Source organism: Streptomyces sp. RKAG337, from assembly GCF_023701715.1.
In the GTDB taxonomy this organism is placed as follows: domain Bacteria; phylum Actinomycetota; class Actinomycetes; order Streptomycetales; family Streptomycetaceae; genus Actinacidiphila.
Genome location: NZ_JAJOZA010000001.1, coordinates 6,992,707 through 7,049,444 on the forward strand (window position 1 = coordinate 6,992,707; position 56,738 = coordinate 7,049,444).

Annotated in this window: 49 protein-coding genes, 1 pseudogene and 2 riboswitches (2 of these 52 only partly in view); of the genes and pseudogenes, 19 read left to right on the forward strand and 31 right to left on the reverse strand. The window is 72.6% G+C overall.

The genetic code is table 11. The features are described 5' to 3' along the window. Positions 1-772: the 5' portion of an SGNH/GDSL hydrolase family protein gene (locus LNW73_RS30910; protein WP_250992194.1), read on the reverse strand. 8 nt of this gene lie to the left of the window's left edge; only the first 772 of its 780 coding nucleotides appear in the window; it begins with the start codon at positions 770-772; its stop codon lies off the left edge, out of view. 130 nt (positions 773-902) lie between these two features. On the opposite strand from LNW73_RS30910, the gene LNW73_RS30915 reads away from it, so the two are divergent. Beyond that, on the forward strand, positions 903-3,209 hold the full coding sequence (locus LNW73_RS30915; RefSeq protein ID WP_250992195.1) for a hypothetical protein: 2,307 nt from the start codon (positions 903-905) through the stop codon (positions 3,207-3,209). Positions 3,210-3,214: 5 nt separating this feature from the next. After that, the gene (locus LNW73_RS30920) at positions 3,215-4,135 is read left to right on the forward strand and encodes a phosphatase domain-containing protein (RefSeq protein ID WP_250992196.1); all 921 of its coding nucleotides are present in this window, start codon (positions 3,215-3,217) and stop codon (positions 4,133-4,135) included. Here LNW73_RS30920 and LNW73_RS30925 read toward each other — a convergent pair. After that, the gene (locus tag LNW73_RS30925; RefSeq protein ID WP_441349487.1) at positions 4,120-4,572 is read right to left on the reverse strand and encodes an NAD(P)-binding protein; all 453 of its coding nucleotides are present in this window, start codon (positions 4,570-4,572) and stop codon (positions 4,120-4,122) included. The genes LNW73_RS30920 and LNW73_RS30925 overlap by 16 nt on opposite strands. After that, positions 4,569-4,778, reverse strand: a complete 210-nt coding sequence (locus LNW73_RS30930) for a hypothetical protein (RefSeq protein ID WP_250992197.1) — start codon at positions 4,776-4,778, stop codon at positions 4,569-4,571. The genes LNW73_RS30925 and LNW73_RS30930 overlap by 4 nt, the downstream gene beginning before the upstream one ends. Positions 4,779-4,923: 145 nt before the next feature. On the opposite strand from LNW73_RS30930, the gene LNW73_RS30935 reads away from it, so the two are divergent. Further along, positions 4,924-5,478: a universal stress protein gene (locus LNW73_RS30935; RefSeq protein WP_250992198.1), complete on the forward strand. Its 555-nt coding sequence runs from the start codon at positions 4,924-4,926 to the stop codon at positions 5,476-5,478. A 24-nt stretch (positions 5,479-5,502) separates the two neighbouring features. Here LNW73_RS30935 and LNW73_RS30940 read toward each other — a convergent pair whose 3' ends face one another. The 7 genes and pseudogenes from LNW73_RS30940 to LNW73_RS30970 form a co-directional block, all read right to left on the reverse strand. Next, positions 5,503-6,804, reverse strand: coding sequence for a phosphodiester glycosidase family protein (locus tag LNW73_RS30940; protein WP_250992199.1), 1,302 nt, complete (start codon positions 6,802-6,804; stop codon positions 5,503-5,505). 254 nt (positions 6,805-7,058) lie between these two features. Beyond that, entirely contained in the window at positions 7,059-8,306 is a 1,248-nt protein-coding gene (locus tag LNW73_RS30945) for a flotillin family protein (protein WP_250992200.1), read from the reverse strand. Positions 8,307-8,316: 10 nt separating this feature from the next. After that, complete coding sequence (locus tag LNW73_RS30950) at positions 8,317-8,565, reverse strand: hypothetical protein (RefSeq protein ID WP_138354456.1); 249 nt, start codon at positions 8,563-8,565, stop codon at positions 8,317-8,319. Positions 8,566-8,727: 162 nt separating this feature from the next. Then, positions 8,728-9,474: a GntR family transcriptional regulator gene (locus LNW73_RS30955; RefSeq protein WP_250992201.1), complete on the reverse strand. Its 747-nt coding sequence runs from the start codon at positions 9,472-9,474 to the stop codon at positions 8,728-8,730. Positions 9,475-9,905: 431 nt separating this feature from the next. Continuing rightward, positions 9,906-10,097, reverse strand: a pseudogene (locus tag LNW73_RS30960) (hypothetical protein); the annotation flags it as partial. Between the two features lie 34 nt (positions 10,098-10,131). Then, positions 10,132-10,602 (reverse strand): Asp23/Gls24 family envelope stress response protein, encoded by a 471-nt coding sequence (locus tag LNW73_RS30965; protein ID WP_250992202.1) that lies wholly within the window; start codon positions 10,600-10,602, stop codon positions 10,132-10,134. Positions 10,603-10,722: 120 nt separating this feature from the next. Further along, positions 10,723-11,277, reverse strand: a complete 555-nt coding sequence (locus LNW73_RS30970; RefSeq protein WP_250992203.1) for a CAP domain-containing protein — start codon at positions 11,275-11,277, stop codon at positions 10,723-10,725. Between the two features lie 115 nt (positions 11,278-11,392). Here LNW73_RS30970 and LNW73_RS30975 point away from each other — a divergent pair, with 115 nt between their 5' ends. Beyond that, entirely contained in the window at positions 11,393-11,842 is a 450-nt protein-coding gene (locus LNW73_RS30975; RefSeq protein ID WP_250992204.1) for a DUF5990 family protein, read from the forward strand. Between the two features lie 16 nt (positions 11,843-11,858). Here the strand turns inward: LNW73_RS30975 and LNW73_RS30980 are convergent, their stop codons facing one another. From LNW73_RS30980 to metE, 3 genes are all read right to left on the reverse strand, one after another. Beyond that, entirely contained in the window at positions 11,859-12,053 is a 195-nt protein-coding gene (locus LNW73_RS30980; protein ID WP_250974372.1) for an antitoxin, read from the reverse strand. 100 nt (positions 12,054-12,153) lie between these two features. After that, on the reverse strand, positions 12,154-12,564 hold the full coding sequence (locus LNW73_RS30985) for a hypothetical protein (protein WP_250974371.1): 411 nt from the start codon (positions 12,562-12,564) through the stop codon (positions 12,154-12,156). A 217-nt stretch (positions 12,565-12,781) separates the two neighbouring features. Continuing rightward, on the reverse strand, positions 12,782-15,100 hold the full coding sequence (metE, locus tag LNW73_RS30990) for a 5-methyltetrahydropteroyltriglutamate--homocysteine S-methyltransferase (protein ID WP_250992205.1): 2,319 nt from the start codon (positions 15,098-15,100) through the stop codon (positions 12,782-12,784). A gap of 184 nt (positions 15,101-15,284) precedes the next feature. Next, positions 15,285-15,474, reverse strand: a riboswitch (cobalamin riboswitch). Between the two features lie 161 nt (positions 15,475-15,635). Beyond that, a riboswitch (cobalamin riboswitch) is annotated at positions 15,636-15,778 on the forward strand. Positions 15,779-15,931: 153 nt separating this feature from the next. Here metE and LNW73_RS30995 point away from each other — a divergent pair. Both LNW73_RS30995 and cobF read left to right on the forward strand, forming a co-directional pair. After that, the gene (locus LNW73_RS30995) at positions 15,932-16,423 is read left to right on the forward strand and encodes a DUF4430 domain-containing protein (RefSeq protein ID WP_250992206.1); all 492 of its coding nucleotides are present in this window, start codon (positions 15,932-15,934) and stop codon (positions 16,421-16,423) included. Positions 16,424-16,504: 81 nt separating this feature from the next. After that, on the forward strand, positions 16,505-17,293 hold the full coding sequence (gene cobF, locus LNW73_RS31000; RefSeq protein ID WP_250992207.1) for a precorrin-6A synthase (deacetylating): 789 nt from the start codon (positions 16,505-16,507) through the stop codon (positions 17,291-17,293). Between the two features lie 12 nt (positions 17,294-17,305). Here the strand turns inward: cobF and LNW73_RS31005 are convergent, their stop codons facing one another. The 7 genes from LNW73_RS31005 to LNW73_RS31035 all read right to left on the reverse strand — a co-directional run bounded on the left by LNW73_RS31005 (position 17,306) and on the right by LNW73_RS31035 (position 23,299). After that, positions 17,306-18,052 (reverse strand): cobalt-precorrin-6A reductase, encoded by a 747-nt coding sequence (locus LNW73_RS31005; RefSeq protein ID WP_250992208.1) that lies wholly within the window; start codon positions 18,050-18,052, stop codon positions 17,306-17,308. A gap of 116 nt (positions 18,053-18,168) precedes the next feature. Further along, entirely contained in the window at positions 18,169-20,124 is a 1,956-nt protein-coding gene (locus LNW73_RS31010; RefSeq protein ID WP_250992209.1) for an ABC transporter permease, read from the reverse strand. A gap of 105 nt (positions 20,125-20,229) precedes the next feature. Then, complete coding sequence (gene modA / locus LNW73_RS31015) at positions 20,230-21,042, reverse strand: molybdate ABC transporter substrate-binding protein (protein WP_250992210.1); 813 nt, start codon at positions 21,040-21,042, stop codon at positions 20,230-20,232. Positions 21,043-21,150: 108 nt separating this feature from the next. Beyond that, on the reverse strand, positions 21,151-21,546 hold the full coding sequence (locus LNW73_RS31020; protein ID WP_250974364.1) for a TOBE domain-containing protein: 396 nt from the start codon (positions 21,544-21,546) through the stop codon (positions 21,151-21,153). 99 nt (positions 21,547-21,645) lie between these two features. After that, positions 21,646-22,170 carry a hypothetical protein gene (locus tag LNW73_RS31025; protein WP_250992211.1) on the reverse strand — a complete coding sequence of 175 codons (525 nt, stop codon included), beginning with the start codon at positions 22,168-22,170 and terminating at the stop codon, positions 21,646-21,648. 5 nt (positions 22,171-22,175) lie between these two features. Continuing rightward, on the reverse strand, positions 22,176-22,676 hold the full coding sequence (locus LNW73_RS31030) for a molybdopterin-dependent oxidoreductase (RefSeq protein WP_250974362.1): 501 nt from the start codon (positions 22,674-22,676) through the stop codon (positions 22,176-22,178). Between the two features lie 185 nt (positions 22,677-22,861). After that, positions 22,862-23,299, reverse strand: a complete 438-nt coding sequence (locus LNW73_RS31035; RefSeq protein ID WP_250974361.1) for a response regulator — start codon at positions 23,297-23,299, stop codon at positions 22,862-22,864. A gap of 294 nt (positions 23,300-23,593) precedes the next feature. On the opposite strand from LNW73_RS31035, the gene LNW73_RS31040 reads away from it, so the two are divergent. The 8 genes from LNW73_RS31040 (at position 23,594) to LNW73_RS31075 (ending at position 39,609) form a co-directional block, all read left to right on the forward strand. Beyond that, entirely contained in the window at positions 23,594-25,237 is a 1,644-nt protein-coding gene (locus LNW73_RS31040; protein WP_374118227.1) for a sensor histidine kinase, read from the forward strand. Beyond that, entirely contained in the window at positions 25,234-26,496 is a 1,263-nt protein-coding gene (locus tag LNW73_RS31045) for a PP2C family protein-serine/threonine phosphatase (protein ID WP_250992212.1), read from the forward strand. The genes LNW73_RS31040 and LNW73_RS31045 overlap by 4 nt, the downstream gene beginning before the upstream one ends. Before the next feature lie 176 nt (positions 26,497-26,672). Then, positions 26,673-27,527 carry a DUF4132 domain-containing protein gene (locus LNW73_RS31050; RefSeq protein WP_250992213.1) on the forward strand — a complete coding sequence of 285 codons (855 nt, stop codon included), beginning with the start codon at positions 26,673-26,675 and terminating at the stop codon, positions 27,525-27,527. Continuing rightward, positions 27,524-32,497 (forward strand): hypothetical protein, encoded by a 4,974-nt coding sequence (locus LNW73_RS31055; RefSeq protein WP_250992214.1) that lies wholly within the window; start codon positions 27,524-27,526, stop codon positions 32,495-32,497. Before LNW73_RS31050 ends, LNW73_RS31055 begins: the two co-directional genes overlap by 4 nt. Further along, entirely contained in the window at positions 32,494-33,681 is a 1,188-nt protein-coding gene (locus LNW73_RS31060; RefSeq protein WP_250992215.1) for an ATP-binding protein, read from the forward strand. Before LNW73_RS31055 ends, LNW73_RS31060 begins: the two co-directional genes overlap by 4 nt. 55 nt (positions 33,682-33,736) lie before the next feature. Beyond that, the gene (locus LNW73_RS31065; RefSeq protein ID WP_250992216.1) at positions 33,737-37,270 is read left to right on the forward strand and encodes a vWA domain-containing protein; all 3,534 of its coding nucleotides are present in this window, start codon (positions 33,737-33,739) and stop codon (positions 37,268-37,270) included. Beyond that, positions 37,267-39,072 carry a hypothetical protein gene (locus tag LNW73_RS31070; protein ID WP_250992217.1) on the forward strand — a complete coding sequence of 602 codons (1,806 nt, stop codon included), beginning with the start codon at positions 37,267-37,269 and terminating at the stop codon, positions 39,070-39,072. Before LNW73_RS31065 ends, LNW73_RS31070 begins: the two co-directional genes overlap by 4 nt. An 87-nt stretch (positions 39,073-39,159) precedes the next feature. Continuing rightward, the gene (locus LNW73_RS31075; protein ID WP_250992218.1) at positions 39,160-39,609 is read left to right on the forward strand and encodes a VOC family protein; all 450 of its coding nucleotides are present in this window, start codon (positions 39,160-39,162) and stop codon (positions 39,607-39,609) included. Positions 39,610-39,685: 76 nt separating this feature from the next. Here the strand turns inward: LNW73_RS31075 and LNW73_RS31080 are convergent, their stop codons facing one another. The 6 genes from LNW73_RS31080 to LNW73_RS31105 form a co-directional block, all read right to left on the reverse strand. After that, on the reverse strand, positions 39,686-41,227 hold the full coding sequence (locus LNW73_RS31080) for a sensor histidine kinase (protein WP_250992219.1): 1,542 nt from the start codon (positions 41,225-41,227) through the stop codon (positions 39,686-39,688). A 6-nt stretch (positions 41,228-41,233) separates the two neighbouring features. Next, positions 41,234-41,965, reverse strand: coding sequence for a response regulator transcription factor (locus LNW73_RS31085; protein ID WP_250992220.1), 732 nt, complete (start codon positions 41,963-41,965; stop codon positions 41,234-41,236). 96 nt (positions 41,966-42,061) lie between these two features. Next, on the reverse strand, positions 42,062-42,859 hold the full coding sequence (locus tag LNW73_RS31090) for a DUF5666 domain-containing protein (protein ID WP_250992221.1): 798 nt from the start codon (positions 42,857-42,859) through the stop codon (positions 42,062-42,064). A 94-nt stretch (positions 42,860-42,953) separates the two neighbouring features. After that, a complete protein-coding gene (locus LNW73_RS31095) occupies positions 42,954-44,165 on the reverse strand; it encodes an ABC transporter permease (protein ID WP_250992222.1) in 1,212 nt (403 codons plus the stop codon). Continuing rightward, positions 44,162-45,079 (reverse strand): ABC transporter ATP-binding protein, encoded by a 918-nt coding sequence (locus LNW73_RS31100; protein WP_250974349.1) that lies wholly within the window; start codon positions 45,077-45,079, stop codon positions 44,162-44,164. Before LNW73_RS31100 ends, LNW73_RS31095 begins: the two co-directional genes overlap by 4 nt. Further along, positions 45,076-46,470 (reverse strand): efflux RND transporter periplasmic adaptor subunit, encoded by a 1,395-nt coding sequence (locus tag LNW73_RS31105; RefSeq protein WP_250992223.1) that lies wholly within the window; start codon positions 46,468-46,470, stop codon positions 45,076-45,078. Before LNW73_RS31105 ends, LNW73_RS31100 begins: the two co-directional genes overlap by 4 nt. A gap of 298 nt (positions 46,471-46,768) precedes the next feature. Between LNW73_RS31105 and LNW73_RS36095 the strand changes: the two genes are divergently transcribed. Both LNW73_RS36095 and LNW73_RS31120 read left to right on the forward strand, forming a co-directional pair. Next, positions 46,769-47,413, forward strand: coding sequence for a hypothetical protein (locus tag LNW73_RS36095; protein WP_285391886.1), 645 nt, complete (start codon positions 46,769-46,771; stop codon positions 47,411-47,413). A gap of 92 nt (positions 47,414-47,505) precedes the next feature. Next, entirely contained in the window at positions 47,506-48,021 is a 516-nt protein-coding gene (locus LNW73_RS31120) for a hypothetical protein (RefSeq protein WP_250992225.1), read from the forward strand. A gap of 106 nt (positions 48,022-48,127) precedes the next feature. Here LNW73_RS31120 and LNW73_RS31125 read toward each other — a convergent pair whose 3' ends face one another. From LNW73_RS31125 to LNW73_RS31140, 4 genes are all read right to left on the reverse strand, one after another. Then, positions 48,128-48,424, reverse strand: a complete 297-nt coding sequence (locus LNW73_RS31125; protein ID WP_250974345.1) for a hypothetical protein — start codon at positions 48,422-48,424, stop codon at positions 48,128-48,130. A gap of 167 nt (positions 48,425-48,591) precedes the next feature. Next, positions 48,592-49,038, reverse strand: coding sequence for an ATP-binding protein (locus LNW73_RS31130; RefSeq protein WP_250974344.1), 447 nt, complete (start codon positions 49,036-49,038; stop codon positions 48,592-48,594). A gap of 136 nt (positions 49,039-49,174) precedes the next feature. After that, positions 49,175-49,936 (reverse strand): L,D-transpeptidase family protein, encoded by a 762-nt coding sequence (locus LNW73_RS31135; RefSeq protein WP_250992226.1) that lies wholly within the window; start codon positions 49,934-49,936, stop codon positions 49,175-49,177. 167 nt (positions 49,937-50,103) lie between these two features. Beyond that, complete coding sequence (locus LNW73_RS31140) at positions 50,104-50,988, reverse strand: RNA polymerase sigma factor SigF (RefSeq protein ID WP_250992227.1); 885 nt, start codon at positions 50,986-50,988, stop codon at positions 50,104-50,106. A 170-nt stretch (positions 50,989-51,158) separates the two neighbouring features. On the opposite strand from LNW73_RS31140, the gene LNW73_RS31145 reads away from it, so the two are divergent. From LNW73_RS31145 to LNW73_RS31155, 3 genes are all read left to right on the forward strand, one after another. Continuing rightward, positions 51,159-51,329, forward strand: coding sequence for a hydrophobic protein (locus LNW73_RS31145; protein WP_138354488.1), 171 nt, complete (start codon positions 51,159-51,161; stop codon positions 51,327-51,329). 230 nt (positions 51,330-51,559) lie between these two features. Then, entirely contained in the window at positions 51,560-53,596 is a 2,037-nt protein-coding gene (locus tag LNW73_RS31150) for a hypothetical protein (RefSeq protein WP_250992228.1), read from the forward strand. Between the two features lie 49 nt (positions 53,597-53,645). Continuing rightward, complete coding sequence (locus tag LNW73_RS31155; RefSeq protein ID WP_250992229.1) at positions 53,646-55,181, forward strand: ABC transporter substrate-binding protein; 1,536 nt, start codon at positions 53,646-53,648, stop codon at positions 55,179-55,181. A gap of 58 nt (positions 55,182-55,239) precedes the next feature. On the opposite strand, the gene LNW73_RS31160 is transcribed toward LNW73_RS31155, so the two are convergent. Further along, positions 55,240-56,738 carry the 3' portion of an alpha-L-fucosidase gene (locus tag LNW73_RS31160; RefSeq protein ID WP_374118228.1) on the reverse strand. 340 nt of this gene lie beyond the right edge of the window, so only the last 1,499 of its 1,839 coding nucleotides appear in the window; its start codon lies beyond the right edge, outside the window; its stop codon occupies positions 55,240-55,242.

The following is a 56,738-nucleotide window of genomic DNA, read 5'->3' on the forward strand; positions in this document are numbered from 1 at the left end:
GGTCGGTCCGGTACGGGAGCAGCTCGCCGCGCTTGGGCGGCATACCGTCCCCCGAGGAGCGGCCGGTCAGCCGCCGGCCGATCCACGGCACCAGGTGCTCGCGCGTGAACCTCAGGTCGGCGCCGCGCCGCGTCACCCAGCCCGGCGGCACGGCGGGCGGCAGCAGCTCCGTCCAGTCCGACTCCGGATCGTGGCCGAGCGCCTGCCAGACGGCCTCGGCCACCCGGCGGTGGCCCTCGGCGTTCAGATGCAGCCGGTCGTCGGCCCACATCTGCGCATCACCGAGCACCCCCGACCCGTAGAGGTCGACCACGACCGCGCCGTGCCGTTCCGCGAGGGTGTCGAGGAACGCGAAGAGCTGCTCCATACGCGGCAGGAAGCGGGCCGCGACAGGTCCCCGGCGGATCGGACTGCGCATGAGGACGAGCTGCCCGCAGCTGGGCGCCAGCTTCTCCACGGACTGCTCCAGCAGCGCGCAGACGGCGTCGACATCGCACTTGGGCCGCAGGGTGTCGTTGAGCCCGCCGACCAGCGTGACGAGGTCGGCGCGCATCGACGCGGCGGTGTCCACCTGCTCGTCCGCGATCTGCCGGATGAGCTTGCCCCGCACCGCGAGGTTGGCGTACCGGAAATCAGGGACGCGGGCGGCGAGGCGCCCGGCGACCAGGTCGGCCCACCCCCGGTACGAACCGTCCGGGAGGGCGTCCGACATTCCCTCGGTGAAGGAGTCGCCGACCGCGACAAAACTGGTGTACGTGGCATTCATCTGCATGGCGCGGGCGATCCTACCCGCCACCGGGCCGGGTCCGCTCGGCGATCGATGATGATCAATAATTCGATCGCACGAACCAGCGATACCGGTCACGCTGCACCGGACACCCATGACCCGATCAGGAGCAGCCGTGACCGACCTCGAAACCCTCGTCAAGCCCGCAGACCTCGTCGCGGCCATCGAGTCGGGACACGTCTCGCGCAAGCAGCACCCCGAACTGCCCCTCTCGATCTACACCTACACGCGCACCTGCCAGTACGAGCGCGCCTGGACCGACGTCACCATCCGCTGCCGCGGTCTGGTGGCCGACGACGCGACCGGTGCGATCGTGGCGTGGCCGTTCGAGAAGTTCTTCAACGTCGGGGAGCACGGCCTCGGGCTGCCGTACGCGCCGGCACTGCCCGTCGAGCCGTTCGAGGTCTACGACAAGGTCGACGGCTGCTTCCCGACGAACACGGCGCTCAACCTATGGGGAGGCGGCACGATCACCATTGGCGAAGTCGTTCGCCGGCGGCTGTCCGTCACTCTCGTCGGGATGGACGAGCAGGGCAGCCTTGTCCCCGCTGTCGTGACCGACTGGCACCGGAACGGCCGCAAAGACCACTGGCTCGACATGACGATCGACGCACCGGTCTCCCGTCTTTCGGGGGCGGGCGGCCGTCCCAATCGGCTGCGTGTCACCGTGAACCACGAGATCCACGTCAACGGGGGCTACCGACTGGCCTGCGAAGTCCGGCCCGGAGACGAAGTGACGACTCAGACTTGGCAGCCCAGCACGGACGTGCTCCGCCTGATTCGGGCGTCCATGCTGGGAGACGGCTGCGTGGTTGCGTCGTCGACCAAGGCGGGCGTCGCGAAGTACCAGGAGCCGCACGCCGCCAAGCACTCCGCATACGTTGAGGCGATCCAGAAGGCCCTGGGCGACTGCGCGGCCAACCGCGCGGATTCGACCTCCGGCTACGGCAGCACGCTGGTCTGGGCGGGAAGCCGGGAGTATGCCGCCCTTGGAGATCTACGGCGCGAGTGGTACCCGGACGGGATCAAGCGTGTTCCTGCCGACCTGAGCTGGCTGGATGACTTTGCCGTCGCCAAGTGGATCATGGATGACGGATCCCTCAGCACCGGCTCCAATGATCAGCAACCCCGACTGAACCTGGCCACCAACTCCTTCACTCAGGAGGACGTCCAGCGCCTCGCCGGCCACCTTTCGGAGATGTACGGGGTGCACTGCAAAGTCTACCCGGACAGGGGTTGGTGCCTACGAGTCAACGCCGGACGCGATCGATCCATCGATCGGCTGTGGGCTGCTGTGGCGCCACATGTCCACCCGTCCATGCGCTACAAGCTTCCCGAGCAGTGGCGCGACGTGCCGTACACGCAGATGGCCACTGGCAAGGAGGTGGTCGTGCCGACGGCGGCACGTGTGCTCAAGGTGGAGGCGGTCCCCGCGACGAAGGCGAACTTCCCGCACGGCCGCATCGGATACGACATCACCACGAGCACGTCCAACTACCTGGCGCGCGGGGTTTTGGTCCACAACAGCCTCGGCATCGTCTTCCACTACGACGCCCGCTGGCACGTCGCCTCCAAGGGCTCGTTCACCTCGGAGCAGGCCACCTGGGCGACGCGCCGGCTGCGTGCCGCCGACACCGGTGCGCTCGACCCGCGGAGCACGTACCTCGTCGAGATCCTGTACCCGGAGAACCGCATCGTCGTGAACTACGGCGAGCGGCGCGACCTCGTGCTGCTCGCGGCGTACGCGCACGACGGCACCGAACGCGCCCTCGCCGAGGCCGCGGTGGAGTGGCAGCCGATCGGCTCCGTCGTCCGCAGCTGGCCCGCGCCCGATCTGGCCCGGCTGCTCGCGATGACGGCCGAGAACATCCGCGTGGACGGCCGGGCCGTCACCGGTACGGACGCCGAGGGGTACGTCCTGCGGTTCGCCTCCGGGGTGCGGACGAAGGCCAAGACCGCGGACTACGTGCGGCTGCACAAGGTCATCACCGGTGTCACCGAACGGGACATCTGGCGCAGCCTCGGCATCCAGCGGTTCGCCGACCGCGATCCCAAGCGGCTGACCCAGATCCTCGGCTGCCAGCCGCAGGAACTGGCTGCCTACGCGGCGAGCGGTACCGGTCCGCTCGACGCGCTGCTGGAACAGGTTCCGGACGAGTTCGACGCCTGGGTGCGCGGCATCGTGGAAGGTCTGGTGGCGCAGGCCGAAGCGCTGGCCGCGAGCGCCCGGGAGGAGTTCGCGGCCCTCGCGCCGCTCGGGCACGACCGGGCCGCGTTCGCCCGCGCCACCCAGCGGATCAGCGACCGGACGGTGCGCGGCACCATGTTCCAGCTGCTCGACGGACAGAACGTCGATCTACAGTTCTGGCGGGCGATCAAGCCCGGCCCCTCCGACCCTTTCGCGAACGACGAAGAAGGCTGAACCCGATGCCCACCGTGCACGTCATGACCGGTCTGCCCGCCTCCGGGAAGACCACCGCCGCCCGCAAGCTGTGCGCCGACTCCGAAGGCCGCGTCCGGCGCGTCAACCTCGACGACCTGCGGGTGATGCTCGGCGACGGCGGGAGCGGCGGCGGCCGGCAGTGGTCGCACGAGCACGAGCAGACCGTCCTCGCCATCCAGGACGCCGCCGTGCGGGAGACGGTCGCCGCCGGTTTCGACGTCGTCGTCGACAACACCCATCTGACCCCGCACATCCCCAAGCGGCTCAAGGCCGCCGTCGGCGGGCTGGCGGTCTTCGCCGTCCATGACTTCACCGATGTGCCGATCGAGGAATGCCTGCGCCGCGACGCGGCCCGCGACAACCCCGTGGGCGAGGAGATCATCCGCATCCTGGCCGACAAGCACACCAAGGCCACCCGCGGCGGCTGGCGGCTCACCGACGCCTGGATGAACGACACACCCGCCGTCCTGCCCTACACCGCGGACGCGACCCTGCCCGACGCGGTGATGTGCGACATCGACGGCACCCTCGCCATCAACCAGAACCGCAACCCGTACGACTTCGCCCGCTGCGAGCAGGACGGCCTGAACACCTCGGTGCGCGACGCCCTCGCCGCCTTCCAGAAGGCGAACGGCGACCGGATCGTGCTGCTGTCCGGCCGCGGCGAGGAGTTCCGCGCCCAGACCGAGGCCTGGATCGCGGCACACGGCGTGCCCTGCGACGAGCTGTGGATGCGGCACGCCGGCGATTCGCGCCGTGACGACGTCGTCAAGGCCGAGCTGTTCGACGCGCACGTCCGGCACCGCTACAACGTGCGCGTTTGCCTGGATGACAGGGACAGGTGCATTAAACTTTGGAGGAACATCGGACTGCCCACCTGGCAGGTGAACTACGGGAGTTTCTGAGCCGGGGGCCGTGGCTCGGGGCCGGCCGGCGGCTGAAGCGGATACCGGCGTCCTCCAGTCGGCCGCGCCGCAGCATCAGGATGTCGCGCGGGTATTTCTGGTACAGCCCCCAGGGCGCGATCGCCGTCCACGCCGTGCTCGCGGGCGGTGTCGCGGACGTACTCGCGGATCGCGTCCCCGTCGGCGATCGCCTTGGCACCGGTCCAGGGCCGGAACGTGTAGCCCAGCGTCTGCATGTCGGAGTCGGAGCGGATGCCGGGGTAGCGGAACAGGTCCCAGGTGCCGCCGATCGCGTCCCTGGCCTCCAGGATTGCGAACGTCCTGTCCGGGGTCTCCCGGCGGAGGTGGCAGGCGGCGCCGATGCCGGACAGGCCGGCACCGACGATCAGCACGTCGACGTGGCCCGCGGGCGCGTCGTCACCGGTCGGGGGCGTCACGCACCCGGCTCCGACCGGGACAGCGCCGCCGCGGGGAGGGACGGCTTCGGCCGGCGCGGTTCGCGGACGCCGGCGGGCGGCGGACCGCCGGGACCGCCACCGCCCGGCCGCACCCGGCGCCGGAACCGCCGCAGCAGGGCCACCAGGGGAATGAGCGGCAGGGCGAGCAGGAGCCACGGATTCCTCGTCATCTGCTTCATCTGCATTCTCCGACACTCCGCTCACCGCCCGGCGTGCGCCATAGCCCTTACAGGCTAAGGGACGCCGCTCCCGCTGAGCCGGCCGTCGCTGTGGCAGTGTGGGTGGCGCCGCAGACGACCGGAAGTTCGACGACCGGAGGCCCGACGACCCGTGACCACGATCATCTGGATCACCGAGGGCGCTTGGCAGGCGACCGTGGACGCCGCCCGCTCGCACGTCCCCGACTCGGCCGAACTCACCCTGCTCCATGTCACCGGTGACGACGTCGAGGCCGCCGCGCACGGCGCGTTCGCGGGTCTGCTCGGCCGCGGTCATCGTGAGCGCGATCCGGGCGACTATCTGGAGGCGCTGTCGGCGACGGCCGGTGCCGAACTCCTGGAAGCGGCGGCAGACCGGCTCGGCCGGCCCGCGGCCCGGCTGCAGGTCCACGGGCGCACCGCGCGCGAGGTGGTCCGGGCGGCGGAGGGCGCCGAACTGCTGATCTGCGCGCGGGACGGCGACCTCCAGCGGCTGGGGCCCCGCAGTCTGGGGCGCGACGGCCGGTTCGTCGTCGACCACGCGCCCTGTCCCGTCCTGCTGGTGTGGCCCGAACCCGCCCCCGGTCTCGGCTCGATCCCGCCCCCACCGACCGGCCCCCCGCCGCCGCACCACGGTCCGCCGCACCACGGTCCGGAGCACCACGGTCCGGAGCACCACGGGGCGTGAATGTGCGGGCGGGCTGCGTCGGCGTCACGCGGAGGAGATCACGCCGATCCCGTTCGGCACCGGGCGTTCGGGCACGCCGGACGGATGGTTCCGCACCGTGCTGTGCGCGGCGCCCGGGAGCCGGGTGACGAGGGTGGACGAGCCTCCTCCGTCGAGGTCGACGGCGCCGTCGGCCCCGAGGGAGCGCAGCAGTCGGGCCAGTTCGCCGAGGGTCAGTCCGTCGTCGTGTTCGGCGCCGCCGTCCAGGGCCAGCAGATACAACCGGTGGCCGTGGCGGCTGAATCCGGCGGCGGTCCGGGTGGCGGCGACGGTCTCGTTGAGGCCGTCCAGGGGGGCGCCGTCGCGCAGGACCGGATACCCGCCGATCGCGAAGGTCAGCGGGATGCTTCCGGTGGCCCGGAGGCGGTGCCGGACGGGTACGGGGTCACCGGGCCGCAGCTTGCGCAGTACGCGGGCGCCGGCCTCGCGCCCCACCAGGACGACCGTCCCGCGCGGGACGAGGCCTTCGCCCAGGGTGGTCGAGACCGAGGTGACGCGGCCGTTGTGCACCGTCACCTCGTAGGGGTCGGTGCCGCAGGGGGCAGCGCGAACGTCGTCGGTTCCGCATGCGGCGCGTTCACGGGAGGCGGGTCCCCAGGCCGAGGTGTACGCGCCGATGCCGTTCACGGGCAGCGCGTACTGGTTGAAGCCGGCGAGCTTCCATGTCCCGGACGGGGTGACGACGGTGCCGCGCAGCCGCAGCCGGTCCAGCCGGGCCGTGCCGTCGGCGCCGATGCCCAGCACGTCCTCGTCGGTCGCTCCCGGCACCAGCGCGATGCCGTAGCGCTGGCCGTCCGGAACAGCGGCCTTGAGCGGCCGCCCGTCCGCGACGGCCGGGCCCACGGGGGAACCGGTCGGCCGCACGCCCGGGTGCTCGTCCTCGGTGATGTCGAAGAAATCGCCGTTCACGGCGGCGACCGCGCCGCGCGCGTCGGCCAGCCGGGACACCGGCGCCCGGATGCCGGTCACCGCGCCGCTCGTGCCGGGCCGCAGCAGCTCGACCTTCACACGGGCGTCGTCCAGCTCGACCGTCAGGAGGTGGCCGTGCGCCGTGCCGTGGGACGCGGCCACCGAGAACGTCTCGTACCGCACGCCGGGCGCCGGATGCGTCGCGTCCGCGAACAGCGGACCCGGAACGGCGTCGGCGCTCCCGGGCGCCGCCATGACGAACAGGGCGCTCCAGGCGGCGGTCACGACGACCGCCGTACGTAAGCGGCTCCCGGGCCGGGAGTGCCGGCGGGAGCCGGAGGACGGACGGGCGGGCAGGCACGAGGTGGCGCGGGGCATGGACCGGACCTTTCTTGCCTGTGCGTCGAGGTGTGGGGTGACACGTGTGCGGTGGCACGTGTGCGGTGGACCGCTCGGTCACTCTTCCCGATCGCGTCCGCCCTCCGGCGCGTCCGCCGTCCCGTTCCTGCTGTTGGCGTAGTGAGCGGCCTGCCGCGACATGCCGAAGGGACCGGCGGACGGAGCATCAACTCCTGTCCGCCGGTCCCTTCCTGGAGTCCGGCCGCGCCCGGTGGCGCGCTGTCCCTAAGGCACTAGTCGATCGTGATCGGGCCGTCGGTCGGCTTGTCCCGGCCGGTGTCCTTGTCGGTGTCCTTCTCGGTGGGCTTCGGCTTCACCGGCTCCGCGGGGCCGGCGGCCGGCTTCAGGTAACCCTGCAGTTCGAGCAGGCCGTTGTCCTTGCCCGGACGGGGGTACTCGGTGGAGCCGCTCAGGTTCTTCCGGACGGAGTCCAGGATGGTCAGCCCCTGGCCGACCAGTCCCGCCGCGATCTCACTGAGGCCGTCGGCGCCGTTGAGGACGTTGACGTTGGCCCCGGCGAGGCCGCCGGCGGCCTCCTTGACGATCAGCGGCAGCTGGTCGATCAGCATCCGGTCCAGTGCCACCCGGTCGTACGAGGCCGCGGCCTCGGCCTGGATCTTCATCCGCTCGGCCTCGGCGATCGCCAGCACCTTGATCCGCTCGGCCTCGGCCTCGGCGGGCTTCACGATCTCGGCCCGCAGCTGCTGCTGCCGGAGCTCGGCCTGGCGCTGGGCCAGTTCGGTCTGGGCGATGAGCACTTCCTGCTGCGCGTGGGCCATCGCCAGCGGGCCGGCCTGCGCGGACTCCGCCTGCGCGCGGTCCACCTGGGCCGAGTACTCGGCCTTCACCACGGCGGTCTGCCGGGCGTACTCGGCCTGGTTCCGCGCGGCCACCTGCTCGGCCTCCACCGAGGCCTGGGTGGCCTGCGCCTGGGCGATCTGGGCCTGCCGCTGGATGGCGGCCTTGTGCGGTGCCGCCATCGCGGCGATGTATCCGGTGTTGCCGTCGTCGATCGACTGGATCTGCAGCGAGTCGACGGTCAGACCGATCTTCGCCATCTCCGTCTTGGAGGTCTCCAGGACCTCGGTGGCGAGCTTCTGCCGTTCGGTGACGATCTCCTCGACCGTCATCGAGCCGATGATGGAGCGCAGATGACCGGCGAAGATCCGGCCGGTCAGCACCGACATCTGGTCCTGGTCGGAAAGGAACCGCTGACCGGCGTTGACAATGCTCTCCCGGTCGTTGCCCACCTTGAAGGCGATCACGGCCCGGACCGTCAGCGCGATGCCCTGCTTGGTCACACAGGTCTCGGCGACCTCGGCCTCGCACATCGCCAGGGTGAGGAAGCGGGTCTTGCGGAAGACGGGGAGCACGAACTTTCCGTGGCCGGTCACCACGCGGAACGGCGCACCTTCCAGTCCCCGCCTGCCGCCTGAAATCAGCATCGCCTCGTCGGGGGCGGGAACGCGATAACCGAACATTTCGTCTCCTTTAAGGGGCGTCGGTGACGCCGCCCAACGCATCCAGGGGATCTGCCCACTCGATGACGCCGACCTGCCGGGTCCCGCGGGACTCGATGACGAGCACGGTCGTCCCGCGCGGCAGGGGCTCCTCGGACCAGGCGAGGAAGGTCTCGGTTCCCCCTCTGACGCGCACCAGGATCTCGCCGGGTCCGGCGGATCCACGCGTGGCGATCAGAAGTTCCCCCGTGCAGCCGATAACGGCCTCGTCCTGCGCCATTGCCGACTGCCCCTTCGTCGTAGTGGTCCTGGGATATCGACCATAGTCCTCATGCCACCGGCGGCCTATCCTCGGGGACCCGGTGGGTCGTATAGGGGGAGGTCCGAGCGGGTCGGCGGCCCTGCGTAGGGCGTCCGGGACGGAGCTCGTGGCGCCCGCCGGTCAGGTGACGGGGAGGGCGAAGTCGTAGACGAGTTGGGCCGGGCCGGGTGGCAGCTGGAGGTCGGTGACCTCCAGGACGCGGCCGTGCTGATCGGCGATGGTCCGGCGGATGGTCAGCTTCGCGTGGTCCGGGGCGGCCGGCCGGGGGTTGTGGACCGGGGTGAGATCGATGGTGTCGCGCCGGTGGGGGCGCAGATCGGCGTCGATCATCCACTGGTACAGGCCGCGCAGGTTGCCGCGGTGGGGCTCGGACGAGGCGCGGCGGTGCTCGGCCAGCCGCGGAATCTCGGCGAGCGCGACCGGCGAGAAGTACGACGTCGCGTTCGCCAACTGGGCCCCGGGCGCCTGCTCGACCCGCTGGTGGACGAGGGTGGGCGTGCCGGGGGTGAGGCCGAGCAGGCAGGAGATGTCGACGGGGGCGGGCGCGGTGCGCAGCACGCCGAGGTCGTCGTCGATCCCCTCGGGCATGACGGGCGCCGTGTCGATCAACTGACCCGGCAGCGCCACCGGGACGACCGCGGCGCGGGTGCCTCTGCGTCCGGTGGTCACCATGCCGCGGTCGCGCAGGAGCTGCAGGGCCTGGCGTACGGTCTGCCGGTTGACGCCGAAGCGGTCGGCCAGCAGCCGCTCTGCGGGCAGTCGGTCTCCCGGGGCTATGCGGCCCTTGTCGAGCTCGGCCTGGAGTTGGTCGGCGATCCGCTGGTAGAGCGGACGGGCGGGCGGGGCGGAGCGGGAGGAACGGGGCACAGCGGGTGATCCCTTCCCATCGGGAGTGACGCATGGTGATCGCACATGTGAGATTCGTTCCCCATATTTATCATTGGTCTATACCTGTGGCGAGCATTACTCGTCGGTACGCCAGGTATTGGCGCGAACTCGCAGTCACCGGACCCGATCCGCTGCGCCCCGCGGTTTGTCGCTGATTGAGCATGGCGAAGCCGGACCCCCGCAAGGTGACCAGCACATTGCCGAGGGCGTAAGGGTCGGTGCGCGCCCGACCGGAGGCCCGGCCGTGCGCACGTTCCGTGAGGTTCGCGGCTGCGGTTGAGAGCGCTTGCCGGCCGGGCCGGCGCCGGGGAACCCCTCGGCGCCGGCCCGTGCCGAACCGCTCAGCGCAGGCGGTCGCCGCCCCGGTCACGGCCCCGCTCGCGGGTGCGGTCGCCGGTGCTGGTGCCGCTGCGGTCGCCGTCGCGGTCACGGCTCCGGCTGCGGAAGAACTCGTCGGGATCGAGGTCTCCGTCCAGGAACTTCCCTGCCACGAAGCCGATGGCGCCGAGCGCCGCCACGAGCAGGAACGCACCGAACCCGCCGAAGTACCCGGCGAACGCCAGGGCCATTCCCACGCCCAGGCCGACCAGCGGCGTGTTCATCGTCCGCCCGCCGTCTCCCGCGCCGGTCCGCCGCTCACTGGACCCGCTGCTCCCGCTCGTCCTCGTCGTCGTCCTCTTCGTCCGGCAGCTTGACGTCGCCGATCGCGATGTTGACCTCGACGACCTCGAGCCCCGTCATCCGCTCGACCGCGGCGATCACGTTCTCCCGCACCGCGTTGGCGACATCGACGATGGACACGCCGTAGTCCACGACGAGGTCGAGGTCGAGGGCGGTCTGCGTCTCGCCGACCTCCGCCTTCACCCCACGGGTGACGGATTTCGCGCTGCCCGGCACCCGGTCGCGCACGGCGCCGAAGGTGCGGGCGAAGCCGGTGCCCAGGGCGTGCACACCCACGACATCGCGGGCGGCCAGACCGGCGATCTTCTCCACCACGCCGTCGGCGATGGTGGTCCGGCCGCGCCCTCCCGCATCGCCGCGCGGTGGCTTGCTCCCGGGGTTGGGGCGGTCCGGCTCGGGCTTGGTCCGCGGTGTGCTGTCGCTCATGGTGAGTCGTCCCTTCGTTGGGCTGCTCTACGTCCCACGCTAAGCACGGGTCGCCGCCACCGCGCGCGGAGAGCGCTCGGGGGCGGTCGGAGCGCGGCGCTCCGGGGGTGCCGGACGGGGTCAGCGGGCGGCGAAGTCCTGGGTCCACCATGGGCCGTTCGGGCGCATGCTCACGCCGACGCCGATCTCCTTGAACGCGCAGTTCAGGATGTTGGAACGGTGGGCGGCGCTCTTCATCCACGCGGTCATGGCCGCTCGCGGGTCCTTGGCGCCCTTGCCGATGTTCTCGCCCCACCGCGTCCACGGATACCCGGCGGAGGTCAGCCGGTTGCCTGGGTCCTGACCGTCGGGCGTCGCGTGCTCGTAGTAGCCGCGGGCCGCCATGTCGTCGGAGTGCGCCCGGGCGGCCGCCGTGAGTTTCCCGTTCGCTGTGACGCGCCGGCAGCCGTGTTTCCGGCGTTCCACGTTGACGATGCCCACGATCTGCCGGGCCCGCCAGTCCATGCCGGCCAGGGCGGTACCCGCGACGGCCGGGTGCGGGGCCGCCGCAGCGCTGTAGCTCCCTGCGGTGGCGGCGATGAGGCCCGCGGCCACCAACCATGCCGTGGTGCGCGACCGGCGCCGCCGGGGCGGTTCGACGGGAGACGGCGGCGGGGACCCGGAGTCGGGGTTCACGGGGCGTACCTTCCGGGTCTGTCAGTGGCTCGCCGTACGGTGGACACGCCGTGTCCGGGACGCGCGGACGAGGATCCGGGTGAGGACTGAGGACTGAGGACTGAGGGCTGAGGCGATGGCAGAGGTACTGGTGCGGATCGTGGGCCGGGAGCTGCCCGGGGCCGCCTGTGGCGACCACAGGGACGTCCATGTCGGGATCCAGCGGGGGGCGGTAGCGGACGCCGTGGTGTCGGCGGACGCCGCTGAGGTGGTCTTCGAGACCGCCGTCACCCTGGTCACCGCGCCGGACGGAACGGCCGACTTCCGCGGGCCCCATGTCCAGGGCCGCCGCGGCGGCCGGTTCCTCTATCTGACGTGGGGCGAACAGCCGCCCGGCGGAGCGTTCGCGATGTTCCGCCGGGCCAAGCTCCACCTGGGCGACATTCCCGCCGGGAACCTGGCGGCCGCCCGCGACGGCGGCGGCTGCCTGCGGGCAGACCTGGGACTGACCGACGGCTTCGGCCTGCCCCTGTGCGCCTCCGTTCACCCGCCCCGGGTGACCTGGAGCGTTGTCGCCAGTCGCTGACAGGTGCGCCGGCCGGCTACCGACCCGCCTCGTCGGTGGGCGGACGGGTGCCGCCGATCTGCTCGTTCAGTTTCTCCTGAGCCGTGTCGACCTGGCCGCTGTACTTGTTCTGTGTCTTCTTGTCGACGAGGTCACCGGCCTTCTCGACGCCCTGCTTCGCCTGATCCTCGTGACCCTTGAGCATGCCTTTGATTTTGTCGAGCATGGACATGTCGGACCTCCTCGCGTGATGGACAACATCTTCAGGATCTACGCAGAGGACAGGGTTCGCATTACGGGCGTAACGCTTCGGACCGGCCCGGGCCGGGCGCTCAGGCCGAGTGGACCGCCACCGCCAGCACCAGGAGGACGGTGACGACCGCGCAGATGCCGTGAGCGACGACCGCCGTGACGGGAAAGTGCCGCTCGGCGGTCCGCTCGCCGTGCGCATGGCGGCCGGGGCTGGGCAGCCAGCGGAACAGCATCATCAGGCCCAGGGACGCCACGACGAGCACGACGCCGCAGGCCGCCCACGCGGAGGCCATCAGATCGCCGAAGAGGAAGACCGTCCACGCGGCCAGGCCGACCACGGCCAGCAGGATGTGCCCCAGGATCAGCGAGACCGGTAACCGGGTGATGCCGGCCTCGCGTTGCCGCAGGCCCCCGTGGCGCAGCCAGATCGTGAACAGATATGCCCCCAGGGAGGCGGTGAGCAGCCAGACGCCCAGAGCAACAGAGCCCATTCCCCCGCACCTCGTTCGATCGCTGTCCGGGCCGCGTCCACGACGGTCGGCGCGGCGCCCCCATCAGAGCGCCCCTCCGGATGCGGTCCGGGACAAACATTCCTTGCTTAACCCGAAAGGATGAACCGGGACGGTCCCGTACGGAACGGCGGGCGGCACTGCGCTAGCGCGCGGCCGGGGCGGGCACCCTGGGGTGTCCGCCCCGGCCACGGCCGCGTCAGGAGGTCGCGCTGGGCAGCGTGCTCCGCACCTCGCGGGCGGCGGTGACGAGGTTCTCCAGGGAGGTCCTGACCTCCGGCCAGCCGCGGGTCTTCAGACCGCAGTCCGGGTTGACCCAGAGCCGTTCGGCGGGAATCGCCTCAAGGCCCTTGCGGAGCAGGGCCGCCGCCTCCGCCGCGCTGGGGATCCTGGGGGAGTGGATGTCGTAGACGCCAGGACCGACCTCGCGCGGATAGCCGGCGGTGGCCAGCTCGCCCGCGACCTGCATGTGGGAACGGGCGGCCTCCAGGCTGATGACGTCGGCGTCGAGATCGTCGATGGCCTGGAAGATGTCACCGAACTCCGCGTAGCACATGTGGGTGTGGATCTGGGTGTCGGGACGGACCCCGCCGGCGGTGAGACGGAAGGCCTCGGTCGCCCAGCCGAGGTACTCGGCATGGCCGTCGGCGCGCAGCGGCAGCGTCTCGCGCAGCGCGGGCTCGTCCACCTGGATCACCGAACTGCCCGCCGCCTCCAGATCGTCGACCTCGTCGCGCAGGGCGAGCGCGACCTGGCGGGCGGTGTCGCCGAGCGGCTGGTCGTCACGGACGAAGGACCAGGCCAGCATGGTGACGGGCCCGGTCAGCATGCCCTTGACCGGGCGGGTGGTGAGGGACTGGGCGAACCGTGTCCAGCGGACCGTCATCGGCTCGGGGCGGGAGATGTCCCCGGCGAGGATCGGCGGCCGGACGTAGCGGGTCCCGTAGGACTGGACCCAGCCGTGCTGGGTGGCGAGGTAGCCGGTCAGCTGCTCGGCGAAGTACTGCACCATGTCGTTGCGTTCGGGCTCGCCGTGCACCAGGACGTCGATGCCGGCCTTCTCCTGGAAGGAGAGGACCTCGCGGATCTCGGCCTCGATACGGGCGTCGTACGCGGCGGTGTCGATGCGCCCGGCCCGCAGATCGGCCCGTGCGGTGCGCAGTTCGGTGGTCTGCGGGAAAGAGCCGATCGTGGTCGTCGGCAGCAGCGGCAGCCCGAGGTGGGCGCGCTGGGCGGCGGCCCGCTCCTCGTAGGGCTGGGAGCGGCGGGCGTCGCTGTCGGTGACGGCCGCGGCGCGGGTCCTGACGGCCGGGTCGTTGGTGAGGGCGGAACCGGCCCGGGAGGCCAGGTCGGCCCGGTTGGCGGCGAGTTCGGCCGCGATCGTGTCGGTGCCCTGGGACAGTCCGCGCGCCAGGGTGACGATCTCGGCGGTCTTCTGCCGGGCGAAGGCCAGCCAGCGGGCGATCTGCGGGTCGATGTCGCGCTCGGCCGTGGCGTCCAGCGGGACGTGCAGCAGGGAGCAGGAGGAGGCGACGTCGACCCGTTCGGCCAGCCCGAGGAGCGTGCCGAGGACGGACAGCGACTTCTCGTAGTCGTTGATCCAGACGTTGCGGCCGTTGACGACCCCCGCCAGCAGGCGCTTGCCGGGCAGCCCGCCGACGGCCGCGAGGTCGTCGAGGTTGGCCGCGGCCGGACCGGTGAAGTCCAGCGCCAGCCCGTCGATGGGCGCCTTGGCGAGGATCGGCAGGGCCTCGCCCAGCCGGTCGAAGTAGGACGCGACCAGCAGTTTCGGCCGGTCGGTGAGACCGCCCAGCACCCGGTAGGTGCGCGCGGCGGCGTTGAGTTCGCCCGGGGTGCGGTCCTGGACCAGGGCCGGCTCGTCGAGCTGCACCCACTCGGCCCCTGCGGCGAGCAGATCCGCGAGCACCTCGGCGTACACGGGCAGCAGCCGGTCGAGGAGCGTCAGCGGTTCGAAGTCCGCCGCGACGCCGGGGGCGGGCTTGGCGAGCAGGAGGTAGGTGACCGGACCGACGAGGACCGGGCGCGCGGTGAGGCCGAGGGCGAGCGCTTCCTTCAGCTCGGCGACCTGCTGGGTCGAGTCGGCGCTGAAGACGGTGTCCGGGCCCAGCTCGGGCACCAGGTAGTGGTAGTTGGTGTCGAACCACTTGGTCATCTCGAGCGGCGCGACGTCCTGCGTGCCGCGGGCCATCGCGAAATAGCCGTCCAGGGCGTCGGCGGCGACCGCGGCGCGGTGCCGGGCCGGAATCGCGCCGACCATGACGCTGGTGTCCAGGACGTGGTCGTAGTACGAGAAGTCGCCGGTCGGGACCTCCTGGATGCCGGCGTCGGCGAGCTGCCGCCAGTTGGTGCGGCGCAGCTCGGCGGCGGCGTCCCGCAGGGCGTCAGCACCGACGTCGCCCTTCCAGTAGCCCTCGATCGCCTTCTTCAGCTCCCGGTTCCGGCCCTGCCGGGGGTAGCCGTGCACGGTCGAGCGTGCGGTGGCGGACGTGCTGGTCATGGAACTCTCCTTCGCGAGTGTCTCCCATAGGACCCCGGGAGAATCGACGGCGCGAAGGGACCACAGACCGGACGGGATCACGTCGCTGAAGCGCCGAAACGCCGCACGTGCCCGCCTGATGTGTACTCCGACCCGCCCTCGAGGTCTCCGGAATCACCGTGCGCCGTTGGGGGCGCGCGGGCAGTGGCAGGTCTTCGGACTCGCGGGCGCGTCTCGTACGGACACGAGACACCTACTGGCCGTCGCTTCCCAGATCCCGGCTCGGGTCCCAGTGCGTATGACGGCGGTCGTTCCCACTCACCGCTGCGGGGCAGTCCCGGAATTCCACCGGGTTCCCTCTTACGACGCGCCTGTCTGGCGGACAGGGCGAACCAGCTGCACCGTCCAGCCTATGGCCAAAGGGGCCGCCGGGTCAGCATTGTTCAGCTACCGGACGGTGAGATGGGACACCGGCTCGTCCCGCCCCGCGGCCCGCTCGAGCACCCGGAAACAGGGGTGGTGCGCGAGGCGCGGCGGGCCGTACGATGCGACCGGTTCCAGCCGTCCGACGGGCGGCGGGGCCGACAATTTCATGCGTCCGCGAGTGGGGAAAGCCGGTGGGAATCCGGCGCTGACCTGCAACCGTGAGCAGCGTTCCGCGCTGCGAGCCGGAGAGCCCGCCGTACGACGTGCACTGCTTCTCACTGTCATGGTCTGCAGCGTGGAGCCCGAACCCCTCCTGGTTCTCCGGCCCCTGCCGCTTCCTTCACGGAACGCGCCAGGGGTTCGACGTGCCGTGGGGGACACGTGCGGGGTCCCGGCGCCGGCCCCGTACGAAAGGCTCTCCATATCGTGCTGCGTACCGCATCCCGGCGCATCGCGCTGGCCGCCGCCGCTCTCGCCTTCACCGCGATCGCTCCCTCGGCGTCCGCCGCGTCCGCCACTCCGGCCACCGCCGCCTCGCTTCCCGTGCTCGTCCGGGTCACGGTCGTCGACACCACCCACACGGTCTTCAACGGCATCGTCCTGACCAACGGCCATGACGTCACGACCGCCACCGGTGGCACGCACCGGTGCGACGGGACCAACGGCGGCGCCAATCCGGGCCGGGTGGCCACCCCGACCGCGGCGCTCGACGACGCGGCGAGACGGGCGCACTTCTCCTGGGACGGCACCTGGTACCCCTCGTTCGACGACTACGCGGTCAGCCGCATAGCCGCCGACACGGCGGGCGCGAGCGAGTACTGGAACATCTCCGTCAACGGCACGCCGACCCCCGTGGGCGGCTGCCAGTTCCGTATCAGGACCGGTGACAAGGTCGTCTTCACCCTGACCGCGTTCTGACCCCCGGCCCGCCGGGGGCGGCAGCGCAAAGGCCGCCCCCGGCGGCGTCACGCCCCGACCGCATGGTGCAGACTCGATGCCGTGAGAAAGATCTTTGTCATCGGTATCGGCGCGGGCGACCCGGACCATCTGACGCTGCAGGCGGTCGAGGCGCTCAATCAGGCCGACGTGTTCTTCGTGCTCGACAAGGGCGAGGAGAAGTCGGACCTGGTCCAGCTGCGCCACGACATCATCGAACAGCATGTGACGCGTCCGCACCGGCTGGTGTCGGCCCAGGACCCGGACCGGGACCGTACGGCGCCGTCACCGGTCTACGCGTCGGCCGTCGGTGACTGGCGCCATCGCCGGGCCGACATCTACGAGCACTTCATCACCTCGGAGCTGGCGGACGACGAGTGCGGCGCCTTCCTGGTGTGGGGCGATCCCGCCCTGTACGACAGCACCCTGGGCATCCTGGAGGACGTTCTCGGCCGCGGGACGGTCGCGTTCGACTACGAGGTGATCCCCGGCATCAGCAGCGTCGCGGCGCTGGCCGCCAAGCACCGGACCGGGCTGAACCGGCCCGCGCGGCCCGTGCAGATCACCACCGGCAGGCAGCTGGCCGCGGGCTTCCCCGAAGGGGCCGACGACGTCGTCGTCATGCTCGACGCGCACCAGGCCTTCGCGCACCTTCCGGACGGCGGGGACGACGTCACGATCTACTGGGGCGCGTACCTGGGCACACCGGACGAGATCCTCGTCGCGGGACCGCTGCCCGACGTCTCGGACCGCATCCAGACGCTGCGCGCCGAGGCCCGCGCCCGCAAGGGCTGGATCATGGACACCTATCTGCTGCGCAGGACCCCCGCAGGCGACCGCGACGACGGCTGACCCGGCTGCGGGCTACGCCGGCACCTCGTGCAGCCACGCGGCCGCTTCCTCAGGGGTCGCGGCCACGGGCACCCCGTCGGGCACCGGCGGGCGGCGGACGACGACGACGGGAACACCGGCCTCGCGGGCGGCGGTGAGCTTCGCCGCGGTGGCCGGTCCGCCGCTGTCCTTGGTGACGAGGACGTCGATGCGGTGGCGGCGCAGCAGTTCCGTCTCCCCTTCGAGGGTGAAGGGCCCCCGGTCGAGCAGTACTTCCGAGGGCTCCGGCAGTGGTGGCTCCGGGGCGTCGACCGAGCGGATCAGGAACCACAGACCGGTCGTTCCGGCGAACGCGGCCAGCCCCGTCCGGCCCGTGGTCAGGAAGATCCGCCGGCCCAGCCCCGGGAGCAGCGCGGCGGCCCCGGCCAGGGAATCCGCGGGGTGCCAGCGGTCGTCCGGGCCCGCCACCCAGCCGGGCCGCCGCAACGCGAGCAGCGGGATCCCGGCGGACGCCGCCGCCTCCGCGGCGTGGAAGCTGATGGTGCCGGCGAAGGGGTGGGTGGCGTCGATCAGCGCGTCCACCGCGTGCTCGGCCAGCCAGTGGCCCAGCGCGTCCGTGCCCCCGAACCCGCCGATCCGCACCTCGCCGGCGGGCAGCCGCGGTTCGGCCACCCGCCCCGCCAGCGAGCTGGTCACCCGCAGCGCGGGATCGGCGGCCAGCGCCGCCGCGAGCCGGCGCGCTTCAGCGGTGCCGCCCAGGATGAGCACATGTCGTGTCACGTTCGCCGTTCACTTCCCTCGCAGCGGCCGGTGGATCCGCCGCGGTGGGGCGCAGGCGGGGGACGGCGTCGCAGCCTATCCGCCAGGGCCGGGCACTGCCGGGCAGCGCGGTCGGCTCAGAGCGTGACGAGGGTGACCTCGGTGGCCTTGACGCTGGTCCAGACCGAGGTGCCGTCGGTGAGGCCGAGTTCTGCGGCCGCCTGGTGGGTGATCTCGGCGACGAGGTCGGGTGCCTGGTCGGAGGTGACGAGAAGGCGCAACCGGCTGCCGGCGGAGGTGATCTCGCGGATCGTGCCGGGCCAGACGTTGCGGGGGCTGCCGGCGGGTTTGTCGCGGTGCACGGAGACCGCCTCCGGCGCGATGATCGCCAGCGCCCGCGCCCCCTCGGTGAGGGTGTCGGCGACGACGAGCTGTCCGCCGCCGGCCAGCGCGAGGCCGCTGGTGGTCGCCGTACCGGGCCACGCGTTGCGGCCGAGCATCCGGGCCACCCACGGGGAGCGGGGATGGCGGGTCACGTCGGCGGGCGACGCGTCCTGGAGGGCGCGGCCGTCCTCGAGGACGAGCACCCGGTCGGCGAGGGCGACCGCTTCGACGGGGTCGTGAGTGACGATCAGACAGACGCCGCCGAACCCGTCGAGGTGGGTGCGCAGCGTGTGCCGGACATGGGCCCGCGTGGTCTGGTCGAGGGCGGCCAGCGGTTCGTCGAGCAGCAGCAGCCGGGGGCGGGCGGCGAGTGCGCGGGCGAGGGCGACGCGTTGGGCCTGGCCGCCGGAGAGCTGCGCGGGTCTGCGGTGGGCGAGATGGCCGACGCCGAGCCGGTCGAGCCACTGCTGGGCGGTGCGGCGTGCCTCGGAGCGCGGGACGTGATGGGTGCGCAGACCGTAGGCGGTGTTGGACAGCGCGGTCAGATGCGGGAACAGCGCGCCGTCCTGCGGGACCCACGCGACACCGCGCTTGTGCGGCGGCAGGTTCGTGACATCGGTGCCGCCGAGGCGCAGTTCGGCGTGCGCGCGGGGGGTGAGGCCGAGGAGGGCGCGCAGCAGCGTGGTCTTTCCGGCGCCGTTGGGTCCGACGATGGCGATGGTGGTGCCGGGCTCCGCGTCCAGGGTCAGCTGGTTGAACCCGGTGACGTCGGTGTGCAGCGACCAACGGTCCGGTGCGGCCGAGGACTTCGGGCCGGGAAGACCGTCCGAGGGGGTGCTCGTCAGCGGATCCGCCGGCGGCGGGCCGTCGTCCACGGGTCGCTTCGAGCTGCTCTCCCGGGCCACCGCCCCGCCGGCCCAGCGGCCGCGCAGCGCGATCAGTACGGCCATCGCGATGACGAGCAGCAGCAGGGAGACGGACGTGGCGGCTTCGGGTGAGTCCTGCAGGAGCAGATAGACCTCGAGGGGCAGCGTCTGGGTGGTGCCGGGGAGGTTGCCCGCGAAGGTGATGGTCGCGCCGAACTCGCCCAGGGCGCGCGCCCAGGTCAGCGCCGCGCCCGCCACCAGGCCGGGGGCGACCATGGGCAGCGTGACGGTGAAGAACACCCGCACCGGCGCGGCGCCCAGTGAGGCGGCGGTCTCCTCGTAGCTCGGGCGCAGCCCCGCGAGGGTCCCCTCCAGGCTGATGACCAGGAACGGCATCGCCACGAAGGTCGCCGCGACCACCGCCCCGGAGGTGTGGAACGGCAGCACGATCCCGAACGTGTTCTCCAGCCACGGCCCGAGCAGCCCCCGTCGCCCGAAGCCGAGCAGCAGCGCGACACCGCCCACGGTGGGCGGCAGCACCATCGGCAGCAGCACGAGGGAGCGCACCAGCGATTTGCCGGGGAAGTCGACCCGGGCCAGCAGCCATGCCAGCGGCACCCCGAGCAGGAGCGACAGGCCCAGGGCCCAGAACGACACCAGCAGCGACAGCCTCAGCGCCGTGGTGACGTCGGGGCTGGTCAGATGGGTGCCGATGTCACCCCAGTCGGTGCGGTAGAGGATGCCGATCAGCGGCATCAGCAGGAACGCGATCGCGAGCAGTGCGGGCAGCGCCAGCGCGACCGGGGTGCGCGCGCCGCGTGCTCGGCTGCGGATGCGTGTCATCGGCGGTTCCTGGGATCGGGGCAGGCGAAGGCAGTGACAGGGCTGTCCGGTCCCCCGACCCGGACAGCCCTCACGGCAGGGGGAGCTGCCGCTTCCCGCACAGGACTACGGCTGCTGGAAGCCCGCCGCCTGCAGGATCTTCTGCGCTTCGGGGGTGCTCAGCCAGGCCACGAACGCGGCGGCGGCCTCGCTGTTCTTGGTGGTCTTCAAGGTAGCGGCCGGGTACGAGGCGACGGCGTTCTGCGCGTCGGGGATCTCGATGGCGTCGACCTTGTTCGTGGCGGTCGCGGCGTCGGTCGCGTAGACGATGCCGGCGTCGGCCTCGCCGAGCTCGACCTTGCTCAGTACGGCGCGGACGTTCGGCTCCTGCGAGACCGGCTTGACCACGAGCTTCTGCGCGTCGAGGACCTGCTTGCTGTACCGGCCGACGGGGACGGTGGGTGCGGCGAGGACGACCTTGAACTTGGTGTCGGCCAGGTCCTTGAGGGCCGTGATCTTCAGCGGGTTGCCCTCACCGGTGGCGATCACCAGGCGGTTCTTGGCGATGATGGCCGGGGTGCCGGTGTCGGACTTCAGGCCGTCCATGGTCTTGGTGTCGGCGGTCACCAGGGCGTCGGCCGGCGCGCCCTGCTTGACCTGCGCGGCGAGTTCCTGGGAGCCGGCGAAGGAGAACTTCACCGTCGTGCCCGGGTGGCTCTTCTCGTACGCGGCGCCTGCGGTCTTGAACACATCGGTCAGCGAGGAGGCGGCCAGCACCGTCAGCGCGGCCTTGGGCGCACCGGAGGTGCTGGCGGACGGGGTCGCGGTGGAACCGGCGTCCTTCTTGTCGTCACTGCCGCAGGCCGCCACGAGCGGAACGAACAGGGCGGCGGTCACGATCGCGGCAGCGGCGCGGCGTCTGTTGAAGGCAAAGGACATGAGGGTTGGACTCCCTGGTGACGTGGCTGTTCGGGCCGACCGGTGTCGCCCGAGCGGGTGGTGGAGGCCGCGTCGGGGACGGACGACGCCGCTGGCTGGAGCGGTGGGTCAGGTGCGGTCGATGTGCACGCTGGTGGACTTCACGCGGGCGGTGGCCCGCATGCCGACCTCCAGACCGAGTTCCTCGACGGCTTCACGGGTCAGCAGGGACACCAGCCGGTGCGGACCGGCCTGGATCTCCACCTGGGCGGCGACGTCGCCGAGCTTGACCGCGGTGACGATGCCGGGGAACGCGTTGCGGGCGGAGGTGTAGGAGGTGTCCTCCTCACCGGTGCCTGTCTGGGCGATCTCGATGGAGAACGCGGCCAGGTCCCGGCCGTCGATCAGCCGGCGGCCGCCGTCGTCGCGGTGGGTCGTCACCCGGCCGGCGTCCGCCCAGCGGCGCGCGGTATCCGGACTCACACCCAGCAGGCGCGCCGCCTGACCAATCGTGTAGGACTGCATGTGCGACACGGTAGGGGCAATTCCATGGCATTTGCAATTCATGATGCGAATCTCCATGGCAACTGCCCCACCCTTTAGTGAAAGGTCCAATGGCGGTGGTCAGGCGGTGAGAAGCGCCAGTCCGATCCGGCTCTGGAAAACACTCCAGGTGGAGATCTCCGCGCCGTAGACGCCCGGCACGGGAATGTCGTCACTCATGGGATGGCAGAGGGCGACGACCATATATCCCCTGGGGGTGCCGCCCATGACCCCGACATTGAGACCGGTGCGCTCACAGATCAGCGGCGTCGCCCACAGGTCGGCGTCACCGGCGATCGGGCCGATCGTCACCCGGCGCCCGCTCAGGGAGAAGGGCTCGGTGACCGGGGGTCCGCCGCGGGCGGCGGCCCGCACGGACAGGGCGGCCACCGCGTCCTCCTGGCGGAAGTACCCCGACCCGTCGTCCCCTGCCGACGCCGCCGCGGTGTGCAGATACCGTCCGTCCGGCCCCAGGAGCGCGGCGGCGTAGGCCACGCCCGGCTCCTCGATGATGTCGGCCCGCAGGAAGTCGTCCCACGCATGGGTGGCCTCGGCGCTCTGTGCGGCGGCCCCGTCCCGGGGTCCGGCACCGTTGTCCGGCGACACCCGCCCTATCCCCTGGCCGCGGATGCGTCGGGCGAGGGGCAGGCCCCGACCCATACGCTGCTGATGGCGCTGATGTAGCGGGCCCCGCAGCGGTCGGAGGGCACCACCAGCTGGCTGCCGGACTCGTCCAGCGCCCCGCCGTCCAGGAGCGTGGCCAGCAGGATGGGGGTGTCCCCGAAGTCGGCGTCGATCTCCGCCCAGGACAGCACCGTATGGTGCCCGTCCCCGCCGGTGACCGTCAGCAGGAAACGCGAGCGGTCCTTACGCCGCCGGGCGTCGAAGGCGGGCTCCGCGGCGGAGACGACCTCCCGCAGCAGCGGCCCCTCGAAGCGGTGGTGCTGCGGCCCGTTGGTCGCGCAGTCGAAGACCACGTCCGCCCGGTGCTGCTCCCAGCCGTTCCGCAGATCGGCGACGGTCAGGGTGACCGGCCGGTGCACCTCGCCGCGCAGGAGGAAGGACCGGGTGCGCGGCGGCGCGGCGCGCTGCGGCGTACTGGGTCGGCTCATCCGATTCCCCCTCCGGGCGGTGCACGCGGCGGCTGCTCACAACCTCATGCCCAATCGTCCGTCCGGAGAATCGTAGATGCAACCTAAAAGTGCTCCAGTTCCTCGTGTATATGAGGTGGGAATGGTGTCTGGACCGGCAGACGCGGTGTTCCCGGTGCGAGAGGCCCGCTAGTACCGCCGGCCGCTCAGTCGCGGGGCAGGTGGGTGGCGATCTCGAGGAAGAAGGCGTCGATGCCCCGCACGGAGTGCAGGAAGTCGTCGAGGTTGACCGGCTTGGTGACGTAGGCGTTCGCGTGGTGCTGGTACGCGTCCGAAATGTCGTCCGGCGTGGACGAGGTCGTCAGGACGACCACCGGGATGCCGGCCAGCGACGGGTCGTCCTTGAGGACGGCCAGCAGTTCGCGGCCGTTCATCCGGGGCATGTTCAGATCCAGCACGATGAGATCGGGGCGATCGTTGGCCGGGTCCCGCAGGTGCTCCAGGGCGGCGACGCCGTCGTTGGCGCGGGCGATGGCGCGGGTCATCCCCTTTTCCGCGAGGGCTTCTTCGATGAGCATCGCATCGGCGGCGTCGTCCTCGACGAGCAGGATGCTGTAGGAGCGGGGAGAGGCGAGGGCGTTCACGGGTTCGCTCCTGTGAAGGTCGGCGGGACGGAACTGAGGGGGTGCCCGCGGCGGAAGGTCTCCGTGACCGGCCGGTGTGAGGGCGCCGTCCCGACCTGTTCGGCCGCTGCCGTCAACTGGGCAGGGTCGAGTCGGGCGGTGGACTCCTCGCGGCGCATGTGCCCACCCTACGGTCGTGTCGATGAGGCGACAATCATGGTTGCCCGCGCTGGGTACGATGGCGCGGCTGTACCCGGGGGCGGAGTGGTTGGCCCTGCCGCTGCCGCGGCGGGGCGGGGTGATCGAGGAGTCGCAGTGACAGGGCTTGCAGGGGCGCGCAGCCACGAGGATCCGGCCGAGCACCGGCGCCCCGGAGCGGGTGGGGCCCGCCGGGGCGACGGTCCCACGGCGGGCTGGACGACGCGGCGCTGGCTGACGGCGGGTGCCTGCGCCGCGCTCGCGGTCCTCGCCGTCCTCGCGGCGACCGGGGTGTGGGTCTTCGCCCGCTCCACGGCGATCTCGGACCGGCTGGTGGACGGCAGTACCCCGGCACTGGTGGCCTCGGTGCGGCTGGAAGGCGCGTTGATCAACCAGGAGACGGGGGCGCGGGGGTACGGGCTGACCGGGGAGCCGGGCTTCCTGGAGCCCTACCGCTCGGGCCTGCAACAACAGAAGGACGCCACCGCGCAGTTGCGGACCCTGCTGGCCGACGACCCGGCCGGGGGCGCCGACCTGGACGAGGTGCTCGCGCGGGCCGAGACCTGGCAGTCCCGGTTCGGCCGGCCGGTGGCCACCGCGCCGGCCGGCGCCCCGGTGGCCCTGGCCACCGAGCGGGCGGACGAGGGCCGGCAGGACTTCAACGCCATCCGCGTCAGCGCCGCGCACCTGGAGAAGGACCTGGAGGCCGCCAGGGACCGGGCGCACGCCGAACTGCACCACGTACGGTCCCAGCGCAACTGGATCTTCTCCCTCATCGCCGCGGTGATCCTCGCCCTGACGGTGCTGGTGTTCGCGGGGCTGCGCCGCGGAGTGACGCTGCCCCTGGGGCGGCTGTCCGACGACGTCCGGCGCGTCGCCGGGGGGAACTTCGGCCACCCGATCACGGCCAGCGGCCCGGCTGATCTGCGCCGGCTCGCGGTGGACGTCGAAGGGATGCGCGGCCGGCTCGCGGCCGAACTGGCCTTCTCGGACTCGGCCCGCGAGCAGCTGGACCTGCAGGCCGCCGAGCTGCGCCGCTCCAACGCCGAGCTGGAGCAGTTCGCCTACGTGGCCTCCCACGACCTGCAGGAGCCGCTGCGCAAGGTCGCCAGCTTCTGCCAGCTGCTGCAGCGCCGCTACGCCGACCAGCTCGACGACCGGGCCGTGCAGTACATCGACTTCGCCGTCGACGGCGCCAACCGCATGCAGACCCTCATCCACGACCTGCTGGCCTTCTCCCGGGTGGGGCGGCTGCACACCGACAACGAAACGGTCGACCTGGAGGAGCTGTTCTCGCGCACCACCGACGCGCTGAGCATCGCCGTCGAGGAGTCCGGCGCGCGGATCACCCACGACCCGCTGCCCGCGGTGTCCGGCGACGCCACCCAACTGGGCATGCTGCTGCAGAACCTCGTCTCCAACGCACTGAAGTTCCGCTCCGCCGAGCGGACACCGGCGGTGCAGCTGAGCGCCCGCTGCGAGGACGGGCTGTGGCACTTCGCGGTCACCGACAACGGCATAGGCATCGGAGCCGAGTACGCCGAGCGGGTCTTCGTGATCTTCCAGCGGCTGCACACCCGGGAGGCCTATCCGGGCAACGGCATCGGGCTGGCCCTGTGCAAGAAGATCGTGGAGTTCCACGGCGGTACCATCGCGATCGACCCCGGCCACACCCCCGGCGCCCGCATCACCTTCACCCTCCCCGGACTGCCCCTTCCCCAGGCCGAGTCGGCCGCGGACACCGAGAGAGTCTCGCCATGAACGTGCAGGACGCTCACGGGAACGCCGGCGGGCGCCGCACCGCGCCGACGATGCCGCCCGCCCTGCCCGTCCAGCGGGCGCCGGGGCGCTACGCCGTCCTGCTCATCGAGGACGACGCCGGTGACGCGGTGCTGGTCGAGGAGTATCTGGCCGACACCGGTCTGAGCGTCGACCTGGAGTGGGCCCAGACGCTCGCCGACGGGCTGGCCCGGCTGAAGGGGCGGACACCCGACTGCATCCTGCTCGATCTCCACCTTCCCGACGCCTCGGGAACCGGTGCCGTCCAGCAGCTGCAGACCGCCTGCCCGGCCGCGGCCGTCATCGTCCTCACCGGCATGGCCGAGAGCAGCGCGGGCGCCGAGGCCGTCGCCGCGGGAGCCCAGGACTACCTCGTCAAGGGCGCCGTCACCAGCGAACTCCTCGACCGCGCACTGCGCTACGCGGTGCACCGCAAGCACGCCGAGCGCACCGCGACCGAGCTGCGCGAGAACCATCTGCGGGCTCAGGAGAACACCCGGCTGGAACGGGGTCTGCTGCCCACCCCCATGCTCAGCACGCGGGCCGTGGTCCCCACCTCCTGCTATCTGCCCGGCCGCGAAGGCGCGCTGCTCGCCGGTGACTTCCTCGACGTCGTGGAGACCGCGGACGGCGTCGTCCACGCCGTCATCGGCGACGTCAGCGGCCATGGACCCGACGAGGCCGCCATCGGGGTGTGCCTGCGCATCGCCTGGCGCTCGCTCGTCCTGGGCGGCCACCGCGAGTCCGGCCTGCTGGCCCTGATGGAACAGGTCCTCGTCGCGGAACGCCCCTACTCCGCCATGTTCGCCACCGTCGCGACCATCTCGCTCCACCCGGACACCTGCCGGATCGACATCACGCTGGCCGGCCACGACGAACCCCTCCTCGTCCAGCACGGCACGGCCCGTCCGCTGCCGTCCCGGCCGGGTCTCGCCCTGGGCATCGGTCCTGGCGGCGGTGGCCGGCACACCACCCGGGCCGAACTCCCGCCCGCCGCCTCGCTGCTGCTGCACACCGACGGACTGGTGGAGGGGCACAGCGGGCCCGGGCACGAACGCCTGGGGACCACCGGCCTGCTGTCCATCATCGACGGCGCACCGCGGACGAGCGGGCAGGGGCTGGTGGACCATCTGACCACCGTCACCCGGAAACTGGACGCCGGACGTCATCTGGACGACCTCGCCATCCTGTTGCTCAGCTGGGACTTCACCGCCCCTGAGGGCGGCGGACGCACCGTCTGAACCCCTCGCGGTCAGGTTGTCCACAGGCCCGCCGGTGCTGCCGGAGGCATTGTCCGAGGCTCCCCCTAGAGTCGCAGCAACGTGATCGCGGCGGCGCTGCGACCGGGGGTGTGGCATGCGGTGTGCCCTAGGTGTGCCATGCCCCGGAACAGGCCGTCTGACCAAGGAGACAGCACATGGGGTGGGTTCCGGCCGGCGACTACGAAGTCGCCCTCGACGATGGGAAAGTGGTCTGCCGCAACGCGGCGGGGCGCCGGCTGAAGACGGTACCGCCGAAGCTGGCCGACGATCCGGCCGTGGTCGGGCTGCGCCAGCTGGTGGAGTGGCTGGACCGGCACGAACGGCAGTGCGTCGCCGACGTGGAGCGGTGGATGGTGCGCTCGCTGCCCGTCCCGGTCGCCGCCGTCGCCCAGGTCTGGCAGGACACCGCCTGGCAGTCGGCCCTGCGCGACCTCGTCGTCATGGGGGAGAACGGCGACGTCGCCGGGTTCCTGCGGGACGCCGACCCCGTCCGCGGCCTCGGCCTGGTGGACCTGGACGGTGACACCGTGCGCATCAGCCCCGAGCTGGTCCGCATACCGCACCCCGTGCTGCTGGAGGACCTCGAAGAACTCCGCGAGTTCGCGGTCGAACTCACCGTGAACCAGCGGGTGCAGCAGCTCTTCCGCGAGGTGTGGCGCCGCCCGGCCGGTCTGGACGCGGAGACCGCTTCGGTCGACGACTACGCGGGCGGCACCTTCAAGGAACTGCGGTTCCTGCACGGCCGCGCCACCCAGCTCGGCTACCGGGCGCGCGGCGGCCAGGCGGTCTGCCCGGTGGTCGAGGACGGCAGAACCGTGGAGGCGCGGATCTGGATCGGCGACTACGAGAGCTACGAGCAGACCGAGACCGGCTCGCTGACCTGGACCGACGGCGCGGGACGGGCGTTGACGGCCGGCCAGATCGGCCCGGTCGCCTGGTCGGAAGGCATGCGCATGGCGGCCGCCCTGTACGCGGGACGCGACATCGAGGACGAGGAGCAGGCGGCATGAAGACCGACGACATCACCCGGGCCGCGGCGCTGCTCGACGCCGGCGCGATCCTGCGCCCCGGCACCGTCACCCGTGACGACGCCGACGCGCTCACCGCCCGCACCTACACGCACCCGGCGCTCGACGACCGGCGCGTGGTGCGCCTGGTGGCGGGCACTCTCGGCGAGGCCGAGGACCTGGCACTGGACTTCCTCGGGCTCGTCCGCGAACCCGACGCCCCCGAGGTGGGACAGGTCCGCCGGGAGACGCTGGGCTTCCCCGCCTGGGCGCTGGTCAACGACCCGGCCAACGGCCACCACGCCCTCGCCCTCGTCAAGGACATGGAGCGGCTCGCCCGCCAGGCCAAGTCGCGTGCCGGCGCGGCGAAGGACGGCTTCGAAGCGCTCGCCACCCGGCTCGGCCGGGCCGTGCCGCACTTCCTGCCGACCTTCTACGAGCAGGCCGCCCGGGTCTTCCTCCAGCACGACAACAGCACCTACGCCGCGACGCTCTTCGGCAAGGCACGTGCCGCCGAGCGCGTCCACGGCCTCGCGGTCGACGAGGACCGGCAGCGGGCGGTCTTCCTGGAGTTCGCCTTCGCCGGCGCGCTGACCGTCAAGGCACTCAAGGACCATGTGCAGGACCTCTCCCGGCGGCTCGACCCGGCGGAGGCCTGGGCGCAGTTCCGCCAGCTCGCCGTCGAACGGTGCGCCGCCGGAATGCCGCCGTACGCCGCCCTGCCGCAGGACGCCCGCGGGCTCATCAAGGCCGCGGGTCTCGACCGGGTGACCTCGGAGTCGGCGTTCGTCGCCGATCTGCTCGCCTCACCCAGCATCGTCCGCGCGCCCGCCTCGTTCTGGACCGCCTACCGCGCCACCCTCGTGGTGCTCGCCGGTGCTGAACCCGCCGTCCGCGCCCGGCTGCTGGAGATCATGCCGACCGGCCTCGGGAGCGGCCGGTCCGCCGACGAGTCCTGGCTCGCGCTGCTCGCCGAGACGGGCGCCGACACCCTGCTCACCGAGGAGACCGGCACCGCGGGCGCCGATCCGGCGGACTGGCTCAGCCGCTGGGCCCTGCACCGCAAGCACGGTTCGTCCAGCTCCCAGCGGTGCCCGGCCACGCTCGCGCTCGTGGAGCGGATGGCCGACCGGCTGCGCCTCGACGGACGTCCGGTCGACCTCTTCCAGGGGCGCTGGCACGCGGGCGCCGACCTCGACCTGCTCGACGGCTGCCTGACCTGGGGCATTCCGCTCACCGAACCGGCCCCCGGCGCCCCGGTCCATCTCCCGCTGGAGGGCTGGCTCAGCGACCAGGTGCCCGGCCGCCGTGATCTGACCGCCGTCGCGGACCGCCCCCGGTTCCGCGAGCTGCTGTACGACGCCCTGAGCGGCCTCAACGGTCACCGGGCGGGGACCTCCGTGCTCGAGGCGATCGCCGGCCACCCGGTCCTGAGCTCGGTGCTCCACGACTGGCTTCGCGACCGCGCCGCGGAGTTCACCGGAGCGACCGGACTGCCCGGCTCGCGCGCGGCGCTCAGCCGGATCGCACCGTTCCGCCCGGTGGCCGCCCAGGTCAACGCCGCGGCCGTCGCCCGGGTCGCCGGACACGACCTGGCCCCGATCCTCGCCGCCACCCTGCGCGCGGGCATCGTGGACGAACTGGGCTGGCCGGCCCTGGAGGAGGCCTACCAACAGCTCAACACCGGTCAGGCCGACCAGAACCACTGGATCGTCGTCGCCGAGGCGTGGCCCGCGCTCATCGTCGCGAACCGGCACCGGGCCGTCGTCGTCGGACCCGAAGGGGTGGTGCTGGAACACGAACTGCGCCTCCCGGCCGACCTCGACCAGTGGCGGCGCCCGCACTTCCGCTACACGGACGGCGAACTGCTCGTCATCTGGCAGGAGGACGGCAAGCAGCGCGCCTACTGGTCGGCCCGCCCCACCGAGGTGTTCACGCTCGGCGGCGAACAGCTGCCGTACTGGTGGAACGCCCAGCTGGCCGGCTCCCCGTCGCTGCCGTTGCCCGGAGGCGGCCGCGCCACCGGCGGCCGGACCCTGCACGCCGGTGACACGACCCTGCCGTCCTCCCGGCCCGTGCTGGGCGACGGGACCGGACACTGGCGCCAGGGCAAGCAGGGCCGCGAGCACATCTGGGTCGAGTACGACCCGGCCGGCGGCACGCACGGACGCGCCTCGCTGCCCGCCTTCCTGCAGTCCGGGATCCGGGAGGACGCCCGGCTCTCGCCCGAGGACTGCGAGGTCCTGCCGTTGCTCCCCGGCCTGGAGAGCACCCCGTTCGGCACCGACGGCACCGTCCTGGGCCGCTGGGTACGTACCGAGGGCCGCGACCACGAGCGGCGGGTCACCGCCGGCACACCCGACGGGCGCACCGTCACCCTCCCGGTGGCCCCGGGCCGGAACCGCCACCCCGTACCGCTGGGCGTCCTGCGGCTGCCGGGCGGAGCAGGCCCCGTCGCCGCCCTGGTCGGCACCACGATCCAGCTCCACCCGGCGGACGCCACATCCGTCGAGGCCGGTGTGCTGGGCTCCGTCTCCGTCTCCGAACAGGGCGGCGAGTACGCGGCAGGCACCGGATACGTTCCGCCGCCGGCGTTCTGGCACGCCCTGCGCCCGCGCGACGAGCAGGGCTCGGCCGCCCTGCGCGCGGTCACCGACGCGGACATCGCGTCCCTGCTCAGCGCGGCGATCACCGCCCTGGCGGAGCGCCGCGCCGCGGCCGCGGGACAGGAGAAGTACACCGGCCCGTCCGCGGACGAGGTGGCTCGGACGGCTGTCGCCGCGGCACTTCCCGCGCTGTCCGACCCGCGGCTGCTCACGGGAGTGACTGCGATCGTGCGGGCGGCCGTCAACCATGTGGTCGCCACCGCCTCGTTCGTCGCACCCGTGCAGCCCGAGCAGCCGAAGACACCGCGGACCGAGGGCATGTACGCCCAGCACCGCCCCGCACACGGCGACGACACGACCCTGCGGGCCGCCACCGCCGGTATCGCCACACCCGGCGGCTACATGCGCTGGGGACAGGGCGAGGAGTGGACCGCCCTCCAGCAGATCCTGTCGGTCAATCACGTCCTGTCGGGGAAGCCCGCCGACGGCAAGCCGCTGACCGAACCCACCCCGCTGCCGGCCCTCGGCGACGGCTGGACCGGCGAGGCCCACACGGTCCCCGCCGTCGGGCTGGTCTGGCTGCCCTTCCTGAACAGACTGCGGCATCTCGCCTACCGCGCGGCTTCCCCGAGCACCTCCGCCGAGCACCGGGAGGCACTGCTGACCCTTCTCGAAGCGGTCGCCACCGGCCCCCTCGCGGACCCCTCGGGTGCCCTGCGCGAGGTCGTCCTGTGCGAGGAGGGCACCGAGCGGGAACGGGTCGGCCAGGTGCTGCGCCGAGGTGGCCGCACCGTGGTGATCCTCGGCCGGCAGAACGTCAACCGGGGCAACGGCCGTGTGCACTGGCTCGCCCTCGACCACGACCCGGAGGGGACGTTCGGCCGGATCGCCGACTTCACCCTCCACGAGGAGCAGCGTCACGACCCGGCGTTCCCGCACGAGCGTCTGCTGCCGCTGATCCGCCTCGTCCGGGAGCGGGGCGCCGTCCCGTGGCGGCCCGAAACGGCCGTCGCGCTCGACGCCGCCACCGGCATCGGGCCCGCCCAGGCGGCCCTGCTGGTCGCGGCGGGCACCGGCGGGACGGAGACGGCCGGGCTCTCCCTGCTCGGCCTCAAGACCCGTCAGGCGGAACGGGCCGACCACCGGCTGAACTCGCTCGGCCGCGCCGACCGGCTGGCGCTGCTGGACGCACTGCTGCCGGCCGACCCGGCCGAACTGTGGGCGACGGGACCGGACATCGAGGCGGCGGCCCGGGTCTGGGCCGAGCGCCTGGGATCGCTGATCCGGCTGCCGGAGGATCTGGCGGACGTGCTGCACGGCGTCGGCACGGAAGCTGCGGAGGCGGTCCTCAACCCCGCGCGGACCGCGTGGCTGAGCCGCACCACCACCATGCGGCGCGACAAGGACGGCAACCTCGTCCCCGACGACCCGTCGGCCCTGCCCGGCCGGGGAGACCTCACCGGCGCCGTCGCCGCGCTCAGCGGGCTCGCCTACGGACTGCCGTACGGACATCCGCTGCGCGCCCATCTGCCCGCCGGACTCGCCGCTGTTCGCCGCCGTCTGACCGACCCCGGACTCGTTCTCGACCTGGACGTGGAGTGGACCGAGAAGGGCACCCCGACCGCCGCGGCACTGCGCACGGCCTACGGCCTGCCCGCCACCGGCGGAGCGGGACCCGACGGTCTCACCCGCGTCGGGGACAGCCTCGTGCTGCGCCCCTGGTACGGCGACAACGAGATGACCCTGGTGCGCACGGCAGGCATCACCGGCGCCGACGATCCCGTCTTCGGACTGCTCGAAGGACTTCTCGGCTCCGGGCGGATCAGTACCCTCGCCTCGGTACGGGCGCTGTTCGGCAGCGACCTGGAGCAGGCCGTCAACGCCGGAACCGGGCCCGACGACTTCACCGGACACGCGCAGGACCCCACCCGATCGGTGCCGGAACTGGTCACTGAGGTGGCCGCCGCCCACGCGCTGAGCGAGGACGCGGCCGCGATCTACCTGCAGTTGCTGGCCCTGCCCGACCCGACGGACCGCGACTGCGCCCGCTGGACCGGCTGGAAGCCCGCCCGGCTGAAGAAGGCGCGGGCCGAACTCGCCGCCACCGACCTGGTCCTGGAGGCCAAGCGGTCCCGCGCGGGCCGGACCCTGTTCCTGCCCTGCGGCTGGCACGACTTCAAGTCGTCCGCTCTGCCGGTGGAGATCTGGAAGGAAGGGCTCTACCCGCTGCGCGACCACGTACGGGCCGTACCGCTGCTGCCGGTGCCCGCGCTGTTCGCCCGCGCCTGGGGGCGCGTGCAGGACGGCGACGCCCCCGCCTTCGAAGAACTCACCACCCGTGCCACCCGGAAGGGCCGCCGTCGATGACCACCGACATCCGCACCGAGACCGCATCCTCCGCAGCGCCGGACCGCCAGGTCAGCCCGCCCGAGGACCGCCACGCCACCGAACTGGCCTTCCTCGCCGCCTACGACAGCGGCCCCCGCCCGCCCTCCTGGCGGCTGACCCCGCGCACCGTCGTCACCTTCGTGATGGGCAGCAACGGCGAGGCCCTGCAGCTGCCGGAGGCCGCCGCGGCGCCTGAAGGGGTGCCGCGCCGGCTGGTCGTCGAGCAGAAGTTCGTCGGCGACCGCGCCCTGGTGGAACGCTGCGTCGTCACCCTCGCCGGAGAGCGCGGGCTGCTGCTCGTCGGCGAGCCCGGCACCGCCAAGTCCATGCTCTCCGAGCTGCTCTCGGCCGCCGTGTGCGGCACCAGCGGCCTGGTGGTGCAGGGCACCGCGGGCACCACCGAGGACCAGCTCAAGTACGGCTGGAACTACGCGCTGCTGCTGGCCCAGGGCCCCACCCGGCAGGCCTTGGTGCCGTCCCCGGTGCTCACCGCCATGACCCGCGGCGCCGTCGCCCGGGTCGAGGAGATCACCCGCTGCCTGCCGGAGGTCCAGGACGCACTGGTCTCGCTGCTGTCCGAACGCCGCATCGCCGTCCCGGAACTGGCCGGCGGGGAGGACGCCCTCGCGCACGCCGCCCCCGGCTTCACGCTCATCGCGACCGCCAACCTCCGTGACAAGGGCGTCTCCGAGATGTCCGCCGCCCTCAAGCGGCGCTTCAACTTCGAGACCGTCGGACCCATCGGCGACCTCGACGCCGAGACCGCCCTCGTGCGCCGCCAGGCCCACGCGGCCGTCACGCGGGCGGGCGCCCCCTTCCAGGTGGACGACGCGATCCTCGAAGCCCTCGTGACGGCCTTCCGCGATCTGCGGGACGGGCGGTCGGCCGAGGGCTGGGAGGTCGAACGCCCCTCCACGGTGATGAGTACCGCGGAAGCCGTGTCGGTGGCCGGTTCCCTCGCCCTGGCCGCCGCGTACTTCCCCGGCGACCGTGACGTGCTGTCCCTGCTCCCGGGCCATCTGCTCGGCGTCGTCCGCAAGGACGATCCGGCGGACGCCGCCCGGTTGCTGGGGTACTGGGACGGCGCGGTGCGCCGCCGGGCCGAGCAGGGCTCCGCGACCTGGCGCACGCTGTGGGACCTGCGCTCGGTCCTGGAGAGCTGACGCCATGACCGTTCCGCCCATCACACGGTCCATGAAGCAGTCCATGACGCCGTCCATGACGCCGGATGAGGCGGTGGCGGCCCTGACCGGTCCCACCGCCCCGTACCTCATCGGCGTCCGCCATCACGCGCCGTCGCTCGCCGCCGTCATGCCGGAACTGCTGGACGCCGCCAGGCCGGAGGTGCTGCTCGTCGAGCTGCCCGCCGACCTGCAGGACTGGCTGCCCTGGCTCGCTCATGCCGACACCCTGGCCCCGGTCGCGCTGGCCGCCGTCCCCGCGGGCGGAGACGGGCGCGGCCCCGCCTTCTACCCGTTCGCCGACTTCTCTCCCGAACTCGCCGCCCTGCGCTGGGCCGCCGCCCACGGCGTCCCGGTCATCGCCTGCGACCTGCCGCTGTCCGACCCGGCCTGGCACGAGCGCCGCCCGCCCGCCGCCCGGGGCAGCTCCGGCGGCGAGGGACCGGGGCTGCGTGACGCGCTGAACGCCCGGCTCACCGGGCGTCCCGGAGAGGATCTCTGGGACCGCCTCGTCGAGACCGCCGCACCCGGCTCCACACCCGAGGCGCTGCGCCGCGCCGCCCTGCTCACCGGCTGGGCGCTGCGGCACGACGCCGAACGGGGCGGGGGAGTCGAGGTGTCGGACCTGGCCCGGGAGCGGTGGATGCGAGCCAGGATCGACGAGGTCCGGGCCGCCGGCCGCCGGGCCGCGGTCATCGTCGGTGCCTTCCACACCCCGGCGCTGCTGAGCCCGGACACCGACCCGGTCCCGCCGGCCGACACGTCCTCCGACAGCCCGCCGTGGACGGTGTCGCTCATTCCGTACACCTACCCGCTGCTGGACGAGCGGTCGGGCTATCCGGCCGGCATCCGCGATCCCGAATGGCAGCACCTCGTCCTGCGGGCGGCGGGCAGCCCGGCGGCGATCGACGAGGCACTCCTCGGGACCGCGGTGCGGATCTGCGCCGAACTGCGCGCGCAGGACCACCCGTCGGGTCCGGCGGACGCCCGCGAGATCGTGCGGCTGGCGGGCGACCTCGCCCGGCTGCGCGGTCTGCCCGCGCCCGGCCGAGGGGAGCTCATCGAGGCCGTGCAGACGGTGCTCACCCAGGGCGAGCCCCTCGGGCGGGGGCGTGCTGTCGCCCGAGCGCTGGAGCGAGTGCTGGTCGGCACCCGCTCCGGCCGGCCCGCCCCGGACGCGCCGCGCAGCGGTCTGGCACCGGCCGTCGAGGAGGAGGTCGCCCGCCTGGGCCTGCCGGGCCCCGGCGACCCGGGGACGGCCGCCGCCCGCGATCTGCGGCTGGACCCGCTGCGTTCGGACCTCGACCGCCGCCGCGAACTGCTGCTGCGCCGCCTCACGGTGTGCGGCATCCCGTACGCCTCGGCCACGGCAGTGACGGGTGCGGGCGGCAGCGACGCCGTCACCACCCGGTGGGAGGTGCGCTGGACGCCGGCCACCGCCGCCATGCTGGCCGCCGCCGGGGTCCGCGGCGTCACCCCGGGCCAGGCCGCCGAAGGCCTGCTGCGCGAACGCCGCCGCGCAGAACACGACGCGGGCGGCCCCACCGCAGAGCAGACCATCGACGGTCTGGCGGAGGCGGCCTCGTGCGGCCTGCCCGGGCTGGCGGACGAACGGCTCGAGGAGCTGGGCCAGGGTGTGCCCGCCACCGGCACACTGCCCCAACTGCTCACCGCCCTCGCGCTGCTGGACCGCATCAGAGCCGGCCATGTCGCCGGACTCAGCGTGGACGCGGACCGCGGTGAGCGGGCCACGGCGGTCAACGAACTGCTGACCGCCGCCGCGGTCCGACAGGTCGACGGCCTCACCGGTTCCGACGATCCGGCGGACGCCCGTGCGCTGCTCGAACTCGCCCACCGCGCGGACGCCCTCGGTGGCATCCGTCTCACCGACTCCCTCACCCGGCTGGCCGCCGACGGCTCACCGCTCATGTCCGCCGCGGCCGGAGCCGTACGCGTCCTGCTCGGACACGAGGACGCGGACGCCTTCGGCACCCGCGCCGCGTCCTGGGTCGACGCCGCCGCGGACGCCGGCTCCCGGGCCGCCCTGACCGCCCGCCTCACCGGCCTGCTCACCGCCGCCGGCCCGCTCCTGGAGACCATGGCACCCGTCCTCGACCCGCTGCTGGGCCGGATCACGGACCTCGGCGACAGCTCTTTCCTGGACCGTTTGCCCGCGCTGCGCGGCGGCTTCGACACCCTCAGCCCGGCCGCCCGCGACCGGTTGCTGACGACCGTGGAGGCACGACTCGGGGACGACGTCGGCCACATCACCGACATGGACGGCATCGACCCGGCCGCGCTGGCGCGGTGGACCCGGGCCGATCTCACCGCCCGGGAGACGCTGGGCCCGTTGGGTCTGCTGCCCGCCACCGAACCGGCTGCGGCCGGTGATCCGGCCGGGGCGGCGGACCTGACGGCACCGGCCGCCGAGTCACCGCCGCTGCCGGCCGCGGAGGAGCGGATCCTGGCACCGGCCGACCGATGGCGGCTGGTGCTCGGCCGCCGGACCGACCAACTGCCGCCGTCCGCGCTGCCGTTGGCCACCGCCCTGGACGAGCTGTACGGCAGCGGCCGTGGCGAGGGCTCGCGCGGTGATCTCACCGGCGGCGGGGGCAACCGCGGTGGCCGCCAGGCCCCGTACCCGGGTGTCCGGGAGTGGTCCGAGGAACTGGCCGCGCTGTTCGGTCCCGGCATCCGCGAGGAAGTGCTCGCGGCGGCCGCCGCGTCCGGGCGCCGCGATGTACTGACCGAACTCGACCCCGGCAGCGTCCGGCCCTCCGTGGACCTGCTGAAGACGGTTCTCCAGCACGCCGGCGGACTGCCCGAGGCCCGGCTCGGCGCACTCCGTCCGCTGGTGCGCCGGCTCGTCGAGGAACTCACCCGGCAGCTCGCCACCCGACTGCGGCCCGCCATGACCGGCATGACGCTGCCCCGCCCCAGCCGGCGCCCCGGCGGACGGCTCGATCTGGCGCGCACCCTGCGCGCCAACCTCGCGACCGCGCGCCGGGCACCTGACGGCAGCGTCCAGGTCATCCCCGAACGGCCGGTCTTCCGCTCCCGCGCGCGGCGCGCCGCCGACTGGCGGCTGGTCCTGGTCACCGACGTGTCGGGCTCGATGGAGTCCTCCACCATCTGGTCGGCCCTCACGGCCGCGGTGCTCGCCGGGGTACCCACCCTGTCCACCCACTTCCTGGCCTTCTCCACCGAGGTCATCGACCTCACCGACCAGGTGCACGACCCCCTCTCGCTGCTCCTCGAGGTCCGCGTCGGCGGCGGCACCCACATCGCCGCGGGACTGCGGCACGCGCGCACGCTGGTGACCGTGCCGTCCCGCACCCTCGTCGTCGTGATCAGCGACTTCGAGGAGGGCTATCCCCTCGGTGGGCTGCTCTCCGAGGTCCGTTCCCTCGTCGGGGCCGGCTGTCATGTGCTGGGCTGCGCGAGTCTGGACGACGCCGGACGTCCCCGGTACTCGACCGGTGTCGCCGGCCAGCTCGTCGCCGCCGGCATGCCGGTCGCCGCCCTCAGCCCGCTCGAACTCGCCCGCTGGGTAGGGGAGAAGATCGCATGAGCCAGGACCTCCCCGCCGTCGCACCCGCCGTGACCGCCGAGATCGTCGGCGCCCTCTCGCCCCGGCTGCGCAAACGCCTCGACGCCGCCGCGGTCAAGATCGCCGCCAGGCCCGCCGTCCGTGACGGCGACACTGTACGGATCGCGGTCGACGACGAGATCAGTCTGGAACTCCACGCCCCCGCCGGAGTGGTGACCACCTCGGACGCGATCCGCTGTGGCTGTCTGCTCGCGCCGGACTGCCTGCACCGCGCGGCCGTCGCGTCCGCGGCGCCCGTGGCCGACGACGAACCAGCGCCTTCACCCAACGACGCGGACGCGGACGCGAACACGGCCGCGAACGCGGACAGCGAGGCCGCTCCGGCCCCAGAAGGCGTTTCCGAGGACGTTCCGACGCCCGACCAGCGGGCGGCCGCCGGCGCTCTGTGGGCCGCCGGGGCCGCCGTTCTCGACGCGGGTATCGAAGGTGCCGGGGCCGTCCTGCAGGCCGAGTTGCTGCGGGCGGCCCACGCGGCCCGGCTCGGTGGGCTGCCCCGACCGGCCGCGGCGGCCGTCTCGGTCGTCAACGGACTGCGCGCCGCGCGCTCCGCCGACCCGGCACACCGACTGGGGGACCTGACCGCGGCCGTCCGTGAACTGCTCGCCACCGCCCACCGGTTGCCCGACGCAGGAGACTCCGAACTGGCAGCCCTTCGCGGCACCGCCCGACAGGCCTATGTGCCCGACGGATCCCTGCGGCTGTACGGGCTGTTCACCGAACCGCTGATCACCGCGGGCGGTTACGCCGGAGCCACCACCTGGGCCGCGGCCGCCGACGGCCGGCTCTACACCGTCTCGGACATCGCACCCGGCGGCCCCGGCCGGGCCGCCGCGGCGGCCGACCGCACCGTGCGGCTCGGCGACACCGCCCTCACCCACCGGGAGCTGTCCCGTGCCGGGCTCGCCCTGTCGGGGGCCACGGTCTCGCCGACCGGCCGGCTCGGTGCGGGTGCGGCGGTCAAGGCGGTGCGGGCGGCGGGAGCCGCCTGGACGGCGGAACCCCTCGAGGCCCTGTGGGCGGTACCGGCCGCCGAACAGGTCGCCCGTGCCCTCCGCGCCCGCGCCCCCGGTGCGGAGACCACACACGCGGGCGCCGACCTGCTCTTCCTCGACGTCACGATCCTGTGCGCCGCCCGCGAGACCGGCGGGGACTGCCTCCTCGCCGCGTGCGACGAGCTGACGCTCCGGCTCACCGCGGCCCATGACCACCCCGCACTGGCCCACCGGGACAACCTCCGGATGCTGGCGGCGCTCCCCGGCGCCCGGCTGCGGATCGTCGGCCGTCTCGTTCCGGCGCCGCAGCCCCGGTTGCACCTGCTGGCGATCGCGCACCCCGCCGACCCCGAACGCCGCGTCGACATGGGCCTGGACCGCCTCCAGCGCGCCGATCTCCCCGCCCTGCCACCACCGGCCGGGCCCGGCCCGGCAGGCGAACCGCTGGACCAGGCCCCGCTCCATCTCCTGCACCGGCGGCTCGAACAGGCCGTCGCGGCAGGGCGCCGCTTTCTCGCCGTGCCCGGATCGCTGTCGTCCGACGCCCACCGCCTGCGCCGTTCCGCGCTCCCCACCGCCGCCGACCTCCTGGCCGCACTGCAACAGGCCGCCACCGAACGCGCCCGCGACCCCTTCGGCCGGCTGCTCCCCGCCGACACGACCCACTTCGCCCGCGCGTGGCTGGGCGCCGCCCTGTACGCCGAGGCGGCGGAGAACTCGCTCTGCGCCGCCGCCTGGCAGTCTCCCGATGCCGCAGCCGGGTCAGGGTGAGCCCGTCGCCCGGTCACTGCATCCCATAACTGGTTACATCGAAGCAGGACCGGACAGGTGCCGGTCCGCCCATTCAAGGAGGAACGTATGGCCTTGCACTGGAAACTCGTCATCGACTGCGCCGACCCGCACCGGCTCGCCGGTTTCTGGGCACAGGCGCTGGGCTACGAGGTCGAGGACCACACCGCGCTCATCGAGCGGCTGCTGGGCGTCGGCGCGATCGGCGAGGCCGATCTGAGCGAGACCGAAGGGCGCCGGGGCTGGTCGACGCTGGCAGCCGTGCGCCACCCGGACGACCCGTTCGATGCCGCCACCGGCATGGGCCTGAACCGGCGGGTGCTCTTCCAGGGCGTCCCGGAGCCCAAGCAGGGCAAGAACCGGCTGCACATCGACCTGCACGTCGGTGCGGAGGCCCGCGAGGCGGAGGTCAAGCGGCTGGAAGGGCTCGGCGCCACCGTCCTGAACGTCGTGTCCGAGCCGGGGGGAAGCCACGTCACCATGGCCGACCCGGAGGGCAACGAGTTCGACGTCCAATAGCCAGCAGGAGCAGGAGCAGGAGCAGGAGCGGGAGACCGGCTGCCGCAGGCCGGTCGTCTTCCGGGTGCTGCTGCCCTCACAGCTCCGCGGCAGAGGGCAGCAGCACCCGGAAGACGGCGCCCCCGCCGGGGGAGGTCACCAGTTCCACCTCACCGTGATGGGCCGACACCAGCGCCGAGGCGATCGCGAGGCCCAGCCCGGCGCCGCCGCCGTCCTGGCGGCTGCGGGAGGCGTCCACGCGGTAGAAGCGCTCGAAGACCCGAGCCGCCTGCTCGGGCGTCAGCCCGGGTCCCGAGTCGGCGACTTCGATGACGCCGTCGGTGCCGACGGTGCCCACTCCGATCCGGACCGCGGTGCCCGGCGGGGTGTGGGCGACGGCGTTCCCGACGAGGTTGGCGACGACCTGGCGCAGCCGCGCCTCGTCGCCCAGCACCAGCGCGGCGCCGGGGGGCGTCCCCGCGCCGCCGGGCCCGGTCAGGGAGACGGAGCGGGTCGGGTCGAGCGCCGTGGTGTCGTGCAGCGCGTCGACCGCCAGGGTGCGCAGGTCCATCGGGGCGAGCTGGACGGGACGCTGTTCGTTCATCCGGACGAGCGTCAGCAGGTCCTCGACCAGGCCCCCGAGCCGCACCGCCTCGCTCTCGATGCGCGCCATGGTGCGCTTGACGTCCGCCTCGTCCGGCAGCGCGCCCATCCGGTAGAGCTCCGCGAAACCGCGGATACCGGCCAGTGGTGTGCGCAGTTCATGGCTGGCGTCGGCGACGAAGCGCCGCATCTGCTCCTCGGACCGGGCGCGGACCGCGAAGGCCGACTCGATCTGGGCCAGCATGCCGTTGAGGGCACTCGACAGCCGCCCCGCCTCGGTGCGCGGGGAGGCCGCGGGCATCCGGTGCGAGAGCGGCCGCCCCGCGGCGATCTCGGCGGCGGTCGCCTCGATACGGCGCAGCGGACGCAGCCCCGCGCGCACCGCGAACCAGCCCGCCAGTCCGAGCAGCGCCACCACGACCCCGCCGATCAGCAGGAAGGCGTCGCTCAGATGGTCGACGGTCGAGGAGACCTCGTCCAGCGAGGCCGCCACGACCACGCCGGACGGCAGCGCGCCGGAGGCGGAGGTCGCGGCACCGTTCTGCGCGGCGCCGGTCACCGGCACGATGAGCACCCGCCAGTTGCCGCCGCCGTGGTCGCTGGGGATGTCGAAGGGTTTGCCCAGGTGCGCCCGGAGCGCGGCGGCGTCCATCACCGGCCACAGCGGGCGCGGGTCGCCGGCGGCCACCGGCAGCCGGAACTGCTCGGAGACCTTGCCGTCGGCCGCCGCGAAGGCGACGACGTACTGGCTGGGCAGCCAGGAGCGGGTGTTTCCGGCGTGCCCATAACGCGGCTGGGGAGTGCCCTCGGCGCCCAGCCGGCGGGCCACGGTCTCGCCGTAGCGCCCGAGCTGCTGGTCGACCCGCTGCACCAGCCGCCCCCGGACCGAGCCGAGCACGACCGTGTCGCTGACCGTCAGCCCGAGCGCGACCAGCGCCACGGAGAGCAGCACCAGCCGGGAGCGCAGGGACAGCGCGGACGGCCGCAGCACGGCCAGCCGCCGGACCGCCTTCGTGAAGCGGGCGCGCGCACGCATTCCGGCTCAGCCCTGCGGGCGGCGCAGCACGTAACCGATGCCGCGCACGGTGTGGATGAGCTTGGGTGCGCCGTCCGCCCCGGAGTCCACCTTGCGGCGCACGTACGAGATGTACGACTCGACGATGCTCAGGTCGCCGCCGAAGTCGTAGGCCCAGACGTGGTCGAGAATCTGGATCTTCGACACCACGCGGTCGGCGTTCGTCATGAGATAGGCGAGCAGCTTGAACTCGGTGGGGGAGAGCGAGACCGGCCGGCCCGCTCGCAGCACCTGGTGGCCCACCGGGTCGAGTTCCAGATCGCCCGCCACCAGGCGCCCGTCGTCGGTGGGGCCGCCGGTGCGGCGCAGGATCGCGCGGATCCGCGCGATCAGCTCCTCCAGGCTGAACGGCTTGGTGACGTAGTCGTCGCCGCCCGCCGTCAGCCCGCTGATCTTGTCCTCCACCCCGTCCTTGGCGGTGAGGAAGAGCACCGGGAGACGGTCGGGTCCCGACGCGGTCCTGGCGTACGGGCCCGACTCCTCGCGCAGCCGGCGCACGACGGCGAATCCGGTCATGTCGGGCAGCATCACATCGAGCACCACCAGGTCCGGCCGCTCGCGGGCGACGGCCGCCAGGGCGTCCGCACCGGAGGCTGCGGAGACCACCTTGAACCCGACGAAGCGCAGCGAAGCCGAGAGCAGCTCCCGGATGTTGGGCTCGTCGTCGACGACCAGCAGGCTGGCTTCAGGTGTGTCCATGGACTCTCGGCCCCTCGTGCGATGCGTACGGTTCTGCGGTTCCGGTCGTGCGGGGTGGGCCGATGCACCGTACGCCTTCCGGGCGTAAGGACGGAATCAGCCCCGGCCCGCCCCGAAGCCGCCGCCGCTCGCGCCGCCCTCGGTGACGGTGGTCGCGGCGATGTCGCCGGTGGCGTTCTGGCTGCCGCGTACCGTCACGGTCTGGCCGGGCTGCAGGTCGGACACCTTGCCGCTCTTGGCCTCGGTGACCTTGGTGGAGCCCGCGGTGGTGACCTTGACGATGTTGCCCTGGGCGTCGGTGACGTAGATCGTGCTGCCGTCGACGAGCTTCACCGTGCCGATCGTCAGACCGCCGCCCGCCGCCGGGCCGCCGGTACCACCGGCTCCGCCCTGACCTCCGGTCTGGCCGCCTGCCTGGCCGCCGCCGAAGGTACGGCCGCCGCCGGTCCCGGTACGGCCGGTGGCGGCGCCCGCCCCGGCGTTGAAGCCGCTGCGTCCCGCCGCGGCAGGGTTGTTCTGGACGTGGTTCTTCTCGACCAGCGCGCCGCCGGTGAAGGCCGCCGCGGCCACCACGCCGCCGGAGAGCAGCAGCGTCAGCCAGGGCAGGCTCCGCCGGGGCGGGGCGTTGAGCTCCGCCGAGATGTCCCGGGCGTCCGGCGGCTCGGCGAGGATGTCCTCGGGCCGGGCCGCCGGCCGGCCGCCGGGGCTCTCCAGGAGCTCCGCCCGGCCGGGCTCCCCGAAGACGTGGGGCTCCGCTGCCGAGGTGCCGGGGACCACCGGCAGACGGGTGGTGCCGTCCGGGTCGCTGAAGCCGGGGTCGTACCCGGTGTAGGTGTCGGACGGCGCCGGATCCTGGGCGTCGGCCTTCACGAGATCGGTGCGGCGTCGGGCCATGTCCGCTTCTCCTGTCCGTGCTGTCGAGGGGGAATGATCGAGGTGGGGCGAGCGAGCGGGGGAGTGCGACGCCGGGGCGTCGTCCCCCGCCGTCTCACTCGTGCCGCAGGGCCTCGATGGGCCGCAGGCTCGCGGCGCGGTTGGCCGGGTAGCTGCCGAAGAACAGTCCGATCGCCACGGCGATGGCGAACGCGCCGACGACCGACTCCGGGATGACCACCGGTTTGATGCCGACGATCGTGAAGTGGGAGCCGATGAGCCCCACCGCCACCCCGAGCCCGCCGCCGACGAGCGACAGCAGTGTCGACTCGGCCAGGAACTGCCCCAGGATGACGCCCCGCGGGGCGCCGATCGCCTTGCGGATCCCGATCTCCCGGGTCCGCTCGGTCACCGTCACCAGCATGATGTTGGTGATGCCGATCCCGCCGACCAGCAGCGAGATCGCGGCCACCGCACCCAGCAGCACCGTGAAGGTCTTGTTGGTCGACGCCTGGGTGGTCAGCAGCGACTCCTGGCTGCTCACCCGGAAGTCGAGCGCCGACGGGTCCTTGAGGCCGTGCTGCCCCATCAGTACGGCGGTGATCTCGTTCTGTGCCGGGGTCGTGGCGTCGGCCGACTTCGCCTCGACCAGGATCTGGTTCAGCGAGCCGAAGCCGGTGAACGCGTTCTGCACGGTCGTCAGCGGGGCGACCACGACGTCGTCCGGGTCCTGGAAACCGGTGCCGCCCTTGGCCGCCAGCTCACCGACCACGGTGAACGGGGTGCCGCCGAGCACCACCGACCGGCCGATCGGGCTGGCGGTCCCGAACAGGTCGGTCGCCGTGGTGGCACCGATCACCGCCACCTTGCGGGAGTTGAGCACGTCGTCGGCACTGAAGTAGTCGCCCTTGACGACCTTGCTGTTCGAGGCTTCGAAGTACGCCGGATAGGTGCCCACGACCTGGCCGACCGTGTGCGAGGTGCCCTGGTACAGCGCCGTCTGGGAGGTGGTGACCTCCGGCGCGACGGCCTGGATGCTGGGTGCCTGGGCGGGGTCGGCGAGTGCCTTGGCGTCGGCGACCGTCAGCGGTTTCACGGTCGACGAGGAGCGCCCGCCGCCGAAGCCGGCGCCCGAGGAGATGGTCAGGGAGTTGGTGCCCAGCTTCTCGATGGAGTCCTTCACCGCCTGGGAAGATCCGTTGCCCACCGCGAGCAGCAGGATGACCGCGGCCACCCCGATCAGCACCCCGAGCATGGTCAGCGCGGACCGCACCTTGTTCGCCGCGAGTCCGCCGAAGGCGAAGCGCAGCGTCTCGAACGGGTTCACCGGCTGCCTCCACCGGTCAGCGCCTGCGAGGAAGGCGAGGGGTGCGGTGCGTGCGGGGAGGCGGCCGCGAAGGCGGCGGGATCCCGCAGCGCGGGCGGCGGACCGTCCGCCGGCGCCTGCCGTACGTCCTCCACGACCTGGCCGTCGACCAGCCGCAGCACGCGCTTGGCGTGCCGGGCGACCTCGTCCTCGTGAGTGATCAGCACGACGGTGCGCCCCGAGGCGTTGAGCCGGTCGACGATGGCGAGCACCTCCTCGGTGCTGTGGCTGTCCAGGTTTCCGGTGGGCTCGTCCGCCAGCAGCATCGCCGGCGCCGTGACCAGCGCTCGCGCCACGGCCACCCGCTGCTGCTGCCCGCCGGACAGCTCATTGGGACGGTGGTCCATCCGGTCGGCGAGTCCCACCAGCTCCAGGGCCGCCACCGCGCGGCGGCGCCGCTCGGCCGTCTTCACCCCGGCGTAGGCCAACGGCAGTTCCACCTGCGCGAGCGCGGACGTGCGCGGCACCAGGTTGAAGGACTGGAAGACGAATCCGATCTTGCGGTTGCGGACCAGTGAGAGCTGGTGCTCGTCCAGTCCGCCCACATCGATCCCGTCCAGCAGGTACCGGCCGGAGGTGGGCACGTCCAGACAGCCGAGGATGTTCATCAGCGTCGACTTGCCCGACCCCGAACTGCCCATCACGGCCACCATGTCGCCCTGTCGCACCACCAGGTCGACGCCGGGCGCCCTGCCGCTGTCCGGGTCCGGCGGGCCGCCGAGCGCGCGCACGACCGCGTCGCCGTGCCCGTACGTCTTGAGCAGCGACCGCACCTCGATCACCGGCGCGGGCCCCCAGGGGCCGTCCGCACGTGGGTCGGGCCCGCTCGCCGCCGCCTCGCGGCGGCGCAGCCGCAGCCCCAGGGCCGGGGTCATCCGCGGCCACCTCCGCCGCCGGTGCGGGTCCCGCCGCCACCGGTACCGCCACCGCCGGCGCCGCCGGTGCGGGTCCGCCCGGCACCGCCGAGACCGCCGGGGAAGGCGCCGCTCGGAAAACCGCTCGTCCCGGACGAGGACACGGTGGTGATCTGGACCTGCTGGCCCTCGGTGAGGCCGGAGGCGATCTGGTCCTCGGTGTCGCCCTCCACGCCGACCGTCACGCTCGTCTGCTGGGTGCTGCCGTCGGGCCTGACCACCGTCACCGTGCGGTTCGCGCCGGTGCCGGACACCGCCGCGGTCGGCACGTACAGCGCCCCGGAGGCCTCGCTCGTCACGACCTGGATGGTGGCGCTGAGTCCGGTGCGCAGGCCCTCGGTCGGGCTGGTGATGGCGAGGGTCGCCGCGTACTGCACGGCGCTTCCCGAACCGCTGCCGCCGCTCGAGCCCGATCCGCTGCTCACGGGCAGCGAACTGACCGAGAGCACCTTGGCGTTGAGCACGGTTCCGGACTCGGCGTTCAGGGTGACCGTGGCCGTCTGGCCGGGCTTCAGCTTGAGGGTGTCGGACTCCGAGAAGTTGGCCGTCACCTGCATACCGGTCGGATTGGTGAGCACGACGAAGCCGGTGGGCGTGGTCGAGGAGCCGGTGGAGCCACTGCTCGCCGAGCCGGATCCCGACCCGGAACCGGAGCCGCCGGACGAGCCGCCCGCCGTGGAGCTGCCCGTGCCGGACACCGACTGCCCGGTCTTGCCGGACACCGAGGCCACGGTGCCGTCGACCGGAGACCTCAGCACCGTTCCGTCGACCGCGCGCTGCGCCGCGTCCACGGTGTTCTGCGCCTGGGTGAGCTGGGCCTGGGCCTGTGCGAGCTGGGCCGGATCGACGGTGGGCGTCGGGGTGGGGGTCGGCGTCGGCGTCGCGTTGCCCTGGGAACGGCCCGAGCCGCCGGACGAGCTGTTGGACGACCCGCCGCCGGAACCCGTCGTCGTGGAACTCGGCTGGCCCTCCTCCACCTTGGTGAGGTTGGCCTGCGCCGCGGTCAGCGACGCCTGGTCCTGGGCGAGCGCCTCCTTGGCCGCTGTCGAGTCCACCTTGGCGAGCACCTTGCCCTTGGCTATCTTGTCGCCGGGTTTGACGTCGACCTCGGTGAGCTGGCCGCCGGTGGTGAAGTTCACCCCGGCGTCACTGGGCGAGGTGAGCGACCCGGAACCGGAGACCGTCGCCAGCACCGTGCCCTTGGCGACCGTCACCGCCCGCGTACCGGCCCGTGCGGGGGTGTCGCTGCCGCTGTTCACCGTCGCATAGGCGCCACCGGCACCCGCGAGGACCACAACGCCGAGCGCCGAGTTGATCAGGACGGCCCTGCGCCGTCGTGGGAGCACCTTCATGGCGGCACATCCTGGCCGTCCGCACCTTTGAATTCCTGGGAGAAGTCTGGGAGTTCCCTGGGAGCCCGAACGGCCGTATACCGCGCTATTGGGACGACAGCCCACCGAACGGACCCCGATCCGCGCTCCCCGGGCCCCGCCACGACGCCGACTGCCAGGGAACTCACAGCCAGTCCCCTGGCAGCCCCCACCTGCGTGCGGTTCAGTCATGGGCCGCCGGCAGCGCGGGTCCCCGACCCGCGCCCCACCTGACGTCGCAGACCGCTGACCCGTCCAACGCTCCGAGGAGACAACGGCCATGACCTGGACCACCGACGGGCCGTCCACCGCCCGGCCGTCCACTACGCGACCTGCTCTCCGGGCCGCCGCGGCGGCCGCCGTTCTCGCCTCCGGCGTCCTGCTGCTCGCCGCGTGTTCCTCCTCGACGGCCGCTCCGGGCGCCGCGGCCAAGCCGTCCGCCTCCGGGTCGGCGTCCGGGGCGGCCCAGATGGACGCCTACCGCCAGTGCCTCGCGCAGCACGGTGTCACCCTGCCGACGCGGCCGAGCGGCAGCGCGCGGCCGGGTGGCGGCGACGGCACGCCGGGAGCCGGCGGGGGCAGCCGCCGGCCCGGTGGCGGTTTCGGTGGTTTCGGCGGTGGCGGCGCCTCCGCGGATCCGGCCCGCCAGCAGGCGATGCAGGCCTGCGCGTCGCTGCGACCGAAGACCGGCGGCCAGGGCGGGAACCGGGGCGGTTTCGGCGGCGACAGCACCGCGATGAAGGCCTTCACCAGCTGTCTGAAGGACCACGGCGTCGTGCTGCCCTCCGCGTCCCCCGGCAGCGGCGGCGCGCGCGGCTTCAACACCTCGGACCCCAAGACGGCCCAGGCCTACCGGACCTGCCGGGTCCTCCTCCCGCAGCGCCCCTCCGGTGCTCCCACCGGAACCGCCAGCCCCTCCGCCTGACTCCGGGTACGAGGCGCCCGTCCCCCGCGCGGGGGACGGGGCCCGTCCCCGGGCATGATCCGGTGCGGCGCTCGCCGGGACAGCCTGGTCACATGGTCGCTCACGAGATTCCCGCAGTCGTCCGCCGCAGCCCGCTTCCCGCCCGATGGGCGGTCGGCGCCGCGCATACCGCCGCGCTCACCGCCGTCCCGTCCGGGACATGGCGGATCACGATGGGGCTCGGCGTCCCGGTGGGCTTCGACACCACCGGCCTGGGAGCCCCCGGCTGGTTCAGCGTCGTGTGCGTCGCGATGGGCCTGGGCATCGAGGGACTGACGCTGCTCACCCTGGGACTGGTCAGGCCCTGGGGCGAGACGGTCCCGCGCTGGATCCCGGTCGTCGGAGGCCGGCGGGTCCCGCCGCTCGCGGCGGTGATCCCGGCCGCGCTCGGCGCGATCACCCTGATGCTGCTGTCGATCCCCAACGCGAAGGGCTTCGGCGGCGCGGAAGGCGCGCCGACAGGACCCGCACTCGTGGTGATGGACGCCTGTTACGCGCCCCTGCTGCTGTGGGGTCCGCTGCTCGGCGTGGTCACGATCTCCTACTACCGGCGCCGCCGCGGGCAGTAGGCGCGGCGGCGCGAACACTCTCCGCTCCGGCCACCCGCTCCTCCGAGCACCGGGCGGACCGGAGCCGGGCGGCCGCCCGGGTGTTCTGCCCTGCTGGTGCCGGTGTTCAGCCCTGCTGTACCGCGGCAAGGCCCTTCTGCAGGTCCTCGCCGTTCATCACCGGCTGGATCTCGATCCTCGCGCCGAGTTCGGCGAAGAGCGGTTCCGCGATGGAGGGCAGCAGCGAACTGTCCGTCATGTTGAAGACGAAGGTGCACGACCGGTCGCCCTCGCTGGGGCCGAAATAGGCCGCCTCGGGCTTGAGGAGTTCCGACAGCTGCTGCATGACCTGCCCCAGCCTGCCGCTCTTGAACGCCGCGTTCCCGGCCTGGGTGTCCAGATGCGCCCTCAGCATGACCCGCATGGGACTCGCTCCTTCCGCCCACCACGCCCGGCGCGGTCACGCCCGCGCTCACGGAGACCTGGTGACGTCGAGCTCAGCCTCGCCTCGGGTGATCGGGGCGGCAACATCTCATCGCCCGTCCGTGCCGACCGGAAGCCGTGACGCCGCCAGGGTGAGGGGATGCCGGCCTACGTGAGGTCGAACCGGGCGCTGACGCGCTTGCCCACCGGTACGAGTTCCATCGTCAGGCCGTCGCAGAGCCGGAGCACGATCTCCATGCCGTGCCCGCCGATCCGCAGCGGATCGGGGGCGAAGACCCGCGGCAGGGTGCTGCCGCTGTCCCACACGGTGACGTGGACGGACTCGGCGTCGCCGGCCAGCTCCACCAGATAGGGGCCGCCGGAGTGGCGCTCCGCGTTGGTGGCCAGCTCACTGACCACCAGCAGGATGTCCTGCATCTGTTCCGCGCCGACCGGGGCGTACCACTCGGCGGCGAGCTGGTGCAGGAAGTCGGCCGTCAGCCGGCGGGCGGCGCCGATACTGCCGACCGCGCCGTCGTAGTGCGCGGCCCGGTGGTGCGTGGCGGCCTGCACCGGCGGCGGCATGGCCGGCGTACGCCGTTTGATCCCGATCATGTCGCTCCTGCCCCCGTGATGGCCCGCGGGCCCGAACACTGACGCCTCTCCTACCCCGGGGACAGCGACCTATACCTGTCAGTAGCAAACCGTCGGTCGGCCGCTCGCACGATCGGTCGGCGGGCCGGGTCGTCGGTCAGCCGATCGCGATCACCGGGTGCTGCGCCGGGTCGGCCCAGCGCAGCACGTTGGTGAGGACGCTCTGCGGAATCGCGACGCAGCCCGCGGTGGGGCCCGCCTTGGGGGCGAGCGCGTGCAGGAAGATCCCGGCGCCGCGGCCCTTGACCGCGGGACCGGTGTTGAAGTTGATCACCAGCGCATTGCGGTACTGCACGGGGTAGTTGATGAGGTGCTCACTGCCGTGGTCGCCGGCCTCCGTCAGCGGGAAGCCACCCTGCGCGGCCTGGCGCATGCGGTTGTAGTAACGCGAGTCCGGGTCCTCCACCCACCAGTCCGCCGCGGTGACCCGGTGGTACGGCATCCGGGTGCCGGGATCGGCGGCGACGCCGAAGCCCTGGGTGAGGGTGTAGGTGCCGGTGGGTGTCGTGTACGTCCCCTGCTTGCGGGTGGCGCCGTTGGTGATGCCGTGCGAGCCCACCCGCGCCGCTGAGGTCTCGTACCGCTTGATCCAGATGGCGCCGGTCTGCTGCCAGGCGATGACGGTCGCGTACGTACCGTGGGCCTGCACACTGATCACCTGATGGGCGGACCCGACCGTCACCGGCACCGGGAAGCGGGGCGGGGGAGCGGCGGCACCGTGAGCCGGTACCGACCCGAGCAGGGTGCCGGTGACGGCCCAGACGGTGATCGCGGCCACCGCGGCGGCCCGCCGCGAGCGGGGCCTGAGTGACATGACGCGTCGTCCGACAGCGGTCCCGCCGAGGTGTGTGAGTCCCATCGGCACACTCTAGAGCGGCATCCGGCCGCCGGCGCCAGGAGTTCGGCCGGCCGTGTCGGAGACGAGTTGACGGACGCGGCCCGGAAGGAAACGTTCCGGCAGATACCCGGTTCAGCGGGCGTCGGATGGCACCCGGTTCGGCAGGCGTCGGATGGCACCCGGCTCGTTCAGCAGGAGTCGGCGAGCATGCCCGCGCGCAGCCGGGCCAGCACGGAGCTGAGCAGCCGGGAGACGTGCATCTGCGAGACGCCGAGCTCGGCGCCGATCTGGGCCTGCGTCAGCTCGTCACCGAAGCGCATCTGCAGGATGCGGCGGTCGCGCTCGTTGAGCTGCGCCACCAGCGGCTTGAGCGTCTGCAGGTTCTCGACGCCCGCCATGGCGGGGTCGAGATCACCGATCCGGTCGGCGAGGCCGCCGCCCCGCTCGTCGTCCTCGGAGGCGGGCATGTCCAGCGATCCGGCGGTGTAGCCGTTACTGGCCATCAGGCCGTCGACGACCTCTTCGGTCGTCAGGTCCAGATGGGCGGCCAGCTCGGCGGTGGTGGGGGAGCGGTCCAGCCGGGCGGACAGGTCGTCGACGGCCTTCGCCAGCGACAACCGCAGTTCCTGCAGGCGGCGCGGAACGTGGACGGCCCAGCTCGTGTCGCGGAAGAACCGCTTGATCTCACCGATGATGTACGGCACCGCGAAGGTGGGGAACTCCACCTCACGCGACAGGTCGAAGCGGTCGATGGCCTTGATCAGCCCGATGGTCCCGACCTGGACGATGTCCTCGAAGGGCTCCGACCGGTTGCGGAAACGCCGGGCGGCGAACTTCACCAGGGCCATGTTCAGCTCGATCAGGGTGTTCCGCGCGTACTGGTACTCGTGCGTTCCCTCTTCGAGCACCTGCAGCTGATCGAAGAAGATCTTCGACAGCGCCCGTGCGTCGGTCGGGGCGACCTTGCCGGCGTCCTCCACCCAGGGCAGTTCCGGCACCGGCACCGTTTCCGGCGCCGTCCCCGGCGCGACGGCGGTGCGCGATAGGCCCTGTGCCTTGGCTACTGCGCCCATGAGGTCGCATCTCCCTGTGATTGGCGTTCGCCGGTCCCGACGACACTCCGTCTGCCCGCGATCCCGCACCCCATGCCTGCCGGGGCCCACCAGTTCTCCGGGAGGGGCCGGAAACCCGGAAGCATGAGCGGTTCACCTGGGGGCATGCGCTGGTCAGGAGGTTGATAACCATGGGTCCACTGCTTCTGGTCCTACTGCTCGCGCTGATTCTCTTCGGCGCCGGATTCGCCCTGAAGATCCTTTGGTGGGTCGCGGTGATCGTCCTGGTGGTCTGGCTGCTCGGCTTCGTGATGCGCGGTACTGGGGCATCCGGCAGCCGTGGCCGCTGGTACCGCTGGTAGCCGTGACACACGAGGTGACCAACGGGAACACGCACAGGTACGGGAACACGCACAGGTAGACGTATGACAGGTGGGGCCCGGCAGTTCCGACTGCCGGGCCCCACCTGACGTACTCGCCGTGCCCGGACCGCCACTCGGTGTGCCCGGGAACGGTCAAAGGCCCTGCCCCGCACGGCTCTTCATGGCACGATGCTGTCTCCGCGATCACGCGCACCGCGAGGGGGACGGGCATGGTGCAGGCGCCGCCCCCTGGGCTGGGCGAGATCGACGCACTGGTGCATGAATGCTGGTCACGGCCGCCCCGGGCACCGGACCGCGCACTGCCGCTGATCGCACTGCTGGGACGGCCGGGCAGTGGCAAGACGTTCGCCCTCGACCACTTCGAGGCGGTGACCCGCGGGGCCCCCGCGGCCCGGGTCGACTTCGCGGCGGCGGACGAACAGCGACCGTACGAGGTCGCCGTGCATCTGGCCTTCCTGCTGGCGCGCAAGCACACCGGGATCAAGCCGCTGCGCTTTCCGCGGCTGCTGCTCGGACTGCTCGCCGTGCAGCCCGAACTGTCGCTGACCGACCGGGAGCAGGCCACCCGCGAACTGCGCAAGGCGTTACGCCAGGCCCGCAGCCGCGGCGCCGCGGTCGACGCGGGCGAGGGGATCAGCTCGATCGTCGACTCGCTCGGCCTGTCGCCGATCCCCGGCACCGACCTGATCATCGGCGTGCTGCTGCGGGGGTTCGAGTACATGCCGACCCGCACCTTCCTCAACCAGACGTACCACTGGTACGGCTCGCTCGGGCCGCCCACCGCGATGGACGAGCTGGTCGAGCTGAACCTGCGCAGCCGCAGCGCGGCGGAGGAACACCGGGAGGCGGTGGACCGGCGGCTGTGCGAGGCGTTCCTCGCCGATCTGCGCGCCGCGTACGGGCACGCGCGCCGGGACCACAACTGCCTGGTGCTGCTCGACAACATCGACCACAGCCACGGCACCCGCTTCCTGGACCTGCTGGTACGGCTGCGCGCCGAGCACGCGGTGTCGCAACCGGGCAGGTACGACCCGCTGCTGATCGTGGCGACCAGTGCCACCACCCGCGCGGTGCCCGGCCCCGCCGACGGCCGGCCCGGCGACCCCTACATCCAGGTGGCCGACCGTGCTTCGTACGCCGACTGGCGGCCCCGCACCGACGCCCCGCCCGCCGACTGGTGGTACCCGGTGCGGCTGCGGGACCTGTACGAGGTCGAGGTGTCGCTCGAGGCGGGACGCCATCCCGTGCACGCCACGCGGCTGGCCCGCGCCACCCCGCTGGTGCACCGGCTCACCTACGGCCACCCCTGGAGCGTCCAGCAGGTGCACACCGCCATCGGCGGACTGCTCGCGGCGGGTGTCTCCGACCGTGATCTGTACGGCCTGCTGGACACCCCGGTGCCGGGGGACGGCGGCGACCCGGTGCGCAGGCCGCCGCTCGGCACCGTGGTCCGCGACTATCTGCTCGACGGGCTGACCACCGACCAGCGGGCCGCGGCCGTACCGGTCGCCGCGGCCAGGACCCCGGCGGCGGCCGTCAACTCGGGGCTGCTCAACGAGCTGTCCGAGCACGCCCGGGACACCGTGATGCTGGAACTGCGCAACCAGCTGTGGCTGTTCACCGCCATCCCCGAGGACGCCAACACCCGTGGCGGACGAGGCCCGTCCGGCTATCTGCTGGCACCCGGAGCCCCCGAGGAGCGGCCGGTCCTGCACCCGTGGCTGCGACTGCTGCTGCTGGAGGAACTCGCCGGACGGCCGGCTGCTCCGGCCGGCGGACCGGCCGCCTGGCAGCAGGCGCACCAAGCGCTGTGTGCCTGGCACGAGCGGCTCAGCCGCCCGCTGGACGCCCTCTACCACCGGCTCGCACTCAACGAACTCGACACGGTGGTCAGGCATTTCGCGCGCGGCTTCGGCGCCGCCGACGCGGTGCCGTGGCTGCGCGAGCTCTACCACGTCACCGCCGCCCCGATGCACCGCGCGCAGCTCACGGACGCGCAGCCGTCGCACAACGCGGGCCAGCTGGCCCGCGAGCACGCGCCGGCCGCGTACGCCGATCCGGTCACCGGCCGTCCGCTCGCCGAGCTGGCGGCCGCGCTGTGGCTCGCGGGCGATCCCCGCAACCGGCTCCCACCGGGCCGCCCGGAACTCAACTACAAGATCAGCGCCATGTTCCGGCAGCTGGCGCTGGCGGCGGACGCCGACACCGACACGCTGCTGGACGAGGCCGCCCGGTTCACCGACTGAGGGCCGAAGCCGGTCCGTCCGATCGATCCCTGCTGAGGAGGAGCGCGTGATGTCGACCCGGGGCCATTGGGTGACCGGCCGTCATCTGTGGATGCGGTGGCCGTGGAACGTGGTGCTGGGCGTGCTGGTGCTCGCACTCGTCGGCGGCACGCTCACCTGGGTGCTGTGGCCGGAGGACACCTCGTGCGCGGACGGGGTCAGGCACGTCGGGGCCGACCGCAGCTGCGTCGGGGTGACGGACGGCTCGTTCCACTTCTCCGACAACCTGGCGGCGGTCTCCGACCTGGTCCACACGCAGAACGTCGCGGTCGACGAGGACAACCGTTCCTTCGTGAGCATCGTGTACCTCATGAACCTGGTCCCCGGCCCCGACGACACCAACACCCCGGACTCCGTACGGCACGAGATCCAGGGCGCGTACGCGGCGCTGTACGAGAAGAACAACACGCTCGGCGGAGGCGACGTCCCCCGTATCCGGCTGCTGCTGGCCAACTGCGGCAGTACCGACGAACAGCGGGACGCCACGCTGGAGGAGATCCGCAGCCGGGTGGGCCCGCAGCACATCGTGGCCGTCGCGGGGCTCGGCACCAGTACGGACGCGACCGCGCGGATGATAGGGAAGGTGACGGGCAGCACGGAGTCCGGCGGGCTGCAGCTCGCAGCGGTCGGTTCCGTCCTCACCGCCGACACGCTCGCCAGCATTCCGGGACTCGTGCGGACCGCCCCGACCAACACCGACGAGGCGGCGGCCGCGGCCTCGTTCCTGAAGCAGCCGCCCTACGCCGCGCTGAAGGTGCTGGTGATACAGGACGCCCGGCCCGACGACCAGTACAGCCGCACCCTCGGCAAGGCGTTCCTGGCGGCCTTCCCGAAGGAGCGGCTGGTCGGCCAGGTCGAGCAGTACGACTCCTCGCAGGAAGGCGTCGCCACCGCGTTCACGACCCGGATGGCCAACCTGTGCGCGGTCAAGCCCGATGTCATCTACTTCGCGGGGCGCGGTGTGAATCTGCCCAGCTTCCTCGCGCCGCTCAAGAACCGGCCTTGCTCCGCCCGCAAGCTCATCGTGCTGTCCGGCGACGATGCCTCGCAGACCGCCCAGGCCGCCGGTTTCGGCGAGATCAAGGAGACCCTGCGCAGCGGCACCGTCCGGCTGCTGTACACCGGTCTCGCCCACCCCGAGGCGTGGGCCAAGCGCCCGGAGTCGTACCCGGCCGGGCCGACGGACAACGCCGGCACTCTCGGTGCGCAGGGCTACTACCGGACGACGTTCCCGCTGGAGGCGCTGGACGACGGCCAGGCGATCATGGGGTACGACGCGGTCACCGCGGCGGTCAAGGGAGCCCGTGAGGTGGGCGGCTCCCCGGAGTCGCACGGCCGGGTGACCGGATCCCAGATGATCCAGATCTGGCAGTCGCTGCACGGGGTCAAAGCGGTGGAGGGGGCGAGCGGGTACATCTCGTTCGCCAACGACGGTTCTCCCCAGGAGAAGGCCGTACCCGTCATCGAGATCGGCCCCGACGGCCTGGTCCACACCCTCGCCGTCTCCTCCCGATCGGGCACTCCGTTCATCCCGAAGAAGAACTGAGCACGGCGGCCGCCATCGAGCCGACCGCCGTGCCCGTCACGCGGTTCGTGTCGTGCGGTCAGGACGGGTAGAGCTGACTCGCCGGCACGATGCGCTGTGCCTCGTCGGGCGCGTACCAGAGCAGCTTCATGGCCGCCTCACCGGTGCGCTCGGTGAAGTCGATGCGGATCGAGTACTTCTTTCCGGCCTGCAGGGTCACGGTGCCGGTGTTGACGGCGGCATCGTGCGGAGTGGTGTTGCTGATGATCTGCTGGCCGTCGACCCAGACCTGCACCGTGTCGTCGGAGACGGTCAGGAAGGTGTACGTCCGGCTGTAGCGGGGCTGGACGGAACCGGTCCACCGTGCCGAGAAGTTGTCGGCCGGGACGGCCGGGGCCGGTGAACCGAGGTAGCGCCAGGCGAAGTTGACCGTCGGGTCGGTCCGCGTCACCTTCGGCGCCCCGCTGAACGAGGTGTTGTCCCAGTACTGCGCGGTCAGCCCGGTGCCGGTACCGTTCGCCGGCTGCGGCGGGGCGTAGGTCAGCTCGATGACGGTGGCGGTCGCGTTGACCGCCGCTCCCGACGGTGTGATGTCGTAGCCGTCACCCGCGGCCTTCACCGTGACCTGCTGGCTGCTGCCCAGCACCCGCGCCCCGGTGATGGTCAGCGGCGCGGTGGCCTTCAGGTGCAGCGGCTTGCCGGCGCCCGGCCAGGTGTAGACCGACGCTTCCAGCTTGTTGCCCGGTGCCGAGGCCACGGCTCCCCAGGCGGGAGTGGCCACGTTCCTGGCCGCGCCCGCGCCGTACACCGCGGCGCCCTGTCCGTTGGCGGAGAGCCAGGAGCCCATCGAGCGCAGCCGGTCGACCGCTCCCGGGGGCACCGCGCCGGTCTTGTCCGGGCCGATGTTGAGGAGGTAGTTGCCGCCGCGCGAGGCGATGTCGACTACGTTGCGGGTCAGGGTGGTCGCGGACTTCCAGTTGGTGTCGTAACTGGCGTACCCCCAGTGGTCGTTGAGGGTCATGCAGGACTCCCAGAGCTGCCCGCCGACCGGGGCCGAGGGGATCTCCTGCTCGGGGGTGCCGTAGTCGCCGTCCACGACCCGTCGCTTGTCGACCCGGTTGTTGATCACCAGGTTGGGGTCCAGGCCGTGCAGATAGGTCTGCAGCGCCTCGCCGTCGGCGGTCGACCACGGGTTCACCGGGTTGTCGGTCGCCCACTCGCCGTCGAACCACAGCACCGCCGGGTGGTAGTTGTCGACGAGCTCCTTGAGCTGGGCGTACATGTCCTTCTTGTACTGCGGGAAGTCGGCCGTGAAGTTCGGGTTGTGCCAGTCCCAGATCGAGTAGTACAGACCGAACTTGATGCCCTGGGAGTCGGCTGCGGCCTTCATCTCGGCCAGGATGTCGCGGCTCTTGCTGAACGACGAATGGTCGCGCAGATTCCAGGTGTTGACCTTCGTCGGCCACATCGCGTAGCCCTCGTGGTGCTTGGCGGTCTGCACGATGTAGCGCTGGCCCGCGTCCTTGGCCAGTTTCACGATCGCGTTCGCGTCGAAGGAGGCCGGGTTGAACTGGGCGG

Bases quoted from the DNA above. Each gene is read 5' to 3' on its own strand.
- LNW73_RS31135 (WP_250992226.1), bottom strand. From the start codon at position 49,936: ATGGGACTCACACACCTCGGCGGGACCGCTGTCGGACGACGCGTCATG.
- modA (WP_250992210.1), bottom strand. From the start codon at position 21,042: ATGTCCTTTGCCTTCAACAGACGCCGCGCCGCTGCCGCGATCGTGACC.
- LNW73_RS31105 (WP_250992223.1), bottom strand. From the start codon at position 46,470: ATGAAGGTGCTCCCACGACGGCGCAGGGCCGTCCTGATCAACTCGGCG.
- LNW73_RS31020 (WP_250974364.1), bottom strand. From the start codon at position 21,546: ATGCAGTCCTACACGATTGGTCAGGCGGCGCGCCTGCTGGGTGTGAGT.
- LNW73_RS31065 (WP_250992216.1), top strand. From the start codon at position 33,737: ATGACGCCGGATGAGGCGGTGGCGGCCCTGACCGGTCCCACCGCCCCG.
- LNW73_RS31010 (WP_250992209.1), bottom strand. From the start codon at position 20,124: ATGACACGCATCCGCAGCCGAGCACGCGGCGCGCGCACCCCGGTCGCG.
- LNW73_RS31075 (WP_250992218.1), top strand. From the start codon at position 39,160: ATGGCCTTGCACTGGAAACTCGTCATCGACTGCGCCGACCCGCACCGG.
- LNW73_RS31140 (WP_250992227.1), bottom strand. From the start codon at position 50,988: ATGGGCGCAGTAGCCAAGGCACAGGGCCTATCGCGCACCGCCGTCGCG.
- LNW73_RS30950 (WP_138354456.1), bottom strand. From the start codon at position 8,565: ATGGCGCAGGACGAGGCCGTTATCGGCTGCACGGGGGAACTTCTGATC.
- LNW73_RS30965 (WP_250992202.1), bottom strand. From the start codon at position 10,602: ATGAGCGACAGCACACCGCGGACCAAGCCCGAGCCGGACCGCCCCAAC.
- LNW73_RS31145 (WP_138354488.1), top strand. From the start codon at position 51,159: ATGGGTCCACTGCTTCTGGTCCTACTGCTCGCGCTGATTCTCTTCGGC.
- LNW73_RS31155 (WP_250992229.1), top strand. From the start codon at position 53,646: ATGTCGACCCGGGGCCATTGGGTGACCGGCCGTCATCTGTGGATGCGG.
- LNW73_RS36095 (WP_285391886.1), top strand. From the start codon at position 46,769: ATGACCTGGACCACCGACGGGCCGTCCACCGCCCGGCCGTCCACTACG.
- LNW73_RS31030 (WP_250974362.1), bottom strand. From the start codon at position 22,676: ATGAGCCGACCCAGTACGCCGCAGCGCGCCGCGCCGCCGCGCACCCGG.
- LNW73_RS31150 (WP_250992228.1), top strand. From the start codon at position 51,560: ATGGTGCAGGCGCCGCCCCCTGGGCTGGGCGAGATCGACGCACTGGTG.
- metE (WP_250992205.1), bottom strand. From the start codon at position 15,100: ATGACCAGCACGTCCGCCACCGCACGCTCGACCGTGCACGGCTACCCC.
- LNW73_RS30940 (WP_250992199.1), bottom strand. From the start codon at position 6,804: ATGCCCCGCGCCACCTCGTGCCTGCCCGCCCGTCCGTCCTCCGGCTCC.
- LNW73_RS31060 (WP_250992215.1), top strand. From the start codon at position 32,494: ATGACCACCGACATCCGCACCGAGACCGCATCCTCCGCAGCGCCGGAC.
- LNW73_RS31055 (WP_250992214.1), top strand. From the start codon at position 27,524: ATGAAGACCGACGACATCACCCGGGCCGCGGCGCTGCTCGACGCCGGC.
- LNW73_RS31100 (WP_250974349.1), bottom strand. From the start codon at position 45,079: ATGACCCCGGCCCTGGGGCTGCGGCTGCGCCGCCGCGAGGCGGCGGCG.
- LNW73_RS31045 (WP_250992212.1), top strand. From the start codon at position 25,234: ATGAACGTGCAGGACGCTCACGGGAACGCCGGCGGGCGCCGCACCGCG.
- LNW73_RS31125 (WP_250974345.1), bottom strand. From the start codon at position 48,424: ATGCGGGTCATGCTGAGGGCGCATCTGGACACCCAGGCCGGGAACGCG.
- LNW73_RS30980 (WP_250974372.1), bottom strand. From the start codon at position 12,053: ATGTCCATGCTCGACAAAATCAAAGGCATGCTCAAGGGTCACGAGGAT.
- LNW73_RS31080 (WP_250992219.1), bottom strand. From the start codon at position 41,227: ATGCGTGCGCGCGCCCGCTTCACGAAGGCGGTCCGGCGGCTGGCCGTG.
- LNW73_RS31085 (WP_250992220.1), bottom strand. From the start codon at position 41,965: ATGGACACACCTGAAGCCAGCCTGCTGGTCGTCGACGACGAGCCCAAC.
- LNW73_RS31120 (WP_250992225.1), top strand. From the start codon at position 47,506: ATGGTCGCTCACGAGATTCCCGCAGTCGTCCGCCGCAGCCCGCTTCCC.
- LNW73_RS31130 (WP_250974344.1), bottom strand. From the start codon at position 49,038: ATGATCGGGATCAAACGGCGTACGCCGGCCATGCCGCCGCCGGTGCAG.
- LNW73_RS31050 (WP_250992213.1), top strand. From the start codon at position 26,673: ATGGGGTGGGTTCCGGCCGGCGACTACGAAGTCGCCCTCGACGATGGG.
- LNW73_RS30975 (WP_250992204.1), top strand. From the start codon at position 11,393: ATGGCAGAGGTACTGGTGCGGATCGTGGGCCGGGAGCTGCCCGGGGCC.
- LNW73_RS31070 (WP_250992217.1), top strand. From the start codon at position 37,267: ATGAGCCAGGACCTCCCCGCCGTCGCACCCGCCGTGACCGCCGAGATC.
- LNW73_RS31090 (WP_250992221.1), bottom strand. From the start codon at position 42,859: ATGGCCCGACGCCGCACCGATCTCGTGAAGGCCGACGCCCAGGATCCG.
- LNW73_RS30920 (WP_250992196.1), top strand. From the start codon at position 3,215: ATGCCCACCGTGCACGTCATGACCGGTCTGCCCGCCTCCGGGAAGACC.
- LNW73_RS30930 (WP_250992197.1), bottom strand. From the start codon at position 4,778: ATGCAGATGAAGCAGATGACGAGGAATCCGTGGCTCCTGCTCGCCCTG.
- LNW73_RS30945 (WP_250992200.1), bottom strand. From the start codon at position 8,306: ATGTTCGGTTATCGCGTTCCCGCCCCCGACGAGGCGATGCTGATTTCA.
- LNW73_RS30985 (WP_250974371.1), bottom strand. From the start codon at position 12,564: ATGGGCTCTGTTGCTCTGGGCGTCTGGCTGCTCACCGCCTCCCTGGGG.